Source organism: Streptomyces sp. NPDC057877, assembly GCF_042796855.1.
Taxonomy (GTDB): Bacteria; Actinomycetota; Actinomycetes; order Streptomycetales; family Streptomycetaceae; genus Streptomyces.
Genome location: NZ_JBHVMS010000008.1, coordinates 500,773 through 545,323 on the forward strand (window position 1 = coordinate 500,773; position 44,551 = coordinate 545,323).

At 71.1% G+C, this 44,551-nt stretch carries 41 protein-coding genes and 1 pseudogene (1 of these 42 cut by a window edge); 20 read left to right on the forward strand and 22 right to left on the reverse strand.

What is annotated here, in order from left to right; all coding sequences use genetic code 11:
- Window positions 1–55, reverse strand: the 5' portion of a protein-coding gene (locus tag ACFVQG_RS26475) for a UDP-glucose dehydrogenase family protein (RefSeq protein WP_383387997.1). The gene continues 1,289 nt to the left of window position 1, outside the view; only the first 55 of its 1,344 coding nucleotides appear in the window; the start codon lies at window positions 53–55; the stop codon falls past the left edge of the window.
- A 179-nt stretch (window positions 56–234) separates the two neighbouring features.
- Here ACFVQG_RS26475 and ACFVQG_RS26480 point away from each other — a divergent pair, with 179 nt between their 5' ends.
- The gene (locus tag ACFVQG_RS26480; RefSeq protein ID WP_383387999.1) at window positions 235–1,392 is read left to right on the forward strand and encodes an acyl-CoA dehydrogenase; all 1,158 of its coding nucleotides are present in this window, start codon (window positions 235–237) and stop codon (window positions 1,390–1,392) included.
- A gap of 41 nt (window positions 1,393–1,433) precedes the next feature.
- On the opposite strand, the gene ACFVQG_RS26485 is transcribed toward ACFVQG_RS26480, so the two are convergent.
- From ACFVQG_RS26485 to ACFVQG_RS26520, 8 genes and pseudogenes are all read right to left on the reverse strand, one after another.
- Entirely contained in the window at window positions 1,434–1,979 is a 546-nt protein-coding gene (locus ACFVQG_RS26485; protein ID WP_383388001.1) for a DUF5753 domain-containing protein, read from the reverse strand.
- A 23-nt stretch (window positions 1,980–2,002) separates the two neighbouring features.
- Window positions 2,003–2,319: pseudogene (locus ACFVQG_RS26490) on the reverse strand (hypothetical protein); the annotation flags it as partial.
- A 91-nt stretch (window positions 2,320–2,410) separates the two neighbouring features.
- Window positions 2,411–2,638, reverse strand: a complete 228-nt coding sequence (locus ACFVQG_RS26495) for a DUF397 domain-containing protein (protein ID WP_383388003.1) — start codon at window positions 2,636–2,638, stop codon at window positions 2,411–2,413.
- A 245-nt stretch (window positions 2,639–2,883) separates the two neighbouring features.
- Window positions 2,884–3,198: a helix-turn-helix domain-containing protein gene (locus tag ACFVQG_RS26500; protein WP_383388004.1), complete on the reverse strand. Its 315-nt coding sequence runs from the start codon at window positions 3,196–3,198 to the stop codon at window positions 2,884–2,886.
- Window positions 3,182–3,691 carry a DUF6879 family protein gene (locus tag ACFVQG_RS26505; RefSeq protein ID WP_383388006.1) on the reverse strand — a complete coding sequence of 170 codons (510 nt, stop codon included), beginning with the start codon at window positions 3,689–3,691 and terminating at the stop codon, window positions 3,182–3,184. Before ACFVQG_RS26505 ends, ACFVQG_RS26500 begins: the two co-directional genes overlap by 17 nt.
- Window positions 3,675–3,872: a hypothetical protein gene (locus ACFVQG_RS26510; protein WP_383388008.1), complete on the reverse strand. Its 198-nt coding sequence runs from the start codon at window positions 3,870–3,872 to the stop codon at window positions 3,675–3,677. Before ACFVQG_RS26510 ends, ACFVQG_RS26505 begins: the two co-directional genes overlap by 17 nt.
- A 78-nt stretch (window positions 3,873–3,950) precedes the next feature.
- On the reverse strand, window positions 3,951–4,145 hold the full coding sequence (locus tag ACFVQG_RS26515) for a DUF397 domain-containing protein (RefSeq protein WP_383388009.1): 195 nt from the start codon (window positions 4,143–4,145) through the stop codon (window positions 3,951–3,953).
- Between the two features lie 10 nt (window positions 4,146–4,155).
- The gene (locus ACFVQG_RS26520; RefSeq protein ID WP_383388011.1) at window positions 4,156–5,007 is read right to left on the reverse strand and encodes a helix-turn-helix transcriptional regulator; all 852 of its coding nucleotides are present in this window, start codon (window positions 5,005–5,007) and stop codon (window positions 4,156–4,158) included.
- A gap of 140 nt (window positions 5,008–5,147) precedes the next feature.
- Here ACFVQG_RS26520 and ACFVQG_RS26525 point away from each other — a divergent pair, with 140 nt between their 5' ends.
- Both ACFVQG_RS26525 and ACFVQG_RS26530 read left to right on the forward strand, forming a co-directional pair.
- The gene (locus ACFVQG_RS26525; protein ID WP_383388013.1) at window positions 5,148–5,576 is read left to right on the forward strand and encodes an ATP-binding protein; all 429 of its coding nucleotides are present in this window, start codon (window positions 5,148–5,150) and stop codon (window positions 5,574–5,576) included.
- Window positions 5,577–5,621: 45 nt separating this feature from the next.
- On the forward strand, window positions 5,622–6,149 hold the full coding sequence (locus ACFVQG_RS26530) for a PH domain-containing protein (protein WP_383388015.1): 528 nt from the start codon (window positions 5,622–5,624) through the stop codon (window positions 6,147–6,149).
- A gap of 9 nt (window positions 6,150–6,158) precedes the next feature.
- On the opposite strand, the gene ACFVQG_RS26535 is transcribed toward ACFVQG_RS26530, so the two are convergent.
- Together ACFVQG_RS26535 and ACFVQG_RS26540 are read right to left on the reverse strand one after the other, a co-directional pair.
- Entirely contained in the window at window positions 6,159–6,776 is a 618-nt protein-coding gene (locus ACFVQG_RS26535; RefSeq protein ID WP_383388017.1) for an HAD family hydrolase, read from the reverse strand.
- Window positions 6,769–8,037 carry an LCP family protein gene (locus ACFVQG_RS26540; RefSeq protein WP_383388019.1) on the reverse strand — a complete coding sequence of 423 codons (1,269 nt, stop codon included), beginning with the start codon at window positions 8,035–8,037 and terminating at the stop codon, window positions 6,769–6,771. Before ACFVQG_RS26540 ends, ACFVQG_RS26535 begins: the two co-directional genes overlap by 8 nt.
- 119 nt (window positions 8,038–8,156) lie before the next feature.
- Between ACFVQG_RS26540 and ACFVQG_RS26545 the strand changes: the two genes are divergently transcribed.
- Window positions 8,157–8,741 carry an acyl-CoA thioesterase gene (locus tag ACFVQG_RS26545; protein WP_383388021.1) on the forward strand — a complete coding sequence of 195 codons (585 nt, stop codon included), beginning with the start codon at window positions 8,157–8,159 and terminating at the stop codon, window positions 8,739–8,741.
- Between the two features lie 178 nt (window positions 8,742–8,919).
- On the opposite strand, the gene ACFVQG_RS26550 is transcribed toward ACFVQG_RS26545, so the two are convergent.
- Window positions 8,920–10,392, reverse strand: a complete 1,473-nt coding sequence (locus ACFVQG_RS26550; RefSeq protein ID WP_383388023.1) for an LCP family protein — start codon at window positions 10,390–10,392, stop codon at window positions 8,920–8,922.
- A 183-nt stretch (window positions 10,393–10,575) separates the two neighbouring features.
- On the opposite strand from ACFVQG_RS26550, the gene ACFVQG_RS26555 reads away from it, so the two are divergent.
- Complete coding sequence (locus tag ACFVQG_RS26555; RefSeq protein WP_383388025.1) at window positions 10,576–11,619, forward strand: glycosyltransferase family 2 protein; 1,044 nt, start codon at window positions 10,576–10,578, stop codon at window positions 11,617–11,619.
- A gap of 10 nt (window positions 11,620–11,629) precedes the next feature.
- Here the strand turns inward: ACFVQG_RS26555 and ACFVQG_RS26560 are convergent, their stop codons facing one another.
- The 4 genes from ACFVQG_RS26560 to ACFVQG_RS26575 form a co-directional block, all read right to left on the reverse strand.
- The gene (locus ACFVQG_RS26560; protein WP_383388026.1) at window positions 11,630–13,210 is read right to left on the reverse strand and encodes an LCP family protein; all 1,581 of its coding nucleotides are present in this window, start codon (window positions 13,208–13,210) and stop codon (window positions 11,630–11,632) included.
- Window positions 13,211–13,486: 276 nt separating this feature from the next.
- Entirely contained in the window at window positions 13,487–15,268 is a 1,782-nt protein-coding gene (locus ACFVQG_RS26565) for an LCP family protein (protein ID WP_383388028.1), read from the reverse strand.
- Between the two features lie 251 nt (window positions 15,269–15,519).
- Window positions 15,520–16,746, reverse strand: coding sequence for an LCP family protein (locus ACFVQG_RS26570; protein WP_383388030.1), 1,227 nt, complete (start codon window positions 16,744–16,746; stop codon window positions 15,520–15,522).
- A 174-nt stretch (window positions 16,747–16,920) separates the two neighbouring features.
- Complete coding sequence (locus ACFVQG_RS26575) at window positions 16,921–17,676, reverse strand: TIGR03089 family protein (RefSeq protein ID WP_383388035.1); 756 nt, start codon at window positions 17,674–17,676, stop codon at window positions 16,921–16,923.
- 152 nt (window positions 17,677–17,828) lie between these two features.
- Here ACFVQG_RS26575 and ACFVQG_RS26580 point away from each other — a divergent pair, with 152 nt between their 5' ends.
- Together ACFVQG_RS26580 and ACFVQG_RS26585 are read left to right on the forward strand one after the other, a co-directional pair.
- A complete protein-coding gene (locus tag ACFVQG_RS26580; RefSeq protein WP_383388037.1) occupies window positions 17,829–19,247 on the forward strand; it encodes a peptidoglycan recognition protein in 1,419 nt (472 codons plus the stop codon).
- 76 nt (window positions 19,248–19,323) lie between these two features.
- Window positions 19,324–20,406, forward strand: a complete 1,083-nt coding sequence (locus ACFVQG_RS26585; protein WP_383388039.1) for a sugar phosphate nucleotidyltransferase — start codon at window positions 19,324–19,326, stop codon at window positions 20,404–20,406.
- 216 nt (window positions 20,407–20,622) lie between these two features.
- Here ACFVQG_RS26585 and ACFVQG_RS26590 read toward each other — a convergent pair whose 3' ends face one another.
- The 4 genes from ACFVQG_RS26590 to ACFVQG_RS26605 all read right to left on the reverse strand — a co-directional run bounded on the left by ACFVQG_RS26590 (window position 20,623) and on the right by ACFVQG_RS26605 (window position 24,558).
- Window positions 20,623–21,627: a DNA-3-methyladenine glycosylase family protein gene (locus ACFVQG_RS26590; RefSeq protein WP_383388041.1), complete on the reverse strand. Its 1,005-nt coding sequence runs from the start codon at window positions 21,625–21,627 to the stop codon at window positions 20,623–20,625.
- 127 nt (window positions 21,628–21,754) lie between these two features.
- Window positions 21,755–23,065, reverse strand: coding sequence for a coenzyme F420-0:L-glutamate ligase (locus ACFVQG_RS26595; protein WP_383388043.1), 1,311 nt, complete (start codon window positions 23,063–23,065; stop codon window positions 21,755–21,757).
- The gene (cofD, locus tag ACFVQG_RS26600; protein ID WP_383388045.1) at window positions 23,062–24,021 is read right to left on the reverse strand and encodes a 2-phospho-L-lactate transferase; all 960 of its coding nucleotides are present in this window, start codon (window positions 24,019–24,021) and stop codon (window positions 23,062–23,064) included. Before cofD ends, ACFVQG_RS26595 begins: the two co-directional genes overlap by 4 nt.
- A 42-nt stretch (window positions 24,022–24,063) precedes the next feature.
- A complete protein-coding gene (locus ACFVQG_RS26605; RefSeq protein ID WP_383388047.1) occupies window positions 24,064–24,558 on the reverse strand; it encodes a cysteine dioxygenase in 495 nt (164 codons plus the stop codon).
- A gap of 674 nt (window positions 24,559–25,232) precedes the next feature.
- Between ACFVQG_RS26605 and ACFVQG_RS26610 the strand changes: the two genes are divergently transcribed.
- The 3 genes from ACFVQG_RS26610 to ACFVQG_RS26620 all read left to right on the forward strand — a co-directional run bounded on the left by ACFVQG_RS26610 (window position 25,233) and on the right by ACFVQG_RS26620 (window position 30,859).
- Complete coding sequence (locus tag ACFVQG_RS26610) at window positions 25,233–25,496, forward strand: WhiB family transcriptional regulator (RefSeq protein WP_003975777.1); 264 nt, start codon at window positions 25,233–25,235, stop codon at window positions 25,494–25,496.
- A gap of 240 nt (window positions 25,497–25,736) precedes the next feature.
- Window positions 25,737–29,375, forward strand: coding sequence for a glycosyltransferase family 2 protein (locus ACFVQG_RS26615; protein ID WP_383388049.1), 3,639 nt, complete (start codon window positions 25,737–25,739; stop codon window positions 29,373–29,375).
- On the forward strand, window positions 29,372–30,859 hold the full coding sequence (locus ACFVQG_RS26620; protein ID WP_383388051.1) for a DUF5719 family protein: 1,488 nt from the start codon (window positions 29,372–29,374) through the stop codon (window positions 30,857–30,859). Before ACFVQG_RS26615 ends, ACFVQG_RS26620 begins: the two co-directional genes overlap by 4 nt.
- 40 nt (window positions 30,860–30,899) lie before the next feature.
- On the opposite strand, the gene ACFVQG_RS26625 is transcribed toward ACFVQG_RS26620, so the two are convergent.
- Window positions 30,900–31,349 carry a metallopeptidase family protein gene (locus ACFVQG_RS26625; RefSeq protein WP_383388055.1) on the reverse strand — a complete coding sequence of 150 codons (450 nt, stop codon included), beginning with the start codon at window positions 31,347–31,349 and terminating at the stop codon, window positions 30,900–30,902.
- Window positions 31,350–31,621: 272 nt separating this feature from the next.
- Between ACFVQG_RS26625 and ACFVQG_RS26630 the strand changes: the two genes are divergently transcribed.
- The 9 genes from ACFVQG_RS26630 to ACFVQG_RS26670 all read left to right on the forward strand — a co-directional run bounded on the left by ACFVQG_RS26630 (window position 31,622) and on the right by ACFVQG_RS26670 (window position 42,035).
- Window positions 31,622–32,044, forward strand: a complete 423-nt coding sequence (locus ACFVQG_RS26630) for a DUF3499 domain-containing protein (protein WP_210928338.1) — start codon at window positions 31,622–31,624, stop codon at window positions 32,042–32,044.
- 131 nt (window positions 32,045–32,175) lie between these two features.
- Entirely contained in the window at window positions 32,176–33,792 is a 1,617-nt protein-coding gene (locus tag ACFVQG_RS26635) for an L-lactate permease (RefSeq protein ID WP_383388058.1), read from the forward strand.
- Between the two features lie 90 nt (window positions 33,793–33,882).
- Window positions 33,883–35,247, forward strand: a complete 1,365-nt coding sequence (locus ACFVQG_RS26640) for a phosphomannomutase/phosphoglucomutase (RefSeq protein WP_383388060.1) — start codon at window positions 33,883–33,885, stop codon at window positions 35,245–35,247.
- Between the two features lie 449 nt (window positions 35,248–35,696).
- Entirely contained in the window at window positions 35,697–35,867 is a 171-nt protein-coding gene (locus ACFVQG_RS26645; protein WP_383388061.1) for a Trm112 family protein, read from the forward strand.
- 44 nt (window positions 35,868–35,911) lie between these two features.
- Window positions 35,912–37,042: an SIS domain-containing protein gene (locus ACFVQG_RS26650; RefSeq protein ID WP_383388063.1), complete on the forward strand. Its 1,131-nt coding sequence runs from the start codon at window positions 35,912–35,914 to the stop codon at window positions 37,040–37,042.
- A 93-nt stretch (window positions 37,043–37,135) separates the two neighbouring features.
- Window positions 37,136–38,287, forward strand: coding sequence for a mannose-6-phosphate isomerase, class I (gene manA / locus ACFVQG_RS26655; protein WP_383388065.1), 1,152 nt, complete (start codon window positions 37,136–37,138; stop codon window positions 38,285–38,287).
- 127 nt (window positions 38,288–38,414) lie between these two features.
- Window positions 38,415–39,395: a cation diffusion facilitator family transporter gene (locus tag ACFVQG_RS26660; protein ID WP_383388067.1), complete on the forward strand. Its 981-nt coding sequence runs from the start codon at window positions 38,415–38,417 to the stop codon at window positions 39,393–39,395.
- 424 nt (window positions 39,396–39,819) lie between these two features.
- Window positions 39,820–41,277: an adenosylhomocysteinase gene (gene ahcY, locus ACFVQG_RS26665; RefSeq protein ID WP_383388069.1), complete on the forward strand. Its 1,458-nt coding sequence runs from the start codon at window positions 39,820–39,822 to the stop codon at window positions 41,275–41,277.
- Between the two features lie 134 nt (window positions 41,278–41,411).
- On the forward strand, window positions 41,412–42,035 hold the full coding sequence (locus ACFVQG_RS26670; RefSeq protein ID WP_383388071.1) for a hypothetical protein: 624 nt from the start codon (window positions 41,412–41,414) through the stop codon (window positions 42,033–42,035).
- Between the two features lie 23 nt (window positions 42,036–42,058).
- Here the strand turns inward: ACFVQG_RS26670 and ACFVQG_RS26675 are convergent, their stop codons facing one another.
- On the reverse strand, window positions 42,059–42,997 hold the full coding sequence (locus ACFVQG_RS26675; protein ID WP_383388073.1) for an RDD family protein: 939 nt from the start codon (window positions 42,995–42,997) through the stop codon (window positions 42,059–42,061).
- Between the two features lie 151 nt (window positions 42,998–43,148).
- Here ACFVQG_RS26675 and ACFVQG_RS26680 point away from each other — a divergent pair, with 151 nt between their 5' ends.
- Window positions 43,149–44,156 carry a stage II sporulation protein M gene (locus ACFVQG_RS26680; protein WP_383388075.1) on the forward strand — a complete coding sequence of 336 codons (1,008 nt, stop codon included), beginning with the start codon at window positions 43,149–43,151 and terminating at the stop codon, window positions 44,154–44,156.
- Window positions 44,157–44,551: the final 395 nt, after the last annotated feature.

Consider the following 44,551-nt stretch of genomic DNA (forward strand, 5'->3'; position numbering starts at 1 on the left):
CCGCGTGGGTCGCGCCGAGGTAGCCGGTACCGATCACGGTGATCTTGAGGGCCATGCGTGCTCCTGGGGAAATACGGCGTGGATGCGCTGGTCGAGCATAGCCGGGAGGCTCGTTGGGGAGATTTCCCGCTGTCGCCAAACTCACGTATCCCTGGGGGTGGGGGGACGCCTAAAATTTGGGTTACTTAACGGTAGTTAGCGCCACCATCACAGCGTTTTGGAGCGTGAGAGACCTTGGCCGGATCGGCTGACTTCGACCTGTACCGCCCGTCCGAAGAGCACGACATGCTCCGCGACGCCGTCCGCTCGCTGGCCGAGGCGAAGATCGCGCCGTTCGCCGCGGCGGTGGACGAGGAGGCCCGCTTCCCGCAGGAGGCCCTCGACGCCCTGGTGGCCAACGACCTGCACGCCGTGCACGTCCCCGAGTCCTACGGCGGCGCGGGCGCCGACGCGCTGGCCACGGTGATCGTGATCGAGGAGGTAGCGCGAGTGTGCGCGTCCTCTTCTCTGATTCCGGCGGTGAACAAGCTGGGCTCCCTCCCGGTGATCATCTCCGGCTCCGAGGACCTGAAGAAGAAGTACATGACCCCCCTCGCCCAGGGCGAGGGAATGTTCTCGTACTGCCTGTCCGAGCCGGACGCGGGCTCGGACGCGGCGGGCATGAAGACGAAGGCGGTCCGCGACGGCGACCACTGGATCCTGAACGGCGTGAAGCGCTGGATCACCAACGCGGGCGTCTCGGACTACTACACGGTCATGGCGGTCACGGACCCCACCAAGCGCTCGAAGGGCATTTCGGCCTTCGTCGTCGAGAAGTCCGACGAGGGCGTCTCCTTCGGCGCCCCCGAGAAGAAGCTCGGCATCAAGGGCTCCCCGACCCGCGAGGTCTACCTCGACAACGTCCGCATCCCGGCGGACCGCATGATCGGCGAGGAGGGCACCGGCTTCGCCACCGCGATGAAGACCCTGGACCACACCCGCATCACCATCGCCGCCCAGGCCCTCGGCATCGCCCAGGGCGCCCTGGACTACGCCAAGGGCTACGTCCAGGAGCGCAAGCAGTTCGGCAAGCCCATCGCCGACTTCCAGGGCATCCAGTTCATGCTCGCCGACATGGCCATGAAGATCAGCGCCGCCCGCGCCCTCACCTACCAGGCCGCCGCCGCCTCCGAACGCGGCGACACGGACCTGACCTACCTCGGCGCCGCGGCCAAGTGCTTCGCCTCGGACGTGGCGATGGAGGTCACCACGGACGCGGTGCAGTTGCTGGGCGGCTACGGCTACACCCGTGACTACCCGGTGGAGCGGATGATGCGGGACGCGAAGATCACGCAGATTTATGAGGGCACGAACCAGGTTCAGCGCATCGTGATGGCGAGGAACCTGCCGTAACCGGCCGCTGAAGTAACCCCGGCCCGGGTGGTTGGCCGGGGTTACTTGTCTCCGCTCCAGAAGGCCAGGGCCTTGCTGATCAGTTCCCTGGCGCCGCCGCCGTAGGAGGCCGCGTCGCTGATGGCGTCGAACACCTTGTGGTGAAGGGTCAGTTCGGCCGGGTCGGTGATGTCCACACCGGAGGAGACGAGTTCGTAGTGGGCACGACCTCCGTCGAAGATGCTGAATCCCGGCATCGGAACAACACTCATTTCGGCGGTCGCGGGCAAGACTCCCAGCTTGAGTGAGGGGAGTTCGATGTCGCGAAGGAGCCGTTCCATCTGTTCGCCCATCACCTCGGGTCCCCCGACGTTCGTGTAGAGGGCCTGTTCGCCGAGAATCACGTCGTAGCGGTGTTCGCCGTCGTACAGCACCTGCTGGCGCTCCATGCGCTTCGCCACCCCCGCGGGCACGTCGTCCGGGACCCCGAGAAAGCCGACGACCTGGCCGAGGATCACTGTCGCGTACGCCTCGGTCTGAAGCGTGCCCCAGATCATCGCGGGGACATACGCCTTGCCGTGCCGCGTCTGCCGGTACCAGCGGATCACCTCATCCTGGATCTCCTCCGTACCGCCGCACGGGTGACGTCGCGGTCCTGCTCAGCGGCGAATCGGGGCGTGTGCTCGGCCAGGTGCTCGCCGAGCCAGGCCGCCGCTTCCTTGGCATCGTCCCAGGTGCCACGCACCAGTGAACGGGGCTTGATGAGCCAGTACGCCGTCTCCAGTGGCGGCAGGTCCGAGGTGGGGAACTGTGCGGCGACATCCCGGTAGCGCTGGATCAGTTCGGGCCTGCTGTCGGGTGGGGGTGGCTCTGGGAACGGGGCCGACGCAGTGCTTCCTGGTCGAAACGCTGTTTCGGGCCGGTCCAGAGGTAGCCGTGATGGTGCAATCGTCATTCCCGTCGGGGAGTATCGGGAGACGGAGTCCGGCCGGTTCCCGCCTTGCGGAGGAGCCGGAGACCGGCCGGAGACACAAGGCCGTCAGGCCGACAGACCGAAGCGGGCCGGGTCGACACCGGCCGCGTCCAGTTCGGCTGTGGTGAACCGCAGTGGCGTCATGTCGGGACGCTTGCTGTCGCCCAAGGCCCATGCGTCGGGGCCGAGCCTGGCGATCGTCGCGCACGACTCACCGTCCGGGTGGGTATTGCCTCCGCACGCTTTCTGGAACGCGGCGGGCTCGGGCAGGGGGAGGTCAAAGAGATCGGTCATCGCGGTGCCTTCCTGGAGTGCGGTTTGCTGGCCATGAATCCATCATCGGCAATCCATGGAACCGAAGGAAGCGCTAGTTACGTTGACGCATAAAGGCGTCTGCCGCCTCGCTCAGGAATGCTGTAGCGGCGTCACCTGTGAGGGCGTGGGACCAGAACAAGTCGCGTACTCCCTGACGTGCAGAAGCCCCGTCGGGATCGCGGGAAGGAAGTGCCGCATCGCACGGGAGGAAGACTCAAGGGCCTTCAGTTCCGCCTGCTTGTGGTACAGCCCGACGCGCGCGTACGCACGCCAAGACGCGTAATCGAAATTGCCCGCCGGGCGAGTCGTAGTATTTCTTCCGCAACATCTGCTGGCACAGCCAATGCGTTGAGAATGCGTTCAACATCGATGACCGTCGGCAGCGCCCTTCCGGTCTCGGTGCGACTGATCTTCGTCTGGCTCATGTTGCAGCGAAGCGCAAGGCGTTCGCCGCTCAGTCCGGAAGCGCGGCGGAGGTCACGAAGCGCCTCCGCCAAGTCCTTGCGCTCGCGTGCCTGAGTATCAGGTTCGATAGGCACTGAAGGGGACTGCGCTTTCAAGAGCTAGGTCTCGCCAAGCAAGGTATTGGGAGATATTCGGTTCCTCGATCAGTTCCCGGTTGATCTGTGTCCCGTCCGCGCGATAGTTCAAATGAACCACTAGGGTCTCATCGAACATCCAGAAATCCTGATCGGGAAGGTCCACATCGCGGTCCGTGAGGTCCAGGACGCGAATGTCTTCCCCGGCCTGGATATTGCCCGGAATTCCCCAGGCGAACTGGTACCTCTGGTAGTCCGTGAGCGGTTGCCGGACAACCCGGACCCGGCCCAAGGTCTTCCCGGCCGCTGTCGCGTCTCGAACCGTGCCATGCCATTTTGCGTTGTGATCGTCCGGCTTCGGCTCACCTCGCAGGAAGCGGGCCAGGCTCTCGGCTTCCGCGGGCATGGTGTACGTCGGCTGCACTTCGAGCCGCCATGCCGAGCGCTTGAAGTCCCGGAACATCGCTGCCCAGGGCTCACCATCCAAGAGCACGTGCGGCCTCCTTCAGGACGCGTTCGGGGATGGTGACGACTGCTTCCCCCTTCGGGGTGGGATGGTCGGTCACGTATCCCTGTACGGCGATGATGCCGGGCCGGTCCGTCTTGAAGACGTTGGCGCAGTCGCCGCTGTCGCACTCAGGATCTTCGCCCGCAACCTTCTCGGTCAGTTCCACCGAGCCCTCCTCCGTTCTTGCGTGATCAGCAAGCTACGGACAGTCATTCCCGCAACACAAGGTGGGCCCGCACTCTAGTCACGTACTCGCATAAGTCTCTGCCCGAACCAGGTGGGGGAGGAAGTGCGCCCAGGCGGTGGGCCGGAGGGTGAGGTGGGGGCCGGTGGGGTGTTTGGAGTCGCGTATGTGGAGGGCGGTAGGGGTGGGGGATATCTCTACGCAGGAGGAGGCTTCCTCGCTGTACGTGGACTTTCGCCAGGTGAGTTCGTGCACGGCTCGGCTCTCAGGTGTCTTCGGCTAGGTGGTGGATCAGGTCACGGGAGGCGTCGGGTTCCAGGCAGGCCTCCTGCATACGGTCCAGGATGAGCCGGTACTTGGCCAACTGTGCGACTGAGTCGATGAGTTCACTGCCATGCGCCGCGTCCAGCTGCGCTGTGTCAAGAGCCTGGACCGGCCCGTAGGCGTAGTCCAGTCCGTGGCCGACCGTGGGGAACACGGTGCCGTCGAACGGGATGACCCGCACGGTGATGTGCGGCAGCTCGCTCATCTTGATCAGGTGGTCCAACTGGGCGCGGGCCACCTCCCGACCGCCGAACCGCATGCGAAGGGCGGCCTCGTGGACGATGGCCGTGTACGACGGCGGCTGCTCTCGGTGGAGGATGGCCTGACGCTTGATGCGGTGGGAGATGCGGTACTCGACCTGGTGCGGCCGCAACTCCGGTACCACTTGGCGGAACAGGGTGCGGGCGTGTTCAGGGGTCTGGAGCAGGCCGGGGATGTTGATGACCTGGGCCACGCGCAGTGCCCTGGCGTGGTGTTCCATCTCGGCCAGGTCCAGGAAGGGGCGCGGCAGGGTTTCGCGGTACTCCTCCCACCAGCCACGTGCCCGATGCGTGGCCATGTCCACGAGCGCGTCGATCAGGGCGGTGTCGGTGCACGCGTAGTTGTGGGCGAGTGTCCGGACGCGCTTCTCGCTGAGGCCGAAGCGGCCCGTCTCGATGTTGCTGATGTGCGCCTGGTTCGCCCCGATCAGCTCACCAGCCGCTCGCGCGGTGAGCCCCGCGTTCTCGCGCAGCTTGCGCAGTTCGACGCCCAGACGCAACTGCCGTGCCGTGGGTGTCCGCCGTGGCGGCATGTTCCTGTGCTCCTTCGCCTGGGTCACCCACATGGGTGGAGCGTCTCATGTATTAGCCGGTTTCATAGAAACCATTATACGGGCGCCGGTACGGTGAAGCCCGAGCCACTCACCAACTGCCTCCACCGCAGGAGCCCTTCATGAGCACCGTATCCCCGCCCGACACCTGGGCCTACGCCCTCCGCCTCCCCCACGACCCCCGCGCCGCCCGCGTCGCACGTATGACCGTGCGGGCCGCGTTGACCGGGCATGGGAAGGGGGAACTGCTCGACGCCGTCGAGCTGTTGGCCTCCGAGCTGGTCACCAACGCCTACCTGCACACCGACGGCCCCGCCTCCCTCCGGCTGACCGCGCTCGCGGACGGGCGGCTGCGGGTCGGGGGCCGGGACAGTCAGCCGCAGGTGCCCGTGCCGCTGCGCACGCCGCTGGGTGCCGAGGGTGGGCGGGGGTTGAGGCTCGTGCAGGAGTACGCGGACGCGTGGGGTGGCTGGACGTGGGGAGAGGGGGCGCTCGGGCGCTCCGCGGGGAAGCTGCTGTGGTTCGAGGTGGGCGGAAAAGGGGCCGGGTAACCTGGTTCCTACGTCGCGGCAGGTGCGCGCGTCGAGGGGGGCTCGATGGAACCGGTGGCGGTGGGCGCGAGTTGGCTGACGCGGGGCGTCGCGGTCGTGCTCACCGGGGGGCTTCTCGGGTGGGGTGTGGAGGCGGACGGTGGTCTCTCGCCGGTGGACTGGTTCTTCCTGGCGTGGGGGCTGGCCTTCTGGGCCTACCTGGGCAGTCGGCTCGCGCTCGCGAGGGTCGGCGCGGATGCCTCCGGGGTGTGGATACGGGGCTTCCTCGGCGTTCGACGGCTCGCCTGGGATGACGTTCGGGGCGTCGAGCCGGGCGCCTGGGGCGTGTTGGAGATCTCCAGGGCGCACGGGGACGCGGTGCGCGCCGGTGCCTTCGTGCCGCCGTCGCTGTACCGGCTGGTCCGTCGGCCCGTCGCCGTCCAGCGCATCGCCGATTCGTTGAGCCTGATGGCCCGCCATCCCGAGCTGCGTCCGAAACGGGCCGCCACCGGCCGGGAGCTGGGGCCGCCGCTCGTGCTGTGGGCCCTCGGCGCGCTGAGCCTGGTGGCGGTGGACTGGCTGCTGGTCGGCTGACCCGGCCGGTCAGGCCTCCAGCAGGGGGGCCAGGGCCCGCTCCATGTCCTCCGCGGAGCGGAAGTGCACCGCCCGCATCCCCAACTCCCGCGCCGCCACCACGTTCTCCAGCGTGTCGTCCACGAACAGGCACCGGTCGAGCCGTACCCCCGCCCGCTCCGCCGCCAGTTCGAAGATGCGGGGGTCGGGCTTGGCCAGGCCTACCCGCGCGCTGCTCACGATGTCGTCGGCGAGGTCGGTCAGGCCCAGCGCCGCCAAGTCCTCCTCCAGTTGGAGGGTGGCGTTGGTGAGCAGGACCAGGGGGACCCGGGCGCGTGCCCGGCGGAGCAGGGCGACCACCGTCTCGTCGGCGTGGAAGGGCTGGTGGGCGAGGGTCAGGGCCAGCTTCCGGGCTTCGGCCGCCGGGACCAGGCCCGCCAGGCCCACCGCCACCGACTCCGCCCACTCGTCCTGCGTGATCCGGCCGAGGAGGAGCGGAAGGTCGGTTTCCGGGGCGAAGGCGACCTTCATCGTCGTGCCCTCGGCCAGCCCGGCGGCGCGTTCCAGGGCGAGGAGTTCGGTGGGGTCGTAGAACCGGATGACGTTGTCGACGTCGCACAGGACGGCGTCGAACGGGACGTCAGTCACCCTTCACCGTGACCTTCTCGTCGTTGTTGAGCTGCTCGACCAGCGTCTTCACCTTGGCCTTGTCCCAGACGAGGTTGCCGCCGGAGGAGCCGGAGATCGGGATGTTCATGGACGTGCCCTCGCCGCCGCTGACGCTTTTCATGCCCCAGAACATGGAGGACAGGTCGAACAGGCCCATGTCCTTGTCGACGATGAGCGAGTCCAGGCCCGCGCCCATGGTCGGGTACAGCTTGAAGGGGTTGAGGATCGTGCCCGGGGTGGCGACCTGGTTGGCCAGGGCGGAGAGGAACTTCTGCTGGTTCTTGGTGCGGTCCAGGTCGGACCCGGCCAGCGCGTAGCGGGTACGGACGAAGGCGAGCGCCTCCTCGCCGTTCAGGGTCTGCTTGCCCTTCTTCAGGTCCGCGCCGGACTTGGTGTCCTTGATGTCCTGCGGGATGTCGATCTCGACACCGCCCACCGCGTCCACGATGCTGGCGAAGCCCGCGAAGCCGATCTCCACGTAGTGGTCGATGCGCAGGCCGGTGTTGAACTCGACCGTGCGGACCAGCAGCTCGGGCCCGTCCTCGGCGTACGCGGCGTTCAGCTTCACATGGCGGCCCGTGCCCTGGTACGTCTTGCCGGACTCGGAGCCCACGAAGGTGGGGATCTCCACGTCGGAGTCGCGGGGCAGGGAGATGAGGGTGGAACCGTTGTCGCCGGTGTGCAGGATCATCATCGAGTCCGTGCGCTTGCCCTCGGCGGACCCGGTGTGCAGTTCCTTCTTCTCCTCGGCCGACATGCCCTCGCGGCTGTCGGAGCCGACGATCAGGTAGTTGGTGCCGTCGCCGCCCGCCGGGCGGTCGATCACCTTGGACAGGTCGACCTCGCGGTTGAGCTTGGAGTCGGCCCAGAAGTAGGTGCCGACGAGGGTGACGACCAGCACGGTCACCACCGTGATCGAGGTCACCTTGATGCGGCGCCGCCAGTTCGGCGCGGGACGCGGCCCGGCCCCACCGCCGGGACCCCCGCCGCCGGGGGTGCCGTACACCTGGCCGGTGTTGTAGCCGCTGTCGTAGCCGCCGTCACCGTGGCCGTCGACGTACGACGGCTGCTGCGGGACGCCACCCTGGTACGGCGGTGCCGCCTGGCCCCCGGGGGGTACCGACGGTCCGCGCCGCACCTGGCGCATCACCCGGGCGCTCTCCGGCTGCGCACCGGCGCTGCCGCGTCCGTACTGGGTGCCGCCGTTGTTGTCGGACCACCCCTGGGGCCAATCGCTCATGGGCCCCAGTGTGCCGGTCGCGGCCGTGTTCCTTACAAGGGATGGAGGAAAATAGGGGCGCCGCTGTTGCGAAGCTGACACAAAATCCCCGATTGTCACTTCGGCATAAGGTGGAGGCCATGACAGACCAGGCCAGCGCCCCGGAGCCGGAGAACCCGGGCACTCCAGACATAGCGGCTGAAGCGGAACTCCCCGGGAAGCCCACCTCCGCCTCCCGGACCACGCTCAGCCACATCATGACCCACAGCGACACCAACCTGCTGGGGACCGTGCACGGCGGCGTGATCATGAAGCTCGTCGACGACGCCGCCGGGGCCGTCGCCGGGCGGCACAGCGGCGGTCCCGCCGTCACCGCCTCCATGGACGAGATGGCGTTCCTCGAACCCGTCCGCGTCGGTGACCTCGTCCATGTGAAGGCGCAGGTCAACTGGGTCGGCCGGACCTCCATGGAGGTCGGCGTACGGGTGCTGGCCGAGCGCTGGAACGAGTCCGCGCCGCCCACCCAGGTCGGCTCCGCCTATCTGGTCTTCGCCGCGGTCGACGCCGACGGCAAGCCCCGGCGCGTACCGCCCGTCCTGCCGGAGAGCGAGCGTGACAAGCGCCGCTTCCAGGAGGCCCAGATCCGCCGTACCCACCGCCTGGCCCGCCGCCGAGCGATCATGGAACTGCGGGCCCAGCGGGCGGCCGAGGGCATCGAGGACTGAGCCTCACCCGTCGAGGGCATCGAGGGCGTCGAGGGCTGAGCCTCACCGGCCCAGGGGCATCGAGGACTGAGCCTCACCCGCCGAGGGCATCGAGGGCGTCGAGGGCGTCGAGGGCTGAGCCTCACCCGCCCAGGGGCATCGAGGGCTGAGCCTCACCCGCCCAGGGCCCCCTGGCGCTTCAGGAGCACTTCACCTCGTCCCCCCGCACCACCCGCGCCTCCCCCTCCCCGGCCCGCTCCTCCGCCCGTACCTTCCGCACCTGCCGGAAGTCCGACCCCACGGTCACCTTCAGGGTCGCCCCCTGTCCCCGTACCGCCCGCAGCTCGCTGCCCGGCAGGGCCGCAGCCAGGGACTTGGCGGAGCGGTCCCAGCGCGGGTCGTAGGCGACGACCGTGCGCCGTACGGTGGTGTGGGCGGCGTTCGTGGGCAGGCTGGTCGTGCGGAACCCGGCCGCCGCCAGCGCGGTGTCGACGCGTTTGCCGAGCCCGGCCGTCGCGGTGCCGTTCTCGACCTGGACGCGGATCTGCTGCGGGGGCACCTCCACTCGCGGCACGGGGGTGTTCCTGGGCCGCTGAGGGGCCAGGGGCCGGTCCTCGCGCAGGGCCTGAAAGAGCTGGCCCGCCTTGACGGGGTCCCACTTCAGCGTCGAACCGATGCCCTTCACGGCGTACCCCATCCGGCCGATCGGGACGGTGGTGAACTCCGACGACGAGGGTGAGAAGTTCCGCATCGCCCTGCCGAGGGACAGCAGCTCGTCCGTGCCGAAGCCCTTGTCGGCGCGGACCGAGCCCAGCACGGCCCGGGTCACGTCCCGGAACTTCATCGGGTTCAGCAGCACCCCGGAGGAGGTCGCCCGCTCGACGAGCGCGGCGAGGAACCGCTGCTGGCGCTCCATCCGGCCCAGGTCGGACGCCCCGTCGACATGCCGGGCACGGACGTACTGGAGGGCCTGGCCGCCGTTCATGTCGTGCGTCCCGGCGGGCAGGTCGAGGCCGGTGTAGGAGTCCTTGAGCGGCTCGGCGGTGCACAGCTCCACACCGCCGAGCACGTCCACCGTCTTCATGAAGCTGGTGAAGTCGACCTCCAGATAGTGGTCGATCTTCACCCGGGTCATCCGCTCCACGGTCCGCACGGTCAGCTGCGGCCCGCCCTCCGCGTAGGCCGCGTTCAGCTTGACGGGGTGCGGCCGGTGGTGTTCGCCGGTGGTGGCGTCGGTGTGCGCGGGCAGCTCGGCGTAGGAGTCACGGGGCAGGCTGACGACGCTGGCCCGCTCCCGGTCCTCCGAGATGTGCACGATCATGATCGTGTCGGTGCAGCGGCAGGGCGCCCCGCCGAGCCGGTACCTGCGCCGCTCGGCCTCCGAGATCTTGTCGCGGCCGTCGGTGCCGACCATCAGCAGGTTCGTGCCGTGCCCGGCCCGCGGCCGGTTCTTCATGTCGCGGAAGGCGTCGACCCGGTCGATGTCGGACTCCAGACCGGTCAGCACCGCGTGCCCGATGCCCGCCGACGCCAGTACGACGACCGACAGCGTCGTCACCGCCCGCATGGCCCAGCGCGGTCGCTTGCGCCGTACGGGCGTACGGCCGCCGCGCCGTGACTGCGGGCGGCGCGGCGGCCGGGCGGGGGAGCGGGGCGGGGTGGTGCGGGGCATGGGGACACCTCCGGGACGGGCGCCGGGGCCGGGGCCGGGCGGCGCTCGGGCCGTGCGTGGAGATCCCGGGCACAGGGGGGCCGGGGGATCCGTGAGCACCGTAGGCCCATACGATCTGAAGCCCGGTGCAGCGCACCCGCGGCGCGCATCGGTGTCCCCCGTTCGCGGTAACGTGAGGGCCCTATGAACGCCAAGTCCGACGTGCAGCTTCCGCCCGTGTCCGTCATCATGCCCGTCCTCGACGAGGAGCGGCATCTGCGCGGCGCCGTCCGTGCGATCCTCGCGCAGGAGTACGACGGTGAGATGGAGGTCGTGATCGCCCTCGGTCCGTCCAAGGACCGCACGGACGAGATCGCCGCCGAGCTGGTCCGGGAGGACCCGCGCGTCCACACCGTCCCCAACCCGACCGGCCGCACCCCCGCCGCCCTGAACGCCGCGATCAAGGCGTCCCGGCACCCGGTGGTGGTCCGCGTCGACGGACACGGCATGCTCTCCCCCCACTACATCGCCACCGCCGTACGCCTCCTTGAGGAGACCGGCGCGCAGAACGTTGGCGGCATCATGCACGCCGAGGGCGAGAACGCCTGGGAGCACGCGGTCGCCGCGGCCATGACCTCGAAGATCGGCGTCGGCAACGCGGCCTTCCACACGGGCGGTCAGGCGGGCCCGGCGGAGACGGTCTACCTCGGGGTGTTCCGCCGCGAGGCGCTGGAGCGGCAGGGTGGCTACAACGAGGAGTTCATCCGCGCCCAGGACTGGGAGCTGAACTTCCGGATCAGGGAAGCGGGCGGGCTGATCTGGTTCTCGCCCGAGCTGCGGGTGTCCTACCGGCCGCGGCCGAGCATGCGCGCGCTGGCCAAGCAGTACAAGGACTACGGCCGCTGGCGGCACGTCGTCGCCCGCTACCACTCCGGCTCCATCAACCTGCGCTACCTCGCCCCGCCCACCGCCGTGTGCGCGATAGCGGCGGGCCTGGTCGTGGGCGCCCTGCTCACCCCGTGGGGCTTCCTGGTCCCCGGCGGCTACCTCGCCGCCATTGCCGCCGGTTCGGTGCCCGCGGGCAAGGGGCTGCCGCTGAAGGCCCGCCTCCAGATCCCGGTCGCGCTGGCCACCATGCACATGTGCTGGGGCTGGGGCTTCCTGACCAGCCCGAGGTCGCTGGCCAGGAAGGTGATCGCGAGCCGCCGCCCCGCGGTGCGCGGCACGGACACCGCGGAGCTGAGCTGACCGCGACCGGCTACCAGGTGTAGTCCGGGTCGACGTGCATGCACGCCTCGTCGTCGGCGCCGTTGAGGGCCTTGGCGGACTCCGGGGTCGTGTCGTCCTTCTTGGGCGCCTCGTAGTCCGTGGCCTCGCGCCAGTCCGCGCCGACGACGAGCGTGACGCCGGAGACCGCCGTGGACCGCTTCACCGAACCCAGCGGAATGCCCAGTGACTTGGCGACCGCCTGCGCGTCGCCCTCCAGGTCCGCGCTCGGGTAGCGGACGACGGTGGTCTTCTCGGTCAGTACGGCGGACTGGTCGGCGACGGCGCCGGTGAAGCCCTCCTCCGCCAGCTGCCCGGCCACGGTCGTCGCCCGCCCGCTGGCGGCGCCCAGCACGGGGTCGCTGGTGCCGTTCTGGACCTGTACGGCGATCTCGGCGGCCGGGGCGGCCGGGTCGTCGGAGACCTTGTCCTCGGTCTTCCTCTTACCGTCCTTGCCGTCGAGGGAGATGTCCTCGCGCACCAGCCGGAACAACTGCTCGGCGTCCTCGGTGGGCTCCACCTGGCTGCCGACGTAGCGGTTGGGCATCGTGGTCATGGTGATCCGCTTCGGGTCCACCTTCCGCAGTTCGTTGCTGAGGTCGTAGAGCTTCTTGACGGTGTCCAGGCCCGGGTCGACGGTGAGCGCCCTGGTGGCCTGCTCGGCGAGCCTGCGCAGCTTGTTGGGGCTGCTCAGGGTGGCGTTCTCGCGCAGCTCGCGGACCATCGAGGTCATGTACATCTGCTGGGCCTTGGCGCGGGCGAGGTCGCTGCCGTCCTCGAAGCCGTACCGGGTGCGCAGCCACTGGAGGGCCTGCTCGCCCTTGATCGGGTGGGTGCCCTCCTCCAGCTTCAGCCCGGAGCCGTGGCCCTGTCCGTCGCGGGAGTGGACGTTGGCGTCCACGCAGACCGGCACTCCGCCGACGGCGTCCGCCATGGACACCACACCGGCGAAGTCGACCATGATGAAGTGGTCGATGTGGATGCCCGTCAGCTCCTGCCAGGTGGCGACCGTGCAACCGGGCCCGCCGTTACGGAGGCTCTCGTTGGTCCGCGTCCGCCCGTTGCTGGCCGGGTACGCCTCGCCGTCGTCGGGGTCGGTGCACTTCGGTATCTGTACGAGTGTGTCCCGCGGCATGCTGACGACGGACATGTTGGACCGGTCCGCGGACAGGTGCAGCAGCATCTGGACGTCCGCGAGCGGCGCCGCCCCGAACCTGTCCCGGGCGCCGCCCAGCTTCTGGTTCTCCTCGGTGTCACGGGCGTCGGAGCCTATGAGCAGGATGTTCAGCGGGGTCTGCCCGGCGGCGTTCGGCGTCGGCTTGGCGACGTCGCTGTCCCCGAGGTTGAGGTCGTCCTTCTTGATGTTGCCGTTCAGCTGCTGGTAGTAGAGGTACCCCGCGCCCGCCGTGCCCAGGACCGTCACCGCGAGCACGATCGCCGTCCAGCGCAGCACCCGCCGCCCGCGTGACCTCCCGCCGGTACGGCGCCGACCGCCGCCCGAGCCGCCGTGGCGGCCCGACCTCGGTTCCCGCTCGCCCTCGGCCTCTTCCGCTTCCTTCGCCGCGAGAGGCATGGTGTCCTCCGCCGAAGGCGCCGAAGCCATATCCCCCCGCACACCGCTGCGCGCCAACTGCCTGCCCCTCCCCGCCCTGTACCCGACACGGGTCCGTCCCGCGTCAAGTCAGACGCACGACGGACCCGTTGGGTTACCCCTTGTTTTGCGATCGTCCGGTCACTGCCTGTCAGAGGCTGTGGTCAACGGCGGATCGCCCTGGAACCTGTTGTCTCGATCACGCCGCGGACGCGGGGCGGACGTCGCCTCCTCGCACCGTGATCCGCACGGCAGGCCCTAGCTCGCGCACTTCACTGTGTCGGCCGTCGACTTGTCCACGTCCGGCGCCTTCGTCGGAGCGGTCAGTGAGACGCCCGCGCCCTTGAAGTCCTCGCCCAGGGTCAGCGTCATGGTCGGCAGCCCCTGCGCGTTGGTGACGCTCTCGCCCGGCTTCATCGCCGCGCCGGACAGTCCCATGATGTCGGCGAGCCGACGGGCCTGGTCGGCCTGGTCGGGCGCGTACTCCAGCGTCGTCTTGCTCAGCTCCGCGTCCGCGTTTCCCGCGTTCTCGGACTTCGTCACGCCCTCCTCCAACTGGAGCCAGTTCAACGTCTCCTGGGCGGACCCGGAAGGGGCGCCGCCGTTGAGGACCCTGACCCGCACCTCGGAGGGGTCGGACTTGGTGCCCTCCAGCCGGGCGGCGACGGCGGCCTTCTCCTTCTTCTTCTGCGCCTTCTTCTTCTGGTCGACCTCGGTGAAGGAGACGTCGTTCTTGATGGCGTCGAAGACCGGGGGCGCCGCGACCTCGTCGAGGACGACCGTCGCCTTCACGGTCTCGGCCGGGTTGTCGACGACCGGAATCGTGGTGAACGTCAGGTTCTTGGTGTTGAGCTTGCCCAGTTCGAGCCCGAGGTCCTTCAGCTTGCCGATGCTGTCCAGCTGGGAGTCCACGGTCAGCGCCTTGGTGCCCGCCTCCGCCAGCTTCAGCATCTTCGACGGGTTGGTGAGCGTGTCGTTGGACTTCAGCTTGCGCATCAGCGCGCTCAGGAACTGCTGCTGGAGCGCGATCCGGCTCAGGTCGCCGCCCGTGCCCACCGAGTACCGGGTGCGTACGAAGGCCAGGGCCTCCTCGCCCTCGATGGTGTGCGTGCCCTTCGGCAGGTTCAGCTTGGACTTCTCGTCGTTGATGTCCTTGTCCAGGCACACCTCGACACCGCCGACCGCCGAGGTCAGCGTCTTGACCGCGTTGAAGTCGGCCACCATGAAGTTGTCCGGCGTGATGCCGGTCAGCTCGGTCACCGTGCGCATGGTGCAGCTCGGCGTACGGCCGCTCTGGCCCAGGCTGGTGTTGAAGCGGACGCCCTGCGAACCGGGGATGACCTCGGTGGAGCCGTCCTCCTGCTCGGTGGGGCAGTCCGGGACGTCCACGATCATGTCGCGCGGGATGCTGAGCGCGGTCGCGTTGGAGCGGTCCTTGGAGACATGCAGCAGGATCGTGGTGTCGGCGTGCCCGGCGCTGCCGGAGTCGCCGTAGGACTCGTTGCCCGCGCCGGTGCGCTTGTCCGTGCCGATCAGCAGGATGTTGATGGCCTGGTCCTTCTTGAAGCCACCGGTGCTCGCGCCGTCGTCGGAGACGGAGGTGATGTTGTCGTTGAGGTGGTCGAGGTAGAGATAGCCACCGACCACGGCGGCGATGACGACGAACGCCATGGTGCCGCCGGTCCACATCAGGGCCTTCTTCGCCCGGGCCTTCTTCGCCGGTCGCCGTCCGCGCCGCCCCGGCGGCTCCTCGGGCGCCCCACGGCGCCTGCGCGGCGACGGAACGTCACGCCCTGGCGCCCGGGCCGGGGCGTCGGCGTCGAACGCGTCGGCGTTGTCGGGCGCGGGGGCGGCGGGCCGGGGGCGTGGCGGGTTCCCGGCGCCGCCCCCCGCGTGGGGAGCCGTTCTCCGAGGCCTCGGCACCGGTGATTGCGGTGCGGAAGGAGACAGTCGCAGTTCGTATTCGCCGGTGTCCGGATTGAGTACCCACTGGTCGGCGGGATCGATGTTGTCCGCCCGTCCACGGCCTTGCGCGTCCACGGTTGTCTGAATCCTCCGTCGGGGCCACGCGGCGCCTTCCCCCTCAAAGGCGCTCGGGTCTCGTACAAGCAGTGCGCGACCCCTGGACGGACTTTCGTGGCCGGGAGCCGGGTGCACCGGGTCGCTCACACTATCCGCCCAGCTCAACGTCGAGCGACGGCGGTGACAAATTCCACGTCCCTACAACTGGGCAAATTCGCCCAATTCCTTGAACTGGAGTTCGTCGTCTTGGCGAGGCCTTGGCGAGCCTTTTACTCACAGACGTCCTCCGCGGCCGTATTCCCGCGGAACGTCGGTGCCGGGGAAACGTCGCTTCGGCTGCTGTGCCTGCTTGGTTGGTGCTGCCCGTCATCGTACGACGGCCGATGCGAATCCCCGTGCGAGAAGCCGCTTTCGGGGGAATTCCGAGTAATGTCCCGCACGACGGCCACCGGAGCGTCCCTGCGCAGCCGCGTGAAGAGTCGTTCCGCCTCCGGCTCGAGGAGCTGGTCCCGGTTGGTGTCACGGACGTACGACTCCCGTGGCACGGTCAGGAACTGCACGCGTTCCGTGGGAATCTCACGGACGCCGCGTACGAGTTCGTACAAACCACGCAGACTGGCCAGTCCCGGGTCGGTGGTGAGGGAGGACGTGGCCGCGTCCAGCACCGGATAGAGCTTCACCGGATTCAGCAGGACCTCATTGCCGCGCACCTTGCTGACGAGCGCGCCGAGGAACCGCTGCTGGCGGTTGATACGGTCGGTGTCGCTGCCATTACCGAGGGTCTTGCGCACCCGGACATATCCCAGCGCCTGTTCGCCGCTCAGCTTCACCCGGCCCGCGGGCAGCCACAGTTTCGCCGCCTTGTCCCGAATGGGCTTCTTCAGGCAGACCTCCACACCGCCCACGGCGTCGACGATCCGCTTGAACCCCTGGAAGTCGACGACCATGTGGTGGTCGACACGGATGTCCGTGAGTTTCTCCACGGTCCGGACGGCGCAGGCCGAACCGCCCACCTGAAAGGCGTAGTTGAGCATCGCGAACACGGGCCGCGTCCGCGATCCGTCCGGCCTGCGGCACCCCGGTACGTCGACCATCAGGTCCCTCGGGAAGTGCACGGCGGTGGCGCTGCGCCGCCCGCCCGACAGGTGCAGCAGGATCGTGGTGTCCGCCCGCTCGGTCCCCGGATCCCGCCCGTAGCGCCGGTTGCCGGGCCCGGCCCGCGAGTCCGACCCGATGACCAGGATGTTCTGCGCGTCCTTCACCAGCGCGGTGGGCCGCTCCTTCTCGAACCGCGCCAGCTCCGCGGCGGCGGCCTCGTCGGGCGTGATGTTCCCGTCCAGCTTCGTGTAGACCCCCCAGGTGACCCCGCCCGCGGCCACGACGACCAGCGCCACGCCGCCCGCGGCCCACCGCCCCCACCGCCGGTGCGCCCCCCGCTTCCCTATCGCCGACGCCCCGACCCCCGGCCCGAGGGGCGCCCCGCCGCTGTCGGTCACGTCGTCCACCCCTCATGGGCCGCGAGTGCGTACGTGTGCGGACTTCTTGCGTCCACTTACGAGGGTGGGGGGTGGGGGGTCGCGGTGCGGGGTGGGGTGGGCTGAACGGGTGACGGGGGCGGTGGGCGCCCGCTACGGGGCGTCGGGTGCCCGCTATCGGGCGTCGGGTGCCCGCTATCGGGCGGTGGCGGTAACCCGCTCGCTCTCCACCCGCTTGGCCAGCCCCTCGTCCCCCAGCCGCTCCAGATGACGGCAGAGGACCACCGACCCCCCGCTGGCCAGCGGCGCGTAGAGCCCCGCGCTCAACCCGTCCCAGGTCGAGTACGGCAGCCCCGACAGCAGCCGCGAACCAGGTCCCGTGAGCCCGAGCCCCCCGGCCTCCCCCCGGGCCCGCGCCACGATCTCCGCGCCGGTGAACTCCGCCCCGGCCACGATCAGCCCCGGAGCCTCGGGATCCACGGGGGCGTACGCCGCGAACCGGTCGCCGAAGGTGGGCACATCCACGGCGTAGTCCGCGTAACCCTCCGGCGGCACCCGGAAGCGCCGCCCCAACGGCTCCAGCGACAGGGCGTACCGCTCGCCCCCGCACGCCAGCCCCGCCTCGAACTCCCCGGGCCCCGCGACCACATGGTCCGCCCGCGCCGGATCGCCGCCGACGTCCGCGACGACCCCCACCGACGAACACGCCAGCAACCACACCGCCGTCTGCCAGTGCGCGGGCAGCAGCAGCGCCACCCGCTCGCCCGGCTCCGCGGACATCCCGTCCTGGAGCAGATTCGCGGTCTTGGCCACCCAATTGGCGAAGGTGGCGACGGACAGTTCGACGCGTTCACCGGTGGCGTCGTCGTAGAAGGTCACCAACGGGCGCGAGGGATCCGCGGCAAGGGCGGAACGCAGCAGGTCGGCGGGGGTGCGATCGGTGGCATTCACCCGCGCAAGCGTACGCGGACCCGACCATGCGCGCCGAGCGTGCGGGACACCGATTCGGCCGATACCCACCACCTTTTCGGGGGAATTGCTGCACAACACACCGTCAAGTACCGGATAGACAGACTTCTCCCGCTATGGCCACGATCAGGAGCATGCGTGGATACCTTGCTTCCCCCATCGGGGTCACCTGTGCGGCCGTCATCGCCCTCCCCCTCACCCTCCCCGAGGCCACCGCGGCGGCCAGACCGGCCGCCTCCGCCCCCTCGGCAACCACCCCCAGCCCCGCGGGCAGCACCCAGTCGCTGCCCCTCGCCGCCCTCGGCGGCGACCGCGCCCTCGGCTCCACCGCCGAACAGGGCCTGCCCCGCCGGGACGTACGGCACTTCTCCCTCGTCGGCGTCGTCTGGGACGACCCGGACACCGAACTGCACGGCAGCGTCCAGGTCCGCACCCGTGCCGCCGCCACCGGCACCTGGTCCGACTGGCAGGACCTGCAGACGCACAACGCCGACCACGCCGCCGACCCGGACACCGCCGAACGCACCTCCGGCCGGGTACGCGGCGCCACGGCCCCCCTCTGGGTGGGCGAGTCGGACGGCGTGGAGGTACGCGTCCGGGCGGAACCGCGACAGACCCGTACGGGTACGCCCGCGGCGGCGGCAGCCCTCCCGACAGGCCTGCGCCTGGAACTCGTGGACCCGGGACGAGCCGACGACCCCGAAACACCCCCCAGCACCCAGACCGACGCCCAACCGGCAGCGGCCGACGACCCCCGCACGGACACCGCGGCCCTGAACCCCGAAGCCACCACCCTGAACCCCGACACGATCGCCGCGTCCACCCCCAACAGCGACCTCGCCCCCCTCGGCGCCGCCGAGATCCCGGAACTCGACAAGGCCCAGACGGAACAGGAACTCCTCACCCTGCGCGGCACGGAGCTGACGGAGGAGCAGCGGGTGAAGCCGTACATCGGCCCGCGCCCGCGCATCGTCACCCGCCGCGGCTGGGGCGCGGACGAGAGCCTGCGGGAGAAGAACTTCCTCTACACGAAGTACGTCAAGGCGGCCTTCGTGCACCACACCGCGACCGGCAACAACTACACCTGCGCACAGGTGCCCTCACTCATTCGCGGTATCTACCGCTACCACGTCACGAGCATGGGCTGGCGCGATGTCGGCTACAACTTCCTCGTGGACAAGTGCGGAAACATCTACGAGGGGCGTGCGGGCGGCGTGGCCAGGCCGGTCATGGGCGCGCACACCCTCGGTTTCAACCACGACAGCACGGGGATCGCGGTCGTGGGCTCGTACGACAGCAAGAAGCCGTCGGAGTCCGCGGTGCGGGCGGTCGCCCAGCTGACGGCGTGGAAGCTGGGCCTGTTCGGGGGCAATCCGAACGGCAAGACGTATCTGCGATCGGGTGGCGGAAATCTCTACGGAAAAGGTAAGAACGTACGACTGAATGTGATCTCGGGCCACCGGGACGGGTTCGCCACGGAGTGCCCAGGGGGGAAGCTCTACGGCAAGCTCGGCTCAGCCCGCTCGGAGGCCGCGCGCTACCAGGGTCGCTAGGCGGGGCCGGTCGGCTGTACCGACTCGCCGGTCGAACGACGGTTCGACCGGTCCCGGCAGGAAGTAGAGACGACAGGTGACAGAAGCGATCCTCCTGGTCGGCGGCAAGGGAACGCGGCTGCGCCCGCTCACGGTGCACACACCCAAGCCGATGGTCAGGGCGGCGGGGGTGCCGTTCCTCACGCACCAGCTGGCGCGGGCGAGGGCGGCAGGGGTCGAGCACATCGTCCTCGCCACGTCCTATCTGGCGGAGGTCTTCGAGCCGTACTTCGGGGACGGCTCGGCGCTGGGGCTGCACATCGAGTACGTCACGGAGGAGGAGCCGCTCGGCACGGGCGGCGCGATCCGGAACGTGGCCTCACGACTGCGGGCGGCCCCGGACGACCCGGTGCTGGTCTTCAACGGGGACATCCTGACGGGCCTCGACATCAGGGCGCTGGTGCGCACCCACGAGGAGACGGGCGCGGAGGTCTCCCTCCACCTGACGAAGGTGCCGGACCCGCGGGCCTACGGTCTGGTCCCGACGGACGCCGACGGCCGGGTGCTGGCGTTCCTGGAGAAGCCGCAGACGCCGGAGGAGATCGTCACCGACCAGATCAACGCGGGGGCGTACGTCTTCCGCCGCTCGGTCATCGACACGATCCCGCGGGGACGGCCGGTGTCGGTGGAACGCGAGACCTTCCCCGACCTCCTGTCGGCGGGCGCCCGGCTCCAGGGCATGGTCGACTCCACCTACTGGCTGGACCTCGGCACCCCGGCCGCCTTCGTCCGCGGCTCGGCCGACCTGGTCCTGGGCCGCGCCCCGTCCCCGGCGGTCCCCGGCCGCTGCGGCGACCGCCTCGTCCTGCCCACCGCCCGCGTCGCCCCCGACGCCAAGCTGGCGGGCGGCACGGTCGTCGGCGAGGGCGCCCTCGTCTCCGAGGGCGCCCGCGTCTTCGGGTCCACCATCCTCCCGGACGCCGTCATCGAACCCGGCGCCGTCATCACCGACTCCCTCATCGGCACCCGCGCCCGCATCGGCCAACGCTCCATCCTCAAGGGCACGGTCATCGGCGACGACGCGATAGTCGGCCCCGACAACGAACTCCACCCCGGCGCCCGCATCTGGTGCAACGCGCACATCCCGGCGGGAGCGGTCCGGTTCTCTTCGGATCTGTGATGCGGGGGGCCTTCTGACGTCCGGTGGGTGGCGGACGTAGCGCGACGCACCTAGCCGCGGGCAGTCGTGCCGCTGGGCGATGGGGGTCCCCCTGCTCGAGCGAAGCCGAGAGCCCGGGGGAGGGTGGGCGCAGGGGCACCCCGCCGCGCCGGGCCGCGCGACCCACCCCCGGCCAGCGGACACGCCGCGCACGTCACGAGCACCGGGCCACGCACCTCACCACCGCCCAATATCCACCCGCGGCATCTTCGGCGCCCGCCGCGCGGGCGAACTCCCACTCAGCAAGATCAACCGCGCAGCCCGATGCCGCTGCCCCGCATACGGCTCCAGCAGCGACAACATCACCGCGTCATCCGCATCCCGATCCCCCGCCAACGCCCACCCCACGATCCCCGGCAGATGCAGATCCCCCGTCGTCACCTCATCCGCCGCCCCGTGACTGCGCTGTACCGTCTCCGCGGACGTCCACGGCCCGACCCCCGGCACGACCTCCAACCGCTCCCGCGCCGCCCGCGGTGACATCCGCACCGCCTCCTCCAGCCGCGCAGCGACCCGCACGGCCCGCAGAATCGTGGACGCCCGCTTGTTGTCGACCCCGGCCCGATGCCACTCCCAGGACGGGATCAGCGCCCAGGTCCGAGCGGACGGCATCACACACATCCGCCCCGGCACGGGCCCCGGCGCGGGCTCCCCGAACTGACGCACGAGCAGCCGCCACGCCCGGTACGCCTCATCGGTCGTGACCTTCTGTTCGAGGATCGACGGGATCAGGGACTCCAGCACCAGCCCGCTCCGCGTCAGCCGCAGCCCCGGCCGTCGATGCCGCGCCGCCGCCACGAGCCGATGCCGGGGTACGAACACGGACGGGTCGTCCGCCGCCCCGAGCAGCTCCGGCAACTGCTCGAGCAGCCACTCACCCCCGGGCCCCCACGCCTCCCCGCGCACCTCACCGCCGTAGCGAGTGACCCGCAGGGTCCCCGGCCCGGTGGGCGTCCGGCTGGTCCGCCAGACGGACCCGTCGGGCAGCGCGCGGAACGTCGGATCCCCGGGCCCGCGCCGCAACGGCCCAAGCACCAGCCCGAGGTCGAGCGGCCCGTCCGGCACCCACGTCCGCACCCGCGGCGCCCCCACCCGCTCCTGCCGCGGCACGGCACCGGGTACACCGGCGTCCCCACCGCGCACGGTCGTACGCGTGGGCCGGGGAGCGAAACGTCCTGCCACTGGTGGGTTCCCGGATGCCGGAGGGGAGGGAGTGGAGCCTTACGAGGGTACGAGAGACGACCGACAGCCGTACGCCCCTTCACCGCACCTCGATCTCACCGCACCTTGATCTCACCGCACCTCGATCTCACCGCACCTCGATGAACGCCCCCGCGTCCCGCTCCCCCCGGGCCCGCGGTTCCTCCGCCGGATGACCGACCGCCACCGCGCCCATGGGATCCCAGTCGCCGGGCAGCCCTAGGACCTCGCGCACGACGTCCCGGCAGAACATCGTCGACGACACCCACGCCGACCCCAGCCGCTCACCGGCCAGCGCCACCAGCAGGTTCTGTACGCCCGCCCCGGTGGCGACGACGAACATCTCCCGCTCGGCCGCGTCCCGCCGCGCGTCGCCGTAGGTGTGCGAGCCGTCCATGACGAGGCACGGGACGACGAGGTAGGGCGCGTCGCGCAGGACGTCACCGCGCCGGACCCGCTTGGCGATGGACTCCTCGCTCTTGCCGTCCCGCCGCAGATCCGCGATCCAGGCCTCCCGCATCGCGTCCAGCAGCCGGGTGCGCGACTCGGCCGACTCCAGCAGCACGAAGCGCCACGGGGTGGTGTGGTGCGGCGCCGGTGCCGTGACGGCCGCGGCGACCGCCCGGCGCACCGCCGACGGGTCCACGGGTTCGTCCGTGAACGCGCGGATCGTACGGCGCTGGGTGACCGCCTGCCGTATCGCCTCGGACGTGCCGAGCCGGAACATGTCGTCCCGCGCCCCCCGCACCATCGCCCGGGCGCCCGCCCCGTCGTCCTCGGCGACCACGTGCGGCAGCCCCCGCAGCACGGCGACGGGCCGTCCGGCGGTCTTGCCCTTCACGAGGTCGCCCGCCGCGGCGAGTTCGTCGGCGGTGGCGACGACGGTGGCGGCGAGCGGATTGCCGTACGCGTCCGTGCCGCCGCGCAGATCGTCCAGTACGCGTACGCCCGCGGCGCCGATCGCGACATCGGTGAGCCCCGCGCGCCAGGGCCGCCCGGAGGTGTCGGTGACGACGACGCCGAGGGTGACGCCGAGGGCGTCCCGCAGGCCGTCGCGGATCGCGCGCGCGGAGGCGTCGGGGTCCTCGGGGAGGAGCAGGACCGTACCGGGCGCGGTGTTGGAGGCGTCCACCCCGGCCGCCGCCATGATCAGGCCCTGGCGGTTCTCCACGATGCGCAGCGGGCCGCGCCGGGCCACGACCCGCACGGTCTCGGCGTCGATCGCGGCCTCCCGGTCGTCCGCCTCGACGATCCGGCCCTCCGCCTTGGAGACGATCTTCGAGGTGACGAGCAGCACATCGCCGTCGGCCAGGTCGGGTTCGGCGGCGGCGATCAGCTTGGCCAGGTCGTCGCCGGGCCGGACCTCGGGGAGTCCGGGCACCGCCCACACGCGGTAGCCGTCGGTCGTGGGCGCGCTCATGCCGTACGTACCTCCTCCGCCAGCGTCAGGGCCTCCCGCGCCATCCGCGTGGCAGCGTCCAGGTCCGTCATCATCAGCGGTACGGCCCGGCAGCGGATCCCGGCCGCCTCGACGCGCTCGACGGAGCCCGCGTCCACCGCGTCGACGAGCCAGCCGTCGAGCAGACCCGAGCCGTAGTGCTCGGCGACCGCCGCGGCGGTGGACTCCACGCCGACCGCGGCGAGCACCTTGTCGGCCATGCCGCGCACGGGCGCGTCGCCGACGATGGGGGAGAGGCCGACCACCGGCACCCCGGCGTCGGCGATCGCCTCCCGGATGCCGGGCACGGCCAGGATGGTGCCGACGGACACCACCGGGTTGGACGGCGGGAAGAGGATGACGTCCGCCTCGGCGAGCGCCTCCAGGACACCGGGCGCGGGCTTGGCCTGCTCGGCGCCCACGGGGACCACCGCGTGGGCGGGCACGGACGCGCGCAGCCGTACCCAGTACTCCTGGAAGTGGATCGCCCGGCGCTCACCGTCCAGCTCGACCGCGACATGCGTCTCCACACGGTCGTCGGACATCGGGACCAGCCGCACACCCGGCTTCCAGCGGTCGCACAGCGCCTCGGTGACCGCGCTCAGCGGGTAGCCCGCGCCCAGCATCTGGGTGCGCACGATGTGCGTGGCGAAGTCCCGGTCGCCGAGCCCGAACCACTGGGGTTCGACGCCGTACTCCGCGAGTTCCTGTTTCAGGTGGAAGGTCTCGTCGGACCGTCCCCAGCCCTGTTCCTCGTTGATGCCGCCGCCGAGCGTGTACATCACCGTGTCGAGGTCCGGGCAGACCTTCAGCCCGAAGAGGTGGATGTCGTCCCCGGTGTTGCCGATGACCGTGATGTCCGCGTCCGGCGCGGCCCGCTTCAGACCGCGCAGGAAACGGGCACCGCCGATGCCGCCTGCCAGAACCACAATGCGCATGGGAGCCAGTCTTGCAGGCGGGTACGACAACGCGCCGGGTGGTTACGCGACCGGGGCGGCCGTCGTGCAGCGGGCGGTCTCGTGCATCGGCATCTCGGTCAGGCCCGGGTAGTAGACGTGCAGGCTCACGGCCGGTTCGAGGGAGTCGTTGAGCACCTCGTGGACGTAGCCCGGGGCGAAGACGTGCTGCGTGCCGGGCGTGAGGGTGCGGGCGCCGCGGGGGGTGTGCTCGGTCAGGGTGCCGTCCAGGACGGTCAGTATCCCGGAGGACGGGCCGTGGTCGTGGCGTCCGCTGCCCTGCCCGGGCACCCAGGACAGCAGCCACACCTCGTAGCCCGGTCCGGTGCGCAGCCGGTGGTACCAGCGCGTGGTGGCGTCGTACTGGATCAGGTGTTCCCACTGGGAGCGGTCGGCGGCGAGGGAGCGGGCCAGTCCGGCGAACTCGGCGACGGTGGCCGGGTGCTCGCGCGGGGGCTGGAGCAGGTGCGGGACTTCCAGGATGTCGCCTGCGATCTGAAGGTCGCTGTCGCTGTTCATGGAGTGCGTGGTTCCTCGGCGGAAGAGGGAGGGAGGCAAGGGGAGGAGCGAGTCCGCCCGGTGGCGTCGTGGGCCCGTGGGCGAAACGGAGGTCAGCGGGAGCGCGTTGGGCTCAACAGCTGGAACAGCGACAACAGCTACAGCGAGCGCGGGCAGCACCGAGGGACCCGGCGGAGCGGGTCGAGGTGGGCGCCAAGTTCGCGAGCATGCCCACAAGGACAGCGGTTCACACCCGCACTGTCAACTCGGCGCCCGAAATGTGGGACATGGTTCACCTCATCCGGTTCATCTGTCAGGTGAAAGGTTTGCTCAGTCGTTCACCGGGACACATGGCGCACAACCGGGCGCGCAAGCCTCGTTGCGATCCCGTGATCCGAATGTGATCCGGTTCGCTTTGGCGCGCGTGTCGGAACGGGATCGAACCTTTGGGCGTCCTTCTCCGTAGAGGTTCCGTGCGGGACCGGAGGTCCGTAGGGCCTCGTCGGCGTGTCAGGGTTTATGGCGATTTGAACACTTTCCGCATGGCCTTGGTTCCGCAGAGTGAATAAGGGGCCCAATAGCAGATCTCGGCTTGACTCGCCCGGAGCAGCACACTTGTAATTTCACTCGTGTCGTTCAGCCGGAATCGGTAACGGCTACATCACGGGGACGCGAAAGACAGACGAGGGGCGCACATGACCGAGCTGGTGCAGCAACTGCTGGTCGACGACGCGGACGAGGAACTCGGCTGGCAGGAGCGCGCGCTGTGCGCCCAGACCGACCCCGAGTCCTTCTTCCCCGAGAAGGGCGGCTCGACCCGCGAGGCCAAGAAGGTCTGCCTCGCCTGCGAGGTCCGCTCCGAGTGCCTCGAGTACGCCCTCGCCAACGACGAGCGCTTCGGCATCTGGGGCGGTCTGTCCGAGCGCGAGCGCCGTCGGCTGAAGAAGGCGGCCGTCTGAGGCCGCTGTCATCGGGGGGCCGCCGCCTCCCGGCACCACGGGTGAGAACGATCAAGGCAGCCGTGCCGGTCGACGGCACGGTACAAACGGTGTGAACGGCCCGTCGCGGGTGGGTTATCCACAGGCGGCGGGCCGTCGTCATGCCCAGCCGATAGTGTGGGCGATCGTCCGAGACGACCCGCTGCCCCCTCGGGGCACAGGCGTCCACCACAGTCCACCGAACCCGGGGCCCGTACCTCGATGTCCGTGCACAGCCATACGGCAGCCCAGCAAGACACCGCTGCCACCCCAGAGTTTCCGCGTCACGTAGTGACGGCGGTGCTGGTCTCCCACGACGGCGCCCGCTGGCTGCCCGACGCGCTCACCGGGCTGCTCGGCCAGGAGCGCCCGGTCCAGTTCGCCATCGCGGCCGACACCGGCAGTGCCGACGACTCCGCCCAGTTGCTCACCGACGCCCTCGGCCCCGACCGCGTCCTGCACCTCGCACGGCGCACCGGCTTCGGCCAGGCCGTCGAGGAGGCCGACCGCACGGCACCCGTCCTCACCCCGGACGACCTGCCGTACCTGAAGCGGCCCAGCGGCTGGGACCCCGTCACCCGCACCTGGCGCGACGACGCCTACGACCTGCCCGAACTGCCACACGGCGAACCGGTGCAGTGGCTCTGGCTCCTGCACGACGACTGCGCCCCCGAACCCGACGCCCTGGCCCAGCTGCTGCGCGTCGTGGAGAACGAACTCGAACTGGGCCGCGACGACATCGCCGTCATCGGCCCCAAACTGCGCGGCTGGTACGACCGCCGCCAGCTCCTCGAGGTCGGCGTCTCCATCGCCAACTCCGGCCGCCGCTGGACCGGCCTCGACCGCCGCGAACAGGACCAGGGACAGCACGACCACGTCCGGCCCGTGCTGTCCGTCTCCACCGCGGGCATGCTCGTCCGCCGCGACGTCTTCGAACAGCTCGGCGGCTTCGACCGCCGACTGCCCCTGATGCGCGACGACGTCGACCTGTGCTGGCGCGCCCACGCGGCGGGCCACCGCGTCCTCGTCGCCCCCGAGGCGGTCGTACGACACGCCGAAGCGGCCTCGCGCGAGCGCCGCACCGTCGACTGCGCGGGCCGCACCAGCGCCTCCCCGCACAAGGTCGACAAGGCGGGCGCCGTCTACACCCTCCTCGTGAACACCCGCACGGCCGCCCTGCCCTGGGTGCTGCTGCGCCTCGTCCTCGGCACCCTCCTGCGGACCCTCGCCTACCTGGTCGGCAAGGTTCCCGGACAGGCCGTCGACGAGATCCGCGGCCTGCTGGGCGTCCTCCTGCGGCCGGAGCGGATCATCGCCGGACGGCGCCACCGGGGCCGCCCCGTCGCCGACAAGGGCGAACTGCGCCCGCTGTTCCCGCCGCCCGGCGCGACCGTGCGCGTCACCGCCGAACAGGCCGCGAGCAGCCTCGTCGGCCGCTCCGACCCCGAGACCGCCGCGGGCGCCGGACGGCACGGCGGCGCGGTGGAGTCCGGACCCGGCGGCGACGACGCCGACTTCCTGGAGATCGAACAGTTCGCCCGCCTCAAGCGCATCGCCCGCAAGCCGGGGCCCGTGCTCTTCCTGGTGCTGCTGCTCGTCTCGCTCGCCGCCTGCCGCCAGCTCCTCGGCGGCGGCGCCCTCACCGGCGGCGCCCTGCTGCCCGCCCCGGCCGACTCCGCCGACCTGTGGTCGCGCTACCTCGACGCCTGGCACCCCATCGGCACCGGCGGCACCGCCGACGCGCCGCCGTACCTGGCGGTCGTCGCGATGCTCGCCTCGGTGCTGCTGGGCTCCACCGGACTCGCCGTCACCGTCCTGCTCGTCTGCTCGGTGCCGCTGGCCGGACTCGCCGCGTACTTCGCCTCCCGCCCGCTCGTCGAGTCCCGGCTGCTGCGCGCCTGGGGGGCGGTCGTCTACGCCTTCCTGCCCGCCGCCACCGGCGCCCTCGCGGGCGGACGCCTCGGCACCGCCGTCCTGGCCGTCCTGCTCCCGCTGATCGCCCGCGCGGGGATCGCGGCCAGCGGCCTGGCGGCCCCCTCCGGGGCGCGCGGCAGCTGGCGGGCCACCTGGGCGTACGCCCTGCTGCTGACGATCACCACCGCCTTCACGCCGATCGTCTGGCCCATCGCCCTGCTCCTCGGCGTCGGCCTGCTCGCCGTCCGCCGCACCGACATCCCCGCCTACGGCCTGCGCTTCCTGGCCCAGCTCGGCACGCCCCTGCTGGTCCTCGCCCCCTGGTCGCTGACGCTGCTGCCGTTCGGCTTCTTCCAGGAGGCCGGGCTGGAATACGGCGAGTCGTCCGCCACCGCCCTCGACCTGCTCGGCGCCAGCCCCGGCGGCCCCGGCACCGTCGACGGGCTGATGCTCATCGGCGTCGTGCTCGCCGCGCTGGCCGCCCTGCTGCGCTCGGAGCGCCAGTCGGGCATCTGGACGGCCTGGGCGGTCGCCCTCGTCGGACTCGTCTTCGCGGTCCTGTCCAACGCCTCCGCCTGGTCCGGCCCCGCCACCCTCGTCTACGGCATCGGCCTGCTCGCCGCCGCCCTGCTCGGCGCCGACGGGGCACGCGCGCGCGTGGCCGAGCAGAGCTTCGGCTGGCGCCAGCCGGTCGCCGCCCTGATCGCCTTCGCCGCCGCCGCGGGCCCGCTGCTGGTCGCCGCGGGCTGGATGATCCGCGGCGCGGACGGTCCGCTGGAGCGCCGCGACCCCGTGCAGGTCCCCGCGTTCGTCGCGGAGGAGAGCAACACCCGCGACCAGGCCCGCACCCTCGTCCTGGACAGCGACTCCGCCGCCCACGTCGGCTACACCCTCGTCCGCGGCTCCGGCGCCCGCCTCGGCGACGCCGAACTGGCCGCCGCCGACGGTGAGAGCACCCAGCTGAACAAGGTCGTCGCCAACCTCGTCGCCGGTTCCGGCGCCGACCAGGCCGACCAGCTCGGCGCCTTCGCCGTGCGCTACGTCCTCGTCCACAAGGGCGCACCCCGCGAGGTCATCCGCGTCCTGGACGCCACGCCCGGCCTGAGCCGCCTCAGCGAGCAGAACGGCAGCGCGCTGTGGCGGGTGGACCGGGAGGTGTCGCGGGCGGTGATCGTCGGCGACTCGGGAGACCCGGCACCCGTCGCCGCGGGAGCCGTCGAGATCCACACCGACGTCCCGGAGGGCGCCGACGGGCGCGTCCTGCGCCTCGCCGACACCGCCTCCGAGGGCTGGACGGCCACCCTGGACGGGCAGCCGCTCACCCCCACCACCGTCGACGGCTGGGCGCAGGGCTTCGAGCTTCCCGCCTCCGGCGGACGCCTCGACGTCACCTACGACGACCCGATCGGCCACACCGCCTGGCTGTGGGCGCAGGGCTCCCTCGCCGTCGTCCTCGTCGTGCTCGCCCTGCCCGGCCGTCGCCGTGACGTCGACGACGACCTGCCCGAGGAGCCCGCCGTACCGGCCCAGGCCGTCGCGGGCGAGGGGCGCCGCGCCCGCCGCCTGCGCGCCCAGGCCGAGGCGGAGGCGGAAGCCGGTGCGGCCCCGGAGGCCTCGCCCCCTCCGCAGGAGGAGACCCCGGTGACCGTGCCCCAGCAGCAGGCCTACGGCGAGTGGGGCGCGGGGACTTATGCCGGTGCCGAGGGCTACGGCGGCTATGACCAGCAGCAGTACCCGTCGGACGGGTACCAGGGCGGCGGCCAGTACGACCCGTACGCCTACGGCGGTCAGGGCCAGGGCGGCGCCTCGTACGACGCCTCGTACGACCAGGCGTACGACCAGGCGTACGAACAGGGTTACGACCAGACGTACGGCCAGACCTACGGCCAGCGCCCGCAGGGCTACGACGCCACGTACGACGAGCGCCCCGACGGGAGCCAGCAGTGAACCGCACCACCCTGTCCCTGATCGCGGGCGTGACCGCCCTGGCCGCCGTCACCGGTTTCGCCTCGCTCACAACGCCGGAGGCGTCCGGCTCGGACACCGCGAAGGCAGCCGCACAGCTGCCCGTGGAGCGCACGAGCCTGGTGTGTCCGGCGCCCAGCACCTCCGACCTGGCGGAGACGACGTACACGTCCTTCACGCCGGTCACGGAGGGCGCGGGGGGCAAGGGGACGGCCGAACTGCTCCCAGCGGGGGATGAAAAGGGCGAGAAGGGCGACAAGGACGAGAAGGGCAAGCCGGTGCTGGAACCCGGGGAGCCGGGGACGCCGGTCGAGGGGGAGCGGTCCGGGAGCGACGCGCCCGCGCTGATCGGGACGGCCGAGGGGAAGTCCGCGCCCGGGTGGACCGTGCAGCAGAGCACGGAGATCGCCGCGGGCAGCGGGCGCGGGCTGTCGGGCGTCAACTGCACGGCGGCGGACACCGAGTTCTGGTTCCCGGGCGCCAGCACCGCCGAGGGCCGCACCGACTACGTGCACCTGACGAACCCGGACGACTCCGCCGCCGTGGTGGACCTGGAGCTGTACGGCAAGGAAGGACCGCTGGAGTCGTCGCTGGGGGAGGGCATCACCGTCCCGCCGCACTCCAGCGAGCCGATCCTGCTGTCCACGCTCGCCGAGGCCGAGGAGACCAACCTCACCGTGCACGTGAACGTGCGCAGCGGCCGGGTCGGCGCGGCCGTGCAGGCCCTGGACGACGAAGTCGGCGGCGACTGGCTGGCCGCGGCGGCGGAACCCGCGGGGAACCTGGTGATCCCGGGCATCCCGAAGGACGCAACCGAGGTGCGGCTGGTGGTGTTCACGCCGGGAGGCACGGACGCCGACCTCAAGGTGCGGCTCGCCGCGCCGTCCGGACTGATCACCCCGGCCGGGAACGAGACGCTGCGGGTGAAGTCCCGTATGACGACCGCGGTCGACCTGGGCGATGTCACGCGCGGGGAGGCCGGTTCCCTGGTGCTGACGCCGACGAGCGGGGAGGTGCCGGTGGTGGCCGCGGTGCGCGTCGTCCGCGGCAAGGGGGACGACCAGGAGACGGCGTTCATCCCGGCCGCGAGCCCCGTCGGCACGCGCGCGACGGCTGTCGGCAACACCGGGAAGGGCACCACCCTCTCGCTGACCGCCCCCGACGGAACCGCCAAGGTCAAGGTCACCGCGTCGGCGGGCACCGAGGGCGGCGAGGCGGCCTCGGAGACGTACACGATCAAGTCGGGCACGACCCAGGACGTGGAACTCCCGCTCCCGCAGGGCCTGAAGGGCACCTACGCCCTCACCGTGGAACCGGAGCCGGACACCGCCGCGGTCTACGCCTCCCGCACGCTGACCGCCACCAAGGACGGCCTCCCGGCCTTCACCGTCCAGACCCTCCCGGACGACCGGGGCACGGTCTCGGTCCCGGACGCGGAACAGGACCTGTCGGTCCTGCAGAAGTAGCGGGGACCGAGCCGCCGCGTCCGATGCGGGCCGCGGCGGCTCAGTCCTCCCCGTACCGCGGATCCACCGTCTCCGGCGTCAGCCCCAGCAACTCCGCCACCTGCTCCACCACGACCTCGTGCACCAGCGCCGCCCGCTCGTCCCGCCCTTTGGTGCGGATCTCCACGGGCCGCCGGTAGACCACCACCCGCGCGGGCCGTCCCTCCCGCGCGGCCACCGTCCCGCCGAGCGGCACGGTGTCGTCGCTCCAGCCCCGCCCGCCCCCGTCCAGCGCGGGCACCTCGAGCACCAGGAAGTCGATCTCGGCGAGCTGCGGCCAGCGCCGCTCCAGCCGCTCCACGGAGTCCTGCACCAGATCCGCGAACGCCTCCGCCCGGCTCGCCGCCAGCGGCACCTGCGGCGGCGCGATGGGCCCGCGCATGCCCCGGCCGTGACGGTCACGACGGCGGGGCCCGGGGCCTGCGGCACGGGGCGGTACTCGGTTGTCCATCACTGATGCAGCGTATGTCGTCACGGCCACCCACCGGCGCCCCGGACGGCATGTCGCAGGATGACCATTCCAGCCAAGGTTGGGCTCGATTCCGTATCTCTCCGAGTCTCTCCCAGACCGTCGATCACGGGGCTATTGATGCGGTTTATGCCGAGTGCTGACCGGTCCCGGTCGGGTCCGGTGCCTTGGATGTGCATGTCCGTGCAGGTCAGTGGGGTATGACGAAAGGAGCGTGTGGGACGTATCGCAACACGACACGGTGGAGTGACCTGGTGGAGAGTCGTCGCGGCCCGCTCAAGAGTGCGGTACCGTCCAACGTCGTGAGCCCTGTACGTCGCTGTTCGCGCACCGCCTGCGGCCGACCCGCCGTCGCGACGCTGACGTACGTCTACGCCGACTCGACCGCGGTCCTCGGCCCGCTCGCCACCTACGCCGAACCCCACTGCTACGACCTGTGCGCCGAGCACTCCGAGCGCCTCACCGCCCCGCGCGGCTGGGAGGTCGTCCGGCTGCTCGACGGTTCCGCTCCGGCCCGTCCCAGTGGGGACGACCTGGAAGCCCTCGCCAACGCGGTGCGCGAGGCGGCCCGCCCCCAGGAGCGCGCCGCGCAGGCGGGCGGCGGTGGCCGCTCGGCGGACCCGATGGAGGTCGCGCGCCGCGGTCACCTGCGGGTTCTGCGTTCGCCCGACAACTGACCCCGGGGCTCGGGTTTCGTTCCTGTTCGGTTGTGTGCTGCACACCCATTGACGCGAAGTTGTCGCGGACACGACCATTCCGTCACCCGTGAGAAATCGCTTTCCGCATCGCGGAATCCGGGGAGGCGTTCGTGTACGTCCAGGAACTGGAACCCGTCGCAGACTCGCTCGGCCTCTCCGCCCTCGTGGCGGCGCTGCCCCTGGTGATCGTCCTCGTACTCCTCGGCGGCGTCCGTATGAAGGCCCACCTGGCGGGCCTCACCGGCCTCCTCATGGCCGTCGCCGTCGCCTGGCTCGCCTACGGCATGCCGCTGGACCAGACAGCCTCCAGCGCCGCCCAGGGCGCCGCCTTCGGCCTCTTCCCCATCCTGTGGATCGTCGTCAACGCCCTGTGGGTGTACCGGATGACCGTCCGCACCCGGCACTTCGACATCCTGCGCCGCTCCTTCGGCCGCCTCTCCGACGACCCGCGCATCCAGGCCCTGGTCGTCGCCTTCTGCTTCGGCGCCCTGCTGGAGGCGCTCGCCGGGTTCGGCGCGCCCGTCGCGATCTGCTCGGTCATGCTCGTCGCCCTCGGCTTCGAACCGGTGCGCGCGGCGGTCGTCGCCCTCGTCGCCAACACCGCGCCCGTCGCCTTCGGCGCCATGGGCACCCCCGTCGTCACCCTCGCCCAGGTCACCGACCTGCCACTGGACACCGTCGCCTCCGTGGTGGGCCGTCAGACCCCGCTGCTCGCCCTGGTGGTGCCCCTGGTGCTCGTCGGCCTCGTCGACGGGCGGCGCGGCCTGCGCGAGACCTGGGTCCCCGCCCTCGCGTGCGGAGTCGCCTTCGCCATCGCCCAGTTCGCCGCCTCCAACTACGTCTCCGCACAACTCGCCGACATCGGCGCCGCCTTGGCGGGCGCGGGCGCCCTGGTCGCCGTACCGTCCGCGCGCAAGCCCGCCGCCGAGCCCGTCCGCGCCGCCGTACTGACCGGCGTACGCAGCGAGGAACTGGACGAGGACGACCCGCGCACAGAGGTGGTACGGGCCTACGCCCCCTACGCGCTGATCGTCGCCGTCTTCTCCGTCGCGCAGATCCCCGCCGTGAAGGACTGGCTGGCACAGGCCACCCAGAGCTACGACTGGCCCTTCCTGAACGTCGTGAACCCGGACGGCGACCCCGTCAGCGGCAACGTCTTCACCTGGCCGATCGTCTCCACCGGCGGCACCCTCGTCCTGCTCGCCGGAGTCTGCACGGCGGTCGTCCTCGGGGTGCACGCGCGCGTGGCGGTCAGGGAATGGGCGGCGACCGTCCACGAACTGCGGTTCGCGATCCTCACCGTGACCTCCGTGCTCGCCCTCGCCTACGTCATGAACCTCTCCGGACAGGCCGCCACCATCGGCCACTTCGTGGCCGCCGCGGGCACCGGCCTCGCCTTCCTGTCACCCCTCCTCGGCTGGTTCGGCGTCGCCGTCACCGGCTCGGACACCTCCGCCAACGCCCTCTTCGGCGCCCTCCAGGTCACCGCGGCCCGCGAATCGGGGCTCTCCCCCGAACTCCTCGCCTCCGCCAACAGTTCGGGCGGCGTCCTCGGCAAGATGATCTCCCCGCAGAACCTCACCATCGCCTGCGCCGCCGTCGGACTCGCCGGGCGCGAGGGAGACCTGCTGCGCAAGGTGCTGCCGTGGAGCCTGGGCCTGCTGCTGGTGATGTGCCTGATCGTGGTCGGCCAGAGTTCACCGGTGCTGGAATGGATGCTGCCCTGAGCCCGACGGCACGGCCGGGGTCCGCGCGGTCCGGTGTCAGAGGGTGCGGGTAGGTTTGGGTGACCGATAGGACTTTCAGGAGGGTTGGCCGTGGCTGCTGATCTGTCACAGATCGTGAAGGCGTACGACGTACGCGGAGTGGTGCCCGACCAGTGGGACGAGACCCTTGCCGAACTGTTCGGTGCCGCCTTCGTCCAGGTGACGGGCGCGAGCGCGATCGTGACCGGGCACGACATGCGGCCCTCGTCCCCCGGTCTGGCGCGCGCCTTCGCGCGCGGGGCCGCCGCCCGCGGCGTCGACGTCACCGAGATCGGCCTCTGCTCGACCGACCAGCTGTACTACGCGTCGGGCGCGCTGAACCTGCCGGGCGCCATGTTCACCGCCTCGCACAACCCGGCGCAGTACAACGGCATCAAGATGTGCCGCTCCGGCGCCGCCCCCGTCGGCCAGGACACCGGCCTCGCCGACATCCGCGAACTGGTCGAGCAGTGGAGCGAGACGGGCGCCCCGGCCCCGGCGGCCACGACGGGCACGATCACGCAGCGCGACACGTTGCACGACTACGCGGCCCACCTGCGCTCCCTCGTCGACCTGACCTCCATCCGCCCCCTGAAGGTCGTCGTCGACGCGGGCAACGGCATGGGCGGCCACACCGTCCCGACGGTCTTCGCGGGCCTGCCCCTGACCCTCGTGCCGATGTACTTCGAGCTGGACGGCACCTTCCCCAACCACGAGGCCAACCCCCTCGACCCCGCCAACATCGTCGACCTCCAGCAGCGCGTCCGCGCGGAGGGCGCCGACCTCGGCATCGCCTTCGACGGCGACGCCGACCGCTGCTTCGTCGTCGACGAGAACGGCGACCCGGTCTCGCCGTCCGCGATCACCGCCCTGGTCGCCGCCCGCGAACTCGCCAAGCACGGCGGCAAGGGCACCGTCATCCACAACCTGATCACCTCCTGGTCCGTCCCGGAGGTCGTCAAGGAGAACGGCGGCACACCCGTCCGCACCCGCGTCGGCCACTCCTTCATCAAGGCCGAGATGGCCCGCAGCGGCGCCATCTTCGGCGGCGAGCACTCCGCGCACTACTACTTCCGCGACTTCTGGAACGCCGACACCGGCATGCTGGCCGCCCTCCACGTCCTCGCCGCCCTCGGCGGCCAGGACGGCCCCCTGTCGGGCCTGGTCTCCGCGTACGACCGCTATGTCGGATCCGGCGAGATCAACTCCACCGTCGACGACCAGACGGCCCGCCTCGCCGCCATCAAGGCCGCCTACGAGGGCCGCGACGGCATCACCCTCGACGAACTCGACGGCCTCACCGTCACCGCCGCCGACTGGTGGTTCAACGTCCGTCCCTCCAACACGGAACCGCTCCTCCGCCTCAACGCGGAGGCCCGCGACGAACCCACGATGACCAAGATCCGCGACGAGGCCCTGACCATCATCCGGGGCTGACCGGACGACGGGCGGGGGTGTCCGTCGGCAGCCCCGGACGGACACCCCCTCCCGCAGAGCCGCGGGCAATCGTGCCGCCGGGGCGGCAGGGCGGGCGCAGCGGCATCCCGTTAGCGCCGGGCCGCGCGACCTACCCCCGTGCCTGCCCCCGCACCTACCCCGGCACCTACCCCCGCGCCGCGCACCCGGTTAGCGCCGGGCCGCAAGCCCTACCCCGCGCCCGCGCCCCCGGCCCGCACCCCGCCAGCGCCGGACCGCGCGACCTACCCCCGCGCCCGCACCCACGCCGCGCACCCGGTCAGCGCCGGGCCGCAAGCCCCACCCCAACCACCCACGCCCATCCGCCCACCCACGCACAACACCCCCACCCCCCACCCACCAGCGGTAACCTGACCAGGCACATCCACAAAGCCCCGCGCAGCACCCCACCCCGCCCGAAAGGACCCCCCATGCCGCTGGAAACCGGCCTCCTGGAGATCCTCGCCTGCCCGGCCTGCCACGCCCCCCTCAAGGAGCAGGACACCGAGCTGATCTGCACCGGCCAGGACTGCGGCCTGGCCTACCCCGTCCGCGACGGCATCCCCGTCCTCCTCATCGACGAGGCCCGCCGCCCCGCCTGACGCGCACCCGCAGACCCACCCCCGGCGACCGGAGGCTGCCGCCCATGCTCGACGAGGCACTGCTCGACACCCCCGAGGCACTCGCGGACGCCGACGACCGCGCCCTGCTCCGCGGCGCCGCCGAGGCAGGCGCCCGCGTCCGCACCGCCGCCCGGTACGCCGCCGAGGCAGGCATCGCCGACCTCAAACCCGACGGCCGCCCCCGCGCCATCCTCATCGCGGGCCCCGGCGCCGCCGCCACCCACGCCGCCGACCTCCTCGGCACCCTCGCGGGCGCGGGCAGCCCGGTCATCCGCCTGCCCCCCACCGGCGTGGCCCCGGCCGCGGGCGCCCTGCGCTGGGAACTCCCCGGCTGGACCGGCTCCGTCGACCTCCTCCTGATCGCCACCCCCGACGGCACCGAACCCGGCCTCAGCCTCCTCGCCGACCAGGCCTACCGCCGCGGCTGCGCCGTCGTCGCCGTAGCCCCCACAGGCACCCCGCTCAGCGAGGCCGTAGCAGGCGCCCACGGCATGTTCGTACCCCTGGCCACGGCCCCGTACGACGAGCAGGAGGAACCCCTCGCCGCCTCCGCCCCCGGAGTCCTCTGGGCGCTGCTCACCCCCCTGCTCGCCCTGCTGGACCGCATCGGCCTGCTCGCCGCCCCGACCGACGCCCTGGAGAAGGTCGCCGACCGCCTCGACCAGGTCGCCGAACGCTGCGGCCCCGCCATCGCGACGTACAGCAACCCGGCCAAGACCCTCGCCGCCGAACTCGCCGACGCGCTCCCGGTGATCTGGACGGAGGGCATCTCCGCGGGCCCGGCGGGCCGCCGCTTCGCCGCCGCCCTCGCCGAACTGTCCGGCACCCCCGCGATCGTCGCCGAACTCCCCGAGGCACTCGCCGCGCACACCCCCCTCCTCGCCGGTCCGCTCGCCGCCAGCGCCGACCCCGACGACTTCTTCCGCGACCGCGTGGAGGAGACACCCGCCCTCCACGCGCGCGTGGTGCTGCTCCGTGACCGCCCGATCGGCGGCCTCACCGCCGCCCCCTCCGCCCGTGACCTGGCCCTCAGCCACGACACGCCGATCAGCGAACTCGAACCGGAACCCGGCGCCGAGCTGGAGACCCTCGCCGAACTGATCGCCATCACGGATTTCGCCGCCGTTTACCTGGCGCTCGCCTCAAGGGCCTGATCTGACCCAGGGCCCAGGGAAGCGCCAAGCCCTCCGACCCCGCACGCGGCACCACCCCGCGTCGCACGCACCACGAACCGGCAGAAAGAACCGATGGACCTCCTCGACAACACCATCCGCCCCTACGCCTGGGGTTCCCCCACCGCGATCCCGGCCCTCCTCGGCGCCGAACCGACCGGCGAACCGCAGGCGGAGATGTGGATGGGAGCCCACCCCGGCGCCCCCTCCCGCACCGCACGCGGCACCCTCGCCGACGTGATCGCGACCGCCCCCGACCGGGAACTCGGCACGGCGGCGGTGGAGAAGTTCGGCCCCCGGCTGCCCTTCCTCCTCAAGATCCTCGCCGCGGGCGCCCCGCTCTCCCTCCAGGTCCACCCCGACCTCACCCAGGCCAAGCAGGGATACGACGACGAGGAGCGCCGCGGCATCCCCCTGGACGCCCCGCACCGCAACTACAAGGACGCCAACCACAAGCCCGAACTGATCTGCGCCCTCACCGAGTTCGACGGCCTGTGCGGCTTCCGTGACCCGGTCCAGGCCGCCGACCTCCTCGACGGCCTCGGCGTCGACTCCCTCAAGCCGTACGTCGACCTGCTGCACGCCCACCCCGAGGACGCGGCCCTGCGCGAGGTCCTGACCGCCGTACTCAGCGCGGACCGCGCGGAGATGGCCCGCACCGTCACCGAGGCCACCACCGCCTGCACCCGCCTCGGCGGCACCTACGCCCCCTACGCCGACCTCGCCCACCACTACCCGGGCGACCCCGGCGTCATCGCCGCGATGCTGCTCAACCACGTCCACCTGCAGCCCGGCGAGGCCCTCTACCTCGGCGCGGGCATCCCGCACGCCTACCTGAGCGGCCTCGGCGTCGAGATCATGGCCAACTCCGACAACGTCCTGCGCTGCGGCCTCACCCCCAAGCACGTCGACGTACCCGAACTCCTGCGCGTCGTCCGCTTCGAGCCGACCGACCCCGGCGTGCTGCGCCCCGAGGCGTCCCCCGACGGCGAGGAGGTCTACGAGACCCCCATCGACGAGTTCCGGCTCTCCCGGTACGTCCTCCCGCCCGGCGGCGCCACCCACGACCTGACCCGCCCGACCCCGCAGATCCTGCTCTGCACGGCGGGCTCCGTACAGGCGGGCGGACATGAACTGACCCCCGGTCACTCGGTCTTCGTCCCCGCGGGCGAGACCGCCGAAGTGTCCGGCTCCGGCACCCTCTTCCGGGCCACCGTCATCGCCTGACGACCCAGCCGGACGGACTTGGCACGCCGTCGCCTGACGGGACTGCAACAATGGCCCACCGACAAGGCGGCCCGATCACCGGGCGACGGCCCCGGACGGCGTACGTACGAAGGGACAGCACGCACACATGAGCGCGTCAGGCGGTACCAAGGCGATCGTGGCGGCACTCGCCGCCAACCTCGCGATCGCAGTAGCGAAGTTCGTGGCGTTCCTGTTCAGTGGCTCGTCCTCGATGCTCGCCGAGTCGGTGCACTCCCTCGCCGACTCCGGCAACCAGGGCCTGCTGCTCGTCGGCGGCAAGAAGGCCCAGCGCGAGGCGACCCCGCAACACCCCTTCGGCTACGGCCGCGAGCGCTACATCTACGCCTTCCTCGTCTCGATCATCCTGTTCTCCGTCGGCGGCATGTTCGCGCTCTACGAGGGCTACGAGAAGATCAAGCACCCGCACGAGATCGACCACTGGTACTGGCCGGTCGGCGTCCTCGTCTTCGCGATCATCGCCGAGACGTTCTCCTTCCGCACCGCCATCAAGGAGTCCAACCAGCTCCGCGGCAAGAAGTCCTGGAAGGAATTCGTCCGCCACGCCAAGGCGCCCGAACTGCCGGTCGTCCTCCTCGAGGACCTCGGCGCGCTCGTCGGCCTGATCCTCGCGCTGGTCGGCGTCAGCCTCGCCCTCGCCACCGGCGACGGCGTCTGGGACGGCATCGGCACCCTCTGCATCGGCGTCCTGCTCATCCTCATCGCGGTCATCCTCGCCATCGAGACCAAGTCCCTGCTGCTGGGCGAGGCCGCGGGCGTGGAAGAGGTCCGCAAGATCGAGGCCGCCATGGTCGACGGCGACACCGTCACCCGCATCATCCACATGCGCACGCTCCACCTCGGCCCCGACGAACTGCTGGTCGCCGCCAAGGTCGCCGTCCGGCACGACGACACCGCCACCGAGATCGCCGCCGCCATCGACGCCGCCGAGTCCCGCATCCGCGAGGCCGTCCCGATCGCCCGGGTGATCTACCTCGAACCGGACATCTACAGCGAGGCCGAGGCCGCCAAGGGCCCCGACCGCGAGGCCAGCCCCGGCGGCCCCGCCCCGCACCCCACCGGCCACTGACACCACCACCGGGGCCCGTGCCACGCCACGCGCGTGCCACGGGCCCCGGTCGTGTACGCGCCTCACCAACTCGGTGGCCACAACTGCGTCACCTGGCCCTGGACCGCGTCGGCCGCCCTGGTTCCCCCAGCTGACACGGCATTTCCGCGGCTGGAGAGGCTATCGATGCCCTCGTGAACGGCTCGATCCGATCGGACGGGGACTGGGGACCGCTGGGCCGACCGGTGTAGCTTGGAGCAGAGCCAGACGTCGCTGCTGATGGCGGTCGGGCGGTCCCACAGCGGACCGACCGAGGGAGAGAGGGCCTCCGACGGACTGTGCTGCGCGTACGCGGGCATGCCTGTGTCCTCTTCGGGCACCCTGTGTCCGCCGCCGCGCAGACCGGCCGTACCCACCTCGCCCCGAACCCGAGGAGCAGCTCGTCATGACGACTGTCGAGAACCGACAGGACTTCAAGGTCGCCGACCTTTCCCTGGCCGCTTTCGGCCGCAAGGAGATCACCCTCGCCGAGCACGAGATGCCCGGTCTGATGGCGATCCGCAAGGAGTACGCCGAGGCGCAGCCGCTGGCGGGTGCCCGCGTCACCGGCTCCCTGCACATGACCGTGCAGACCGCCGTGCTGATCGAGACCCTCGTCGCCCTGGGCGCCCAGGTCCGCTGGGCCTCCTGCAACATCTTCTCCACCCAGGACCACGCCGCCGCCGCGATCGCCGTCGGCCCGAACGGCACCCCGGACAACCCCCAGGGCATCCCGGTCTTCGCCTGGAAGGGCGAGACCCTGGAGGAGTACTGGTGGTGCACCGAGCAGGCCCTGACCTGGCCGGACGCCGCCACCGGCGGCCCGAACATGATCCTCGACGACGGCGGTGACGCCACCCTCCTCGTCCACAAGGGCGTGGAGTACGAGAAGGACGGCCAGGTCCCCGCCCTGGACACCGCCGAGTCCGACGAGCACCGCGTCATCCTCCAGCTGCTCCACCGCACCCTCGGCGAGAACCCGCAGAAGTGGACCCAGCTGTCCTCGGAGATCCGCGGCGTGACCGAGGAGACCACGACCGGCGTCCACCGCCTGTACGAGATGCAGCGCGACGGCATCCTGCTGTTCCCGGCGATCAACGTGAACGACGCCGTCACCAAGTCGAAGTTCGACAACAAGTACGGCTGCCGCCACTCCCTGATCGACGGCATCAACCGCGCCACCGACACCCTGATCGGCGGCAAGACCGCCGTCGTCTGCGGCTACGGCGACGTCGGCAAGGGCTGCGCGGAGTCCCTGCGCGGCCAGGGCGCCCGAGTGATCATCACCGAGATCGACCCGATCTGCGCCCTCCAGGCGGCGATGGACGGCTACCAGGTCACCACCCTGGACGAGGTCGTCGAGACGGCCGACATCTTCATCACCACGACCGGCAACAAGGACATCATCATGGCCAGCGACATGGCCAAGATGAAGCACCAGGCGATCGTCGGCAACATCGGCCACTTCGACAACGAGATCGACATGGCGGGCCTGGCCAAGGTCCCCGGCATCGTCAAGGACGAGGTCAAGCCGCAGGTCCACACCTGGACCTACCCCGACGGCAAGGTCCTCATCGTGCTCTCCGAGGGCCGCCTGCTCAACCTGGGCAACGCCACCGGCCACCCGTCGTTCGTGATGTCCAACTCCTTCGCGGACCAGACCCTGGCCCAGATCGAACTGTTCACCAAGCCCGACGCCTACCCCACCGGCGTCTACACCCTGCCCAAGCACCTCGACGAGAAGGTCGCCCGTCTCCACCTCGACGCACTCGGCGTCAAGCTGACCACGCTCCGCCCGGAGCAGGCCGAGTACATCGGCGTGAAGGTCGAGGGCCCCTACAAGTCGGACCACTACCGCTACTGAGCGCACAGCCGCCCAGTCCCACCCAGGCAGGCCCCCCGCACCCCGCGTGCCGGGGGCCTGCCCCTTGGACCAGCACCGGGCCAGCACACCAGCAGCTGGGCCAGCACGTCACCAGCTCAGAAGCCAGGACCCCCATGCCCCGCGGCCGCTATTCGCTCCACGATCCGCACGATCACACCCCCCTCGCGGAAGAACACTTCCAATGCGCCCCCGGCCCCTCCGGCTGGCGCTACGTCTCCCAGCTGACCACCCCCTCGGGCGACCACCACGGCTCCGTCGACCTCACCCTCGACGAACTCGGCCGCCCCATCCGCCTGGAACTCCACGCCGCGAGCTGGCAGGTACGCGGCGCCGCCCTGGACGGCGTGACCTGGGTCCGCACCGACCCGACCGGCACTCACGCCACGGAAGGCAACGTCCCCGCCCACGCCTTCACCGGCACATCCCCCGCCTTCCTCGTCGCCACCACCCGTCTCCTACGCCTCACCCCCTCCGCAACGGCGACCCGAGTCCGCCTGGTCGCCTTCACGGATCCGGTCCTCGCCCCCCGCACCGTCGATCAGTCCTGGGCCCTGCTGAAAAGAGAAGCACACGCCACTGACAACGGCCCCCTGACGGTGGACGAATACCAGGTCACGGCCCTGGACACGGGCGAACAGCACACGGTGCACATCGCCGGCGACGTGGTACTCGCGGCCCCCGGCATCGAGCTGGAGGACTTGGAGACACCCCCGTCCGTGTTCCCCGACACCCCCTGAGGCGGCGGACCGCCTCAACCACCTCAGGCGGGCGGGGCGAACCCGGTCCCGCGCCGATCACCCGACTGCCCCTCCCGCTGCGGCGCAAAGGGCGCGGCAGCAGGCGGCACGGGCACGGACGGCGGAGATATGGGAGGCACGCCGGAGGCCGGTGCGGAGGAGGCGGGCACGGCCGACCACGCCCCCGGCGCCGCGCCCCCCTGCTCCGCCGCATAGCCCCGCTGAACCCGCTGAACCTCCCGGACCTGCCGCTCCTGCACCACCGCCGCCAGATAAGCCGCAGGCGGCACGCCCGGCGGCACCGGAGCCCCCGTCCGAGCCGCGAGATCCCCCGCCAGCCGCTCCGCCATGGCCCAGCCGACCTGCGGATCCAACTCCGGCATCCGCGTCAGGTACTGGCGCACGGCCAGCCACAGCCCGTCCGGCACCGCCGACAGATCGACCCCCGAGAACTGCCCGGCCAGCCAGGGCGGCGGCGGAGGCACAAAACCACTCCGCGTCTCAGGCACCCGCTCCCGTACGACGAGAGTGCCCGCGAAGACATCCCCGAGCCGCCGCCCCCGCGCCGACACCAGCGAGGCGATACACGCGATGACCCCGAAGGTCATCAAGATCTCGATCACGCCTATCGCCCCGCGCACCAGCGCATGCCGGAACCGGATCGGCCCCCCGTCGTCCCGCACCACCCGCAGCCCGCACGCCATCTTCCCCAGCGACCGCCCATGACTGAGCGTCTCCACCGCGATCGGCGCCCCCACCAGCACCAGCAGAAACGTCGCGATGGACAGCGCGAACTGCGCCGCCTCGTCCAACGAGGCGGTGGTCATCACCAGCACCACCGTCACACCGATGTACGCGGCCATGGCCACGACGAGATCCAGCAGCACGGCCAGCGCCCTGCTGGGCAGCCTCGCCGGGCGCAGTTCCAGCGCCACCGCCTCACCCGTCACCAGCTCGTTCACGCCCGCTGTCCTTCCCCTGGCCCGCCCTGAGAACGGCCAGTCTGCCAAGCTGAGGGCGTACCGCGCCGCAGTACGACAAGCTGACGTTCACGACAGGCCTCCGACGACCGGGCCGAACCGGCAGCCGCACACCCGAGGAGCAGGCACACCGATGGACCTCGACGTCTTCGTCTCCGCCCACCGGGCGGAGTGGGACCGCCTCGATGCCCTGCTCCGGCGCCAGCGCCGCCTGAACGGCCCGGAGATCGACGAACTCGTCGCGCTCTACCAGCGCACCGCCACCCACCTCTCGCTCATCCAGTCGAGCGCCCCCGACCCCCAACTGACCGGCAGGCTCAGCCAACTGGTGGCACGCGCGCGCAGTGCCGTCACCGGCACCCGCCGCGCCTCCTGGCGCGATGTCACGCGTTTCCTCACCCATGGCTTCCCCGCCGCGGTCTACCGCTCCCGTCACTGGTGGGTTCCCACGGCACTGCTGTCCACGCTCGTCGCGGCACTGCTCGGCTGGTGGATCGGTACGAGCCCCGAGGTCCAGTCCTCCATCGCGGCCCCCAGCGAGCTACGCGAGCTGACCCGCCCCGGCGGCCAGTACGAGACGTACTACTCCAGCAACCCGGCCGCTTCCTTCGCCGCCCAGGTCTGGACGAACAACGCCCAGGCCGCCGCCCTCTGCCTGGTCCTGGGGATCTTCCTCGGTCTCCCCGTCCTCTGGATCCTCTTCCAGAACATGCTCAACCTCGGCGTCGGGTTCGGCCTGATGTCGTCCGCCGGACGTCTGGACACCTTCCTCGGCCTGGTCCTCCCACACGGCCTCCTGGAACTGACCGCCGTCTTCGTGGCCGCGGGAACGGGCCTACGCCTCGGCTGGACCGTCATCGACCCGGGCCCGCGCACCCGCCGCACAGCCCTGGCCGAGGAGGGCCGAGCCGCCGTCGGCATGGCGATAGGCCTGGCCCTGGTCCTGTTCATCTCCGGCGCGATCGAAGGCTTCGTCACGCCCTCCGGCCTGCCCACCTGGGCCCGCATCACCATCGGCGTCGTCGCCGAGCTGGCCTTCCTGGCCTACGTCTTCGTCCTCGGCGCCCGTGCCGCCCGGACCGGCGAAACCGGCGACGTCGAGGCAGCCGAACGCAGCAGCACCGTGCCCACGGCGGCTTGATGTGCGTCGGGCGCCACTGACCTGCTAATCTCCTCTTCGCCCCAAAGGGAGCTGTTGACACGGCCCCTGCGGGGAGGTAGATTCGAACAGTTGCCTGGAGATGGGCGGAGACCCGTCCGGCGACCGTGCACAATCTATCGGCTTCCCAGAACATGGATTCCAAGGAAGCCCCCTCCCGATGAATCGGAAACGAATGGCCGGTCTGACCGGCTCAGAACTTCTGATAAAGTCGGAGCCGCCGGAAAGGGAAACGCGAAAGCGGGAACCTGGAAAGCACCGAGGAAATCAGACCGAGAAAAAGATCTGATAGAGTCGGAAACGCAAGACCGAAGGGAAGCGCCCGGAGGAAAGCCCGAGAGGGTGAGTACAAAGGAAGCGGCCGTTCCTTGAGAACT

Bases quoted from the DNA above. Each gene is read 5' to 3' on its own strand.
- ACFVQG_RS26495 (WP_383388003.1), bottom strand. From the start codon at position 2,638: ATGACCGATCTCTTTGACCTCCCCCTGCCCGAGCCCGCCGCGTTCCAG.
- ACFVQG_RS26520 (WP_383388011.1), bottom strand. From the start codon at position 5,007: ATGCCGCCACGGCGGACACCCACGGCACGGCAGTTGCGTCTGGGCGTC.
- ACFVQG_RS26525 (WP_383388013.1), top strand. From the start codon at position 5,148: ATGAGCACCGTATCCCCGCCCGACACCTGGGCCTACGCCCTCCGCCTC.
- ACFVQG_RS26530 (WP_383388015.1), top strand. From the start codon at position 5,622: ATGGAACCGGTGGCGGTGGGCGCGAGTTGGCTGACGCGGGGCGTCGCG.
- ACFVQG_RS26540 (WP_383388019.1), bottom strand. From the start codon at position 8,037: ATGAGCGATTGGCCCCAGGGGTGGTCCGACAACAACGGCGGCACCCAG.
- ACFVQG_RS26545 (WP_383388021.1), top strand. From the start codon at position 8,157: ATGACAGACCAGGCCAGCGCCCCGGAGCCGGAGAACCCGGGCACTCCA.
- ACFVQG_RS26550 (WP_383388023.1), bottom strand. From the start codon at position 10,392: ATGCCCCGCACCACCCCGCCCCGCTCCCCCGCCCGGCCGCCGCGCCGC.
- ACFVQG_RS26555 (WP_383388025.1), top strand. From the start codon at position 10,576: ATGAACGCCAAGTCCGACGTGCAGCTTCCGCCCGTGTCCGTCATCATG.
- ACFVQG_RS26560 (WP_383388026.1), bottom strand. From the start codon at position 13,210: ATGCCTCTCGCGGCGAAGGAAGCGGAAGAGGCCGAGGGCGAGCGGGAA.
- ACFVQG_RS26580 (WP_383388037.1), top strand. From the start codon at position 17,829: ATGCGTGGATACCTTGCTTCCCCCATCGGGGTCACCTGTGCGGCCGTC.
- ACFVQG_RS26595 (WP_383388043.1), bottom strand. From the start codon at position 23,065: ATGAGCGCGCCCACGACCGACGGCTACCGCGTGTGGGCGGTGCCCGGA.
- cofD (WP_383388045.1), bottom strand. From the start codon at position 24,021: ATGCGCATTGTGGTTCTGGCAGGCGGCATCGGCGGTGCCCGTTTCCTG.
- ACFVQG_RS26605 (WP_383388047.1), bottom strand. From the start codon at position 24,558: ATGAACAGCGACAGCGACCTTCAGATCGCAGGCGACATCCTGGAAGTC.
- ACFVQG_RS26610 (WP_003975777.1), top strand. From the start codon at position 25,233: ATGACCGAGCTGGTGCAGCAACTGCTGGTCGACGACGCGGACGAGGAA.
- ACFVQG_RS26615 (WP_383388049.1), top strand. From the start codon at position 25,737: ATGTCCGTGCACAGCCATACGGCAGCCCAGCAAGACACCGCTGCCACC.
- ACFVQG_RS26625 (WP_383388055.1), bottom strand. From the start codon at position 31,349: ATGGACAACCGAGTACCGCCCCGTGCCGCAGGCCCCGGGCCCCGCCGT.
- ACFVQG_RS26645 (WP_383388061.1), top strand. From the start codon at position 35,697: ATGCCGCTGGAAACCGGCCTCCTGGAGATCCTCGCCTGCCCGGCCTGC.
- ACFVQG_RS26650 (WP_383388063.1), top strand. From the start codon at position 35,912: ATGCTCGACGAGGCACTGCTCGACACCCCCGAGGCACTCGCGGACGCC.
- manA (WP_383388065.1), top strand. From the start codon at position 37,136: ATGGACCTCCTCGACAACACCATCCGCCCCTACGCCTGGGGTTCCCCC.
- ACFVQG_RS26660 (WP_383388067.1), top strand. From the start codon at position 38,415: ATGAGCGCGTCAGGCGGTACCAAGGCGATCGTGGCGGCACTCGCCGCC.
- ahcY (WP_383388069.1), top strand. From the start codon at position 39,820: ATGACGACTGTCGAGAACCGACAGGACTTCAAGGTCGCCGACCTTTCC.
- ACFVQG_RS26670 (WP_383388071.1), top strand. From the start codon at position 41,412: ATGCCCCGCGGCCGCTATTCGCTCCACGATCCGCACGATCACACCCCC.
- ACFVQG_RS26680 (WP_383388075.1), top strand. From the start codon at position 43,149: ATGGACCTCGACGTCTTCGTCTCCGCCCACCGGGCGGAGTGGGACCGC.